This is a genomic window from Streptomyces sp. NPDC097129 (assembly GCF_055668065.1).
In genome coordinates, this window is sequence record NZ_JBVOQE010000001.1 from 339,181 (window position 1) to 394,888 (window position 55,708).

The following is a 55,708-nucleotide window of genomic DNA, read 5'->3' on the forward strand; positions in this document are numbered from 1 at the left end:
GGCCGTTGCCGCCCTCCAGGGCCTGCCGGTCCGCGGACGTGCCGCCGGCCAGCTCGGCCTTCATGCGCTGCAGTTCCAGCTCTACATCCGTACCACCGGAGAGCCGGTCCAGCTCGGCCTGCAGCTCGTCCTTGTGCATGCCGGAGGGGTCGTCCAGGGCGCCGGAGGCCAGCAGTTCGTCGAGCGCGCCGGCGCGGGCCTGCAGCTGCGCGGTCTTGTCCTCGGCACGCTGGATGGCCAGGCCGACGTCGCCCATCTCCTCGGAGATGCCGGAGAACGCCTCGCCGATCCGGGTCTGGGCCTGGGCGGCGGTGTAGGTGGCCTTGATGGTCTCCTTCTTGGTGCGGAAGGCGTCGACCTTGGCCTGCAGGCGCTGGGCCGCCAGGGTGAGCTTCTCCTCCTCGCCCTGGAGGGTCGCGTGCTGCGTCTCGAGGTCGGTCACCTGCTGCTGGAGGGCGGCCTTGCGGGACAGCGCCTCACGGGCGAGGTCCTCGCGGCCCAGGGCGAGCGCCTTGCGGCCCTGTTCCTCCAGCTTGGTGGACTGCTGCTGCAACTGGTTGAGCTGGAGTTCCAGGCGCTTGCGGGAGGTGGCCACGTCGGCGACGCCGCGGCGGACCTTCTGCAGCAGCTCCAGCTGCTTCTGATACGAGTAATCGAGGGTCTCGCGCGGGTCCTCGGCCCGGTCAAGGGCCTTGTTCGCCTTCGCGCGGAAGATCATCCCCATACGCTTCATGACACCGCTCATGGGCTTCGCGCGCCCCCTTCTGACGGACTCCGGCTCGAGCTCTGCGACAAGACCCACAGTACGGGCCCTGCCTCCATTGACGCACTGTTCGGGGACGGATGCGCTCATCCCCAAGGACGACTGCGGCGGACTCCGCTCCGGCGGAGGGAGGAGAGCGGACCCCGACCGCGGCGCCCACGGCGCCCCTTCTGTCCTTGTACAGACGAATGGTGTTGCGGGATCGTTCCCCACCGGGCTGGGGTCCATGCCGCTCGTGCCCTTACCCTTGGATTTTGTGTTCCGTAGCCGTGCCAAGGAAGAGAAGGCCCCCGGCGCCGACCAGGCGGCGGTAGACCTCTCCAAGCAGCCCCGCGACCCGCAGGCCCCGAAGGGCAGGCCCACTCCCAAGCGGAGTGAGGCCCGTTCCCAGCGCCGCAGCGTCGCCACCACGCCCACGAATCGCAAGGAGGCCGCCAAGCGGCAGCGCGACGAGCGCCGCGTCGCGATGGAACGCCAGCGCCAGGCGCTGGCCAGCGGGGACGAGCGCTATCTGCCGCCCCGGGACAAGGGCCCGGTGCGCCGCTTCGCCCGTGACTTCATCGACTCCCGGTTCAACATCGCGGAGTTCTTCCTCCCGATGGCCGTGGTCATCCTCGTGCTGAGCATGGTCCGGGTGGGTGCGCTGCAGAGCATCGCGCTGCTGCTGTGGCTGGTCGTGATCGTGCTGATCGTGCTCGACTCGGTCCTCTCGGCCTTCCGGCTGAAGAAGCGGCTGGCCGAGCGCTTCCCCGACACCAACAAGCGCGGCGCGGTGGCCTACGCGCTGATGCGCTCGCTGCAGATGCGCCGGCTCCGGCTGCCCAAGCCGCAGGTCAAGCGCGGAGAGCGGCCCTGAGCACGACACCGTTCACCGGGGGCGCGGCCGAGGCCTGGCTGAGCAAGCTGGGCGGGCTGCGGGACGTCGTACGCCAGGAGCTGGTCGCGCGGCAGCTGGACGAGCAGATAGCCGGGCGCTTTCCGGTCGGGCAGCGGCTGCGGGTGCTCGACGTGGGGATGGGCCAGGGCACGCAGGCGCTGCGGCTGGCCCGCGCCGGGCACAAGGTGACCGGTCTGGAGCAGGACCGCACGATGATCGCCACGGCCCGTCAGGCGCTCGCCGGTGAGCCGGAGGGCATCCGGGAGCGGATGCGGATCATCGAAGGCGACGGCCGGGACACCGGCGTGCACTTCCTGCCGGGCAGTTTCGACGTGGTGCTGTGCCACGGCGTACTGATGTACGTCGAGGAGCCCGATCCGCTGCTGGCGGGGCTGGCCCGGATGCTCGCCCCGGGCGGGCTGCTGTCGCTGCTGGTGCGCAACGGCGACGCGCTGGCGATGCGGCCCGGGCTGTCCGGGGACTGGGCCGGGGCGCTGGCCGCGTTCGACACCACCGCCTATCGCAACCGCCTCGGCATGGACGTACGCGCCGACCGGCTGGCGACCCTGACGGCCACGCTCGCCGGGATCGGCGCGCCGCTGCAGTGCTGGTACGGCGTGCGGGTGTTCACCGACACGGCGGCGGACGGCGCGGACGCGCCGGCCGATCTCGACGCGCTGCTGACCGTCGAGGAGAAGGCCGGCCGCACGGACCCCTACCGGGGCGTCGCGGCCCTGCTGCATCTGTGCGGGGTGCGCGGCTGACGGCTGCGCGCCGGGTGGGCGGGGAGCCGGTGGCACGGCGGGCGGGGCGGGGGCAGGTGTACCCGTTCGGGTGAGCAGCGCGGGCCGGTGGGACCGCGTGGGCGTGAGACTCGGGCCATGGACGTTTCCCGTGCCGCCGCTCGTCTCCGGTTCGCCGTCGCCTCGTGTGTGTGCGGCGCCGTGTTGTTGTCCGGGTGCTCCGGCGCCGGGTCGTCGGGCGAGAAGGAGAGCGCGACGACGCAGGCCGCGCAGCCCGCCGCCCCGGTCCGGGCGGGGACCGACCTCCAGTCCGACTACCTGCGGGTGATCAAGGAGGTGCTGCCGTCGGTCGTGCAGATCCAGGCGAGCAACGACCTCGGCTCGGGCGTGGTGTACGACGACAAGGGACACATCGTCACCAACGCGCACGTCGTCGGCGACGAGAAGACCTTCAAGGTCACGACGGCCAACAGCGGCGAGCCGCTCACCGCGACCCTGGTCTCCTCCTACCCCCAGCAGGACCTCGCCGTCGTCAAGCTGGACAAGGTGCCGGCCGGGCTGCGGGCGGCGACGTTCGGCGACTCGGCCAAGGTGGAGGTGGGGCAGATCGTGCTCGCCATGGGCTCGCCGCTCGGTCTGTCGTCCAGCGTGACGCAGGGCATCGTCTCGGCGACCGGACGGACCGTCACCGAGGGCAGCAGCGGCGGGGGTACGGGCGCGACCATCGCCAACATGGTGCAGACCTCGGCGGCCATCAACCCCGGCAACAGCGGCGGCGCGCTGGTCAACCTGGACGGGCAGGTCATCGGCATCCCGACGCTGGCGGCCACCGACCCGCAGCTGGGCGGGAGTTCGGCGCCCGGTATCGGCTTCGCGATCCCCGCGTCGATGGTGAAGACGATCGCGGGCCAGATCGTCAGCAAAGGCAAGGTGACCGACTCGGGCCGCGCGGCCCTCGGCATCACGGCCCGCACGTTCGTCGACGACAGTTTCCAGCCCGCCGGGGTCGTGGTGGTCGACGTCAAGAGCGGCGGCGCCGCCGACAAGGCGGGCCTGCGGGCCGGGGACGTGATCACCAAGGTGGGCGGCACCACCATCACCACCATCACCTCGCTCGCCGAGGCGCTGGCCGCGGACCGGCCGGGTCAGAAGACGACGGTGACGTACACCCGGGACGGTCGCGGGAAGACGGTGGACGTCACGCTCGGCGAGCAGTGACACGGCACCCGGGGGCGGTGCGGAGCCGCCCCCCGGGCACCGGCCTTCCTACTCCTCCTCGTCCGCGTGCAGGCTCATCGGGCCGTAGATCTCCTTGGCGTCCTCGAACAGCCGCACCTGGTCGGCGCCGCCCTCGGCCAGGGCCTTCCAGTTCTCCCCGATCCAGGACTCGGCGTCCCCCTGCGTGGTGAACTCCTCGGGCTGTACCGCGGGCTGGACCTCCGTCCCGTCGGCCTTCTCGAACCGCCACGTCCATGCCGCCATGTACGCCTCCCGGGTGTGAGTACCTGCTCCGGCGGACGCCGGATCTTGGTCCGGTGTCCGCCCGCAGCGTATTCGCTCCGCCGGGTGAGCCGCCAAGAGGCCGCAGGTGATCGGCCGAAATGCGGGTTGCAGGAAGGCTGGTCGCTCCCCCGAGTTCTCGCCTTTCGCCCGAACCGCGGCCCCCCGAGGGGTCTCCCTCACGCGAGCCGGGCGCAGACCGGGGAAAATCATGACGTGGACGTGACTCTGCTCGGCACCGGTGCCCCCGCGGGACTGCCCCGCCCCGACTGTCCCTGCGCGGTCTGCGCGACCTCGCTCGGCGGTGACGCGCGGGCGGCGACCGCCGTCCTGGTCGACGGGACCCTCCTGCTGGACCTCACCCCGGGGGCGGCGTTCGCGGCGGCCCGGGCCGGGCATTCGCTGGGCGGGGTACGGCAGGTGCTGCTGTCGCATCCGCACGACGGGCCGCCGGTGGAGGTGCCGGCCGGGCTGCCGCAGCCCGGCCGGGTGCCGGACGGGCGGGAGCTGGCGCTGCTGACGGGGCATCGGGTGCGGGCGCTGGCGATGGACACGCCGGGCACGGGATACGCGGTGACCGGTCCCGACGGGCTGCGGCTGCTGTATCTGCCGCCGGGCTGCGCGCCGGCCGGGCTGGAGGCGGCGTCCGGTGCGGCGGGGCCGTACGACCTGGTGCTGGCGGACGTCGTGGGGCGGCCGGACGCGCTGGCGCGGCTGCGGGCGGTGGGCGCGGTGGCGCCGACCACGGACGTCGTCGCGGTCCACCTCGACCACGGGGTGCCGCCGGGCGGCGAGCTGTCGCGGCGGCTCGCGGCGGCGGGCGCGCGGGCGGTGCCGGACGGGACGACGCTGGTGGCCGGGGCGTACGAGGAGGTGCCCGACGTGCCGCGGCGGACGCTGGTGCTGGGCGGGGCCCGGTCGGGCAAGTCGGTGGAGGCGGAGCGGCGGCTCGAGGCCTTCCCGGACGTGCTGTACGTGGCGACGGGCGGCACCCGGGACGGGGACGCGGAGTGGGCGGCGCGCGTGGACCTGCACCGGGAGCGGCGGCCGGCGTCGTGGCGGACGGTGGAGACGGCCGACCTGGTGCCGCTGCTGGCGGAGGAGGGGCCGCCGGCGCTGATCGACTGTCTGTCGCTGTGGCTGGCCCACGCGATGGACTCGGTCGGGGCGTGGGACGACGGGACGTGGGCCGCCGGCGGTGAGCGGGCCCTGCGCGAGCGGGTGACGGCGCTGGCCCGGGCGGTGCGGGGAGCGCGGCGGACGGTGGTGCTGGTGTCCAACGAGGTCGGCTCCGGCGTGGTGCCGGCCACGGCGTCGGGGCGGCGCTACCGGGACGAGCTGGGGCGGCTGAACGCGGCGGTGGCCGGTGAGTGCGAGCAGGTGGTGCTGGTCGTGGCCGGGCAGGCGCTGGTGCTGCGGGGGTGAGCCCGGGTCAGTTCTTGCGGGCGACGATGCGGTGCGTCGGTGACCAGGAGCGGGGTCTCCTCGTCAGCAGGGTGCAGCCCCGGTCCGTCAGCTCCGTGTGCACGTCGGCGGGTCTGAAGGGGCTGTTGCGGGTGTGGAGCCGGACGACGAGGAGGCCGCCGGGGCGCAGGGCGGTGAGCGCGGCGGTCAGTTCACGGCGCGGGTCCACGCTGTGTTCCAGGTGGTGGAGCAGGGTGACCACGTCGTAGCGGTCGGTCAGCCCGGTGTCGGTGAGCGGTCCGGCGTACGCCTCCTCGACGCGTTCCGCCGCGCGCGCCCACAGCACGCGCGGGCCGGGGTCGGCGCCGTCGAAGGAGGTGTACGGGAAGAACTCCCGTGCCGCGTCCGGGAAGGCGCCGTCGCCCGTGCCCACGTCGAGCCAGCTCTCGGGCTCCGCGACCAGGCGCGAGACGCGGCGGGCGAGCGCCCGCAGGCGGCGCCGGCCGGTCAGCAGCGCCGAGCCGCACCACGGGCACTGCGCGCGCGGCGCCGGTGGCAGGAGCGGGGTGGGCGGAAGGGTCGGCATGGGCGGAACGGCCGGCAGGGGCGGAACGGTCGACATCGGCGCCTCCCATACGACAATCCATGGCAAAACGGAACGTACGGGACCGCGTTCCGGGGTGCAACGACGCCGCGTCCGCGGGGTCACGGCGTGGCGCGGCCGGGCTCGACCGGTGCCGGTACTGTTCGGCGAATGAGCTCGCTTAATCTCGACGACTTCACCGATCTCATCGAGCGCCCCGACGGCGGGGTGCGCCGCGACGCGGAGGCCCGCCGCGAGCGGCAGATCATCCCGCCCGGCGCGCTGGGGCGCCTGGACGAGCTGGGCGAGTGGCTGGCCGCGGCGCAGGGCGTCGTGCCGGTGCGCCCCGTCGAACAGCCCCGTCTCGTGCTGTTCGCCGGCGACCACGGGATCGCCGAGCTGAACGTCTCGGCCCGCCCCGCCGGCACGGCCGCCGAGCTGGTGCGGGACGTGCTGGAGGGCGCCCGGCCGGTGTCGGTGCTGGCCCGGCGGCTCGGCGTCCCCGTGCGCGTGGTCGACATGGCGCTGGACTGCGCGCCGGAGGAGCTGCCCGCGGCCGTCGTACGGCACCGGGTGCGGCGCGGCAGCGGCCGCATCGACGTCGAGGACGCGCTCACCCTTCAGGAGGCGGAGGCCGCCTTCCGGGCCGGTGTGGCGGTGGCCGACGAGGAGGCCGACTCGGGGACGGACCTGATCGTGCTCGGTGACGTCAGCGTCGGCGGCACCACCGCGGCCGGGGTGCTGATCGCGGCCCTGTGCGGGACCGACGCGTCGGTGGTGACCGGGCGGGGCGGGCTGGCCATCGACGACCTGGCGTGGATGCGCAAGTGCGCGGCGATCCGGGACGCGCTGCGCCGGGCCCGGCCGGTCCTGGGCGACCAGTTGCAGCTACTGGCCACGGTGGGCGGCGCGGACCTGACCGCGATGACGGGCTTCCTGCTGCAGTGCGCGGTGCGCAAGGTGCCGGTGATCCTGGACGGCGTGGTGGGCGCGGCGTGCGCGCTGGTCGGGCAGCGGATCGCGTTCCGGGCGCCGGACTGGTGGCTGGCGGGGCACACCGGCGGGGAGCCGGGGCAGGCCAAGGCGCTGGACCGGATGGCGCTGGAGCCGCTGCTGGACCAGGGCCTGCGGGTCGGCGAGGGCGCCGGCGGTCTGCTCGCGCTGCCGCTGGTGCGGGCCGCGGCGGCCCTCGCGGCGGAGCTGCCGGAGAAGGCCCCCGAGGACCCCGAGGACCCCGAGGAGGACGCCACGGACGCCACAGTGGCCGCGGAGGACAAGCTCGGCGAGGGCGACCTGGTGGGCCACATCGACGAGGAGTAGCGACCACCCCGGGCGGAGCAAATAGGGCGGTTTACCCCAACGGCGGCCATATGATCCCCGGTCATGGGAGAGAGCCGCATCGCACGCCGGGCCGCCGCCTTCGCCGTCTGGTATCTGCGCGCCGTCGCCTTCGTCAACTTCCTCAGCGCGGTATGGGTCTCCCTCGGGCAGGACGTGCGGCGGCACAACCAGGAGAACCTCTTCACGCCCTATCTGCTGACGGCCGGGTTCGCGTCGGGTGTCTTCACCGCGTTCCTGGCCGTCACCATGCGGCGCCGCAAACGGGCCGCGTGGATCCTGAACCTGGTGCTCGGCGGGGCGTTCCTCGCGCTGTTCACCCTCGCCATGGCGCTGCTGCCGGAGATCCGCCGCTCCGCGCAGAACTGGGTGTCGCTGGCGCTGACGGCGGCCTTCGTCGCCTCGCTGCTCGCGGGCCGGCGTGTGTTCTACGCCAAGGGCGACCGGTCCAACCCGCGGCTCGCCGCCGTGGTCGCCGCCGGGGGCGGCCTCGCCGCGTCGCTGCTGGCGGCGCTGCTGGTGACGGTCACCAACCAGGCGGCGGACGCGGGCCGTTCGACGTTCGCCTCGCGCTGGCGGTACGGCACGCTGCGGCTGGTCTCGGTCGCCGCGGACGACTCCCGCTTCCCGGGGCTGTCCACGCCCACCTGGGTGGACGTGGCCGTCAACGTGCTGAGCACGGCCCTGGTGCTCGCCGTCCTGTACGCCGCGTTCCGTTCCCGGCGGGCGGTCGACCCGCTCGCGGCCGAGGACGAGAAGGGGCTGCGGGAGCTGCTGGAGCGGCACGGGGAGCGGGACTCGCTCGGGTACTTCGCGCTGCGCCGGGAGAAGAGCGTGGTGTGGTCGCCGACCGGGAAGGCGGCCGTCGCCTACCGGGTTCTCGGCGGGGTGTCGCTGGCGTCCGGGGATCCGCTGGGCGATCCGGAGGCGTGGCCCGGGGCGATCGAGCCGTGGCTGGCGCAGGCCCGCGCGCACGGCTGGATCCCGGCGGTGATGGGGGCGAGCGAGGAGGCCGGGACCGTCTACGCCCGGCACGGCCTGAACGCGCTGGAGCTCGGCGACGAGGCGGTGGTGGAGGTCGCCGAGTTCACCCTGGAGGGCCGGGCCATGCGCACCGTGCGGCAGGCCTGCAACCGGGTGCGGCGGGCCGGTTACACGGTGCGGATCCGGCGGCACGAGGACATCCCGGCGGACGAGATGAACGACCTGGTGCGGCGCGCCGACGACTGGCGGGACGGGGCCACCGAGCGGGGTTTCAGCATGGCGCTGGGGCGGCTCGGGGACCCCGACGACGGCCGGTGCGTGATGCTGGAGTGCCATGACGCCGAGGGCCGGCTGCGGGCGCTGCTGTCCTTCGTGCCGTGGGGCCCGAAGGGGCTTTCCCTGGACCTGATGCGGCGGGACCGGGACTCCGACAACGGCCTCATGGAGTTCATGGTCATCGAGCTGCTGCGGCGCTCCCACGAGATCGGCGTCACGCAGGTCTCTCTCAACTTCGCGATGTTCCGCTCGGTCTTCGAACGTGGCGCACGCCTCGGCGCCGGGCCGGTGCTGAGGCTGTGGCGCTCGCTGCTCAGCTTCTTCTCCCGCTGGTGGCAGATCGAGTCGCTGTACCGCGCCAACGCGAAGTACCGGCCCATCTGGGAGCCCCGGTTCCTGCTCTTCGAGAAGAGCGCGGACCTGCCCCGCATCGGCATCGCGTCGGCGCGGGCCGAGGGGTTCCTGGAAGCGCCGGGGCTGCCGAAGTGGCTGCACCGTACGCATCTGGAGAACCGCAGATGAAGAACCTCGCCCGCTGGGCCCGCGCCGAATGGGGACTGCTGTACGTCACCGTGCGCGAGCCGCTGCTGAAGAGGCGGTGGCGGGCGGTTCCGATGACGCTGTCGGCGGTGTGCCTCACGGCGGTGCTGCAGTTCGTGCAGAACCGGTCCTGGGGGTTCGGCTTCGTGCAGGACGTCGGCGCGGTACGGGCCGAGGACCCGCTGTGGCTGGCGCTGCTGCGTACCCCGCTCTCGGTGTGCGTGCCCGCGCTGGACCTGCCCGTGTGGGGTGCGCTGGCCCAGATCCTGCTGGTGTTCGGCATCGCGGAGCTGTGCCTGGGCTGGTGGCGCACGCTCGGCCTCGCCTACGCCGCGACGGTGGCCGGCACCCTCTACGCCCGCCTCGGCATCCGGCTGGGCCCGGACGTCCCGTTCGGCCTGCCCGCCTCCGACGCGCAGGTCGTCGACACCGGCCCGTCGGCGGCCGTGGTGTGTCTCGCGGTGTACCTGTGCTGGCGCTACGGGGCCCATGTCACGGCCGGCGCGGTGACCGTGGCGATGATCGCCGAGGTGCTGGTGAAGGAGAACCTGGCCGGCAAGGAGCATCTGGCCGCGCTCGCGGGCGTGGTGGTGCTGTGCGCGGTGGCGCAGTGGCGGCGGCGTCACCGCCGTTCGACGGCCCGGGTCGGCTCGGGGTCCGGTTTGCCGCCGAGCCAGTCCTGGACGGCACGGCGGGGCCGGGACCAGCGGCGGTCGTGGCGGTAGGCGCGCAGCCCGGCCTTGGCGCGGGCACGCGGGCGGCGGCCGTAGAAGCGTCTGGCCCACAGGGAGCCGGGGCGGGCCAGCCGTACGGCGCCGATCAGGGCGATGAACGGGATGATCACGCCGAGGACGGCCATGCGGCCCTTGCCCTTGGTGAGGGCGATCAGCGCGAAGAGGAAGTTCACCCCGACCGTCAGGATGGCCTCACCGCGGTTCTGCAGCTCCGCCTGGCTGAGGTCGTTGACGCCGAAGGGTGAGAAACCGACGAGGACCAGCCCGACCAGCGCGGCGGTGAACACGACGAGTTCGACGCTCTGGCGGCCCGCCTCGCTCCAGTAGACGTCGTCGAGGTGCAGGATCAGCGCGAACTCGTCCAGGACGAGCCCGGCGCCGATACCGAAGAGGACCGCGGCGATGCCCGAGCCGAGGCCGTGCTGCCCGCTGGCGACCGCGCCGAAGCCTCCGACGACGGTGAGGACGACGCCGGGGACGACGTGATGGACGTGCACCCCGCCGGCCTTGACGTTGCCGAAGGGTCCCCGGCCGGCCCGGATCAGCCGGGTGACGAGCCGGGTGATCAGAAAGGTCAGCACGAAGGCGGCCAGGGCCAGGAGCAGGGGAAGCTTGCCCGGCTCCACGATGTTGCGCACCCACCAATGCCCCATATCCGCACTTTAGTCGCGCTCGTCCCCGGCCGCCGTCCGTGCCCGCCGGGCCCCCCGGTACCCTGCGCCGGTGTCCACGACCCCCTCCCCCTTCGACGGTCTGCGGTTCGCCTTCGGCACGCTCACCGTCCTGCCGGTCACCGTCACCCGCTGGGACCGCGGGGCCGCGCGCGGCGGCATGCTGGCCGCGCCGGCCGCCGGCCTGGTCGTCGGCGCCCTGGCCGCCGGCTGCGCGCTCGCCCTGCTGGCCCTGGGCGCGGGCGCGCTGCTCGCCTGCGTCGCCGCGGCCGCCGTTCCCGCCGTACTGACCCGGGGACTGCACCTGGACGGGCTCGCCGACACCGCCGACGGGCTGGGCAGCGGCAAGCCCGCCGAGGACGCGCTGCGGATCATGAAGCAGTCGGACATCGGGCCGTTCGGCGTGCTCACGCTGGTCTTCGTGCTGCTCGCCCAGGTCGCGGCGCTCGCGCAGCTCTACGGCGGCTCCTGGGGCCGGGGCACGCTCGCCGCCCTCGTCTCGGCGGCCGTCGCCCGGCTGGCGCTGACACTGGCGGCCCGGCACGGCGTCCCCGCCGCCCGCCCGGAGGGCCTCGGCGCCGCCGTGGCGGGGGTCGTCCCGGCGGGCGGCGCGGCGGGCGCCGCCGCGCTGGTCACCGCCGCCGCGGCCGCGGGCGGCGCCCTCCTCGGCGCCTACGACGCGCTGCGCGCGGCCCTCGCGGTGCTGCTCGCGCTCGCCGCCGCCGAACTCCTGCTGCGGCACTGCGTCCGCCGCTTCGGCGGGGTCACCGGTGACGTGTTCGGCGCGCTGGCGGAGACGGCCGGCACGGTCGCCCTGCTGGTGCTGTGCCTGGGCCGGTAATCTCTTCCGCCGTACACGGACCATGATCGATCGGGGGACCGTCATGCCCAAGCTGCGCCGTGCCGTGGCCTGGTTCATCGATTTCGCGCTGGTCGTCGCCGCGGCGTCGGCGCTCGCGGTGCTCACCTTCCACCGGATATCCGGGCTCGTCACCGACGTGCCCGAACTGGCCACCCGCGGCGGCCTCGACCTGCTGACCTCGCGCGGCGACGTGCTCGGCGCCTCCGAGCACCTCGGCTCGTCGCTGTGGCACAAGGTGGTGCTGTACGTGGAGCAGGGCTTCGCGGTGCTGGTGCTCGTCACCTTCGCCTACCAGTGGGCCTGCCTCGCCCTCCTCGGCCGTACCGTCGGCAAGGGGCTGCTCGGTCTGAGGGTGGCGCAGGCCGCGCCGCGCCGGGCCGCGCTGCGCGCCGCCGTCACCACGGCCGCCGATGTCGCCGTGTACGCGGTGGCCTGCGTGCTGCTAATCGAGGGCCACTTCGCGCTGTCGTTCCTGGTGTGGGCGCTGGCGGTGCTGCTGTTCCTGTTCAACGCGCTGCCGGTGTTCTCCCCCAGCCGCCGCTCGCTGGCCGACCGGATCGCGGGGACGGCGGTGACCGGTCTGGGCCTCAGCAGGGCCGCCGCCATGCCCCCAGCTCGTACTTCTTGAGCATCGAACTCAGTTGGAGGCGGCGCGAGGTCGCGCAGAACCGGCTGGTCGGCAGCTCGTACTCGACGTGGAAGACGGCCTTGCCGGCCCGCACGAACGGCGTGAGCCGGTCGCACTCGCCGTACTGGGCGCACTGCTCGTTCACCGCGAAGTCGAAGTCGCCCACCAGCTGCGGGATCTGGCCGAGGTCGTTCTTCAGGCCGACGGCCAGGCCCCGCTCGTGCGCCAGCCGCGCGATCAGCCGGTTGTAGCGGAGCTGGTCGGCGGCGGTGAGCGGGAAGCCGCTCGCGTTGGTGTAGCCGTCCATGTTGTCCGGTTCGACGGCGTCGAAGCCCTTGTCCCGGCACAGGTCGAGCCGGGCCGCCATCAGCGGCTCCAGCGCGCCGGTGCGGCGGATGTCGAGCCAGCGCTCGCCGTCCCACCCGTTGCCCTTGCCGAGCAGCGACGCCGGGAACCTCGCCGCGTCCGGCCGCCAGTCCTCCCAGGCGCCGGTCGACAGGTAGCAGACGACCTTGCGGCCCGCGCGGTGCAGCGCGGCCACGGTCGCCCGGGAGTGGTCGAAGCCGTCGATGTCGTACACGGGGACGTCGACGGAGGTGTCCAGGCGGCCGCTGAGCTGCCACTGCCAGGGGGTGCCGGGCCGCGGCTGCCAGCGGGCGTGCCCGGACGGCCCGGACGGTGACCCGATCGACGGCCCGGACGGTGACCCGGACGACGGCCCGGACGGTGACGCGGTCGACGGCCCCGTCGCCGCCCCGGTCGGCCGGGGCTTTTCCGAGCGGTCCTCGGAGGCCGACGTGCAGCCCGTCAGCAGCAGCGCCAGCAGGGCCGACAGCGCCACGACGAGCAGGAACGGGCGTTTCACCGGGCGGGCTCCAGGGTGTGCGGCAACGTACCCCAAGGATGATCCCCGCCGCCCGGCACCGCGCAGTGCAGGCCGGCGCCGCGCGCCCGGGCCAGGGCCGCGCAGTCGGCGCCGGGCGGCACCCCGTGCACCAGGTGACACGTCAGCGCCCCGTCGAGGAGCGGCTGCGCGGGCAGCGCGCGGTACGTCTCCCAGGCGCCCTCGAAGGTCACCAGGACGTCGGCGATCCGCGCGTAGGAGGGGTGCGGGAGGGTGCCGTGGTTGAGGACCAGTGTGCCGCAGCCCGCGCGCCACGCGGCCGCGGCCAGGCCGCGGTAGTGCGCGAGGGCGTGCGGCCCGGCGGACACCTGGTCGAGGAAGGCGCCGTCCGCGCCGTACCAGTCGCGGTGGCGGGCGAGGTCCTGCGCCACCTCGGCGGGCGGCCGCAGCGCGTACGCGGTGTCGGCGTAGCCGAGCACCCGCACCCCGGCCGCCCGCAGCCGCGCGGCGACGCCGGCGAACGCCGGGTCGGGCGCCGTGCCGGGGCCGCTCGCCGGGTTGAGCACCACGCCGTACAGGCGGGGCGCGGCGGCGAGGACCGCCTCCCATTCGGCGGGGCGGACGGACGGGTGCTCGTAGTACGGGACCAGCAGGCCGGTCGTCGGTGTGCTCGATGTCGTTGTCGTCCTTGTCGTGCTCATCGGTGTGCGGTCGCCCTCCCCAGCAGGACGCAGACGAGGAGCGCCTGCGCGGCCCCGGCCGTGCCGTACACGGCCACGCCCACCAGGTGCGGTCCCGCCGCGTGCGTGGCCAGGGCGAGGCTCTGCGCGAGGGCGGCCAGACAGCACACGGTGACCGCGCTGTGCACCGCGCCGAACGACTGGAGCAGCAGGCCGGTCCACAGCACCACGCCCAGCAGGAGCAGGCCCGCCAGGCGCAGGCCGCTCAGGCCCGGGGAGTGCGGCCACAGCGCGGCGGTCGCCACGGCGAGGGCGAGCAGGACCGCCAGGTAGCCGGTCAGGCACTCGGCCACCGTGCGCGCGGTGCGCCGCCAGAACGCGCGCGGGCTGCTGGTGGAGCGCAGCCCCGCCAGGCTGCCGCTGCGGAAGCGGTACAGCAGCCATTCGGCGGGCCCCATGCTGAGGGTGAGCGCGACGGCGGCCGGCGCGGCGATCGCGCTGTGCTGCTCGCCCGCGAGCACGTCGCCGAGCGCGGCGTACAGCACCAGGACGCCGCTGCCCAGGCCGAACAGCGCGTACGGCAGGGAGCCCGTCAGCCACAGCGGCGCCCCGCGTTCGCGCGCGGGGGCGGCGCCGAGACCGCCGAAGGGCAGCAGCGCGGCCAGACCGGCCGCCCAGCTGCCCTCCCCGAGGTCCTTGACGGCCGGGGCGACCTCGCGCAGGGCGAGGACGGCGACCGCGGCGAGGGAACCCAGGAGCAGGACCAGCCGGACGGCCCCGGGGACCGGCGCGGCCAGGGACACGGCGGCGCCCGCCGCCATCGGCCCGAGCGCCGCCAGCAGGGCCCGTTCGCGGCCGAGGACCAGCAGGGTGGTGGCCGCGCCCAGATAGCAGGACTGGCCGGCGGCGAACGCCGGGGCGGCCGGGTGGGCGGTGCCCGCGACCGCGAGGGCGACCAGCGTGCCGAGCAGCGCGCCGACCGGGGCGCCCACCAGCAGCGAGCGGCGCGCGGCCGAGGTGTCGCCGAGGCCGAGCCACGAGTACGCCCGGTGGGCCAGGCCCTGATTCCAGGTCCAGCCGGTCAGGGCGCCCGCGAGGAGGGTGAGCGTGCCCGCGGGGAGCCCGAGTCCGTCCTTCGGGCCGGCCAGCAGGGGGCCGCCGAGGACGTAGGCGAAGCCGGGCAGGGCGAAGACCACACCGCGCAGCAGACAGCCGAGCAGGCCGACCTGCCAGGGGTCGTGCGGCGGGCCCTCCGGTTCGGGGTGGCGGCGCTCGACGCGGTCGTACAGCTCCTCGGCGAGCGCGAAGGAGTTCTTCACGCCGTACCGCTCGCGTATCCGGTCGTCCGACAGGCCGTCGGACTCCAGCAGGGCGGCTATCTCGTCCGGGTGGACGGCGGCCGCTATGAAGTCCTCCAGCCGCACGGCGAGTTCGTCGACCGGGTCGGGCCCGGCCCAGGCGGGGCCGGTGCGCTGGCGCGGGACGGCGGGCAGGGTCTGCGGGCGGGCGCCGGGCGGCAGCCAGATCGATCCGCTCACCGGCCGGTCCCTCCCCCGGACTCCGTGAGGGGGGACCCCCATACCGCTGTGGACACGTACCAGGGGTCGCGCAGCTCCGCGGTCCAGTCGGCGACCGTCTCGACCGTCGGCTCGTACACCTCGGGCAGCCCGGCGAGTTCCTGGTAGATGGTGCGGAAGTTGTCCACCGAGCGTCTCAGGGTGAACCGGTCGATGACCCGCTGCCGGGCCAGCGCGCCCAGCTCCAGGCGCCGCCGGTCGTCGCCCAGCAGGGTGAGCGCGGCGGCGGCCATCTTCTCCGGCTCGCGCGGCGGGACGACCAGCCCGGTGTCCCCGACGGCCTCGCGCACCCCGCCGACGTCCGTGGAGACGGTCGTACGACCGCAGGACATGGCCTCGATGATCGAGAAGGGGAAGCCCTCGGAGATGGACGACAGCATGACGACGTGGCCGGCCGCGTAGGCGCGCCACACCTCGCTGATACGGCCCTCGAAGGTGAGGCCGTCGGTGACGCCGAGTTCGGCGGCGAGCTTCTCCAGGCGCGTGCGGTAGGCCTCGCCGCCGGGCGGGACGGGCCCGAAGAGCCGCAGGCGGGTCTCGGGGCGTTCGGCGCGCACCATGGCGTAGGCGCGCAGCAGGGTCTCCAGGTCCTTGATCGGGTCGATCCGGCCGCACCAGCTGAGCGTGGGGACGTCCGGCTCCGGGCCGGCGTGCGGGAAGGCGTGCGGGTCGACGCCGTTGTACACGGTCCGGATCCTGCGGGCGTCGGCGCCGCCGCGCTCCTCCCAGCGGCGGTTGTACTGGTTGCACGGTGTGATCAGGTCGGCCATGCGGTAACCGTGTGAATTGAGTTCACGGTAGAAGCCGAGCATGAACGCCTTCACCGGCCAGCGCTGGCCGTCCGTGCGGTAACCGAGGTAGCGCTCGCGCAGATAGATGCCGTGCTCGGTGAGCAGGAACGGCACGCCGTCCAGGGCCCGCGCGGCCACCGCCGGCAAGGTGGCCAGACCGCTGCTGACCGCGTGGGCGACGGAGTCCTCCGGGACGCGCACCCCGAGCGGGCGCAGCGCGTGTTCCAGCAGGTCGGTCGCGGTGAGCGCGTCGTGCACGGTGGGCCGGGCGCGGGCCGTCGGCAGATGCGGCATCGTCCAGATCCACATCAGCGAGCGCAGCGCGCCCTCCGTGCGCAGCGCCGCGGAGAGCCGGCCGGCCCGGGCGACCCGGGCCAGTTCGGTGAGGGCCTCGCCGAAGTCGCACCGCGCCTGCGGGTCGAGGAAGGACAGCAGCAGCCGCTCGTAGGCGTCGGCGAAGCGGCGCCGGTCCCGGCCGCGGGGCGGGCTCTTGCGGCCGGGGCGGGGGCCCCAGGTGGGCACGCAGGTGTGCCGGCGGACGTTGGGCGGCAGCTCCCAGGTGACGGGTTCACGGCCGGTGCCGGTGAGGGACATCACGTGGAAGTCCACCTCCGGCATGCCCTTGACGAGCTGGTCGCACCAGGTGCTGACCCCTCCGTGGACGTGCGGGTAGGTGCCTTCGGTGAGCATGGTGACGCGCATGGCTGCGCCGCTTCCCCCCTGTTGTGCGGACTTCTGTGCGGGCGCTCGGGTGCCGGCCCGGAGGCGGGTTCGGTCGTGGCTGGTCGCGCCCACGCGGCGGAGCCGCGGATCGATACAGCCCCGCGCCCCCTTTCGGGCCGCTCCCCCTACGGCAGTTTCAGAGTGACCGCGGACTGCAGCAGCTCCGGTGTGGTCCACGCCGAGCGCTCCCCCGCGTACGGCGTGCCGAAGGTGGCCGTCCCCAGCAGGAGTTGCTTCTTCGTGCCCTCCGGGACCGTCACCGGGATCTGGACCCCGGACGGGGCGGTGACCGTCACCGTGGCGCCGATGCGGTAGGCCGTGACGCGGTTGTTCGCCAGGGCCGTCTGCCAGGCCGCCCGGCGCTGGAGTTCGGTGCCGATCGCGCTCTGGCGCGGGTTCTGCAGGGGCGTGTTGTCGGCGAACAGGGCCTTGTAGCCGGCGAGCACCTTGTCCAGGACCGGGTAGAGGATGCGGTCCTCGGCCAGGTTCGACTGGTGCGCGTAGTGCGGGCGCGGGTCGCCCGAGATGGCGTGCCCGAGGTCGGTGCGGGCCTCCTGCGGGACGATCACGTCGTCGTAGCCGGTGGCGGTGTCCAGCGGGCGGTCCAGGCAGGTGGAGGTGGGGTTGTTCTCGCAGACGCCGCTGCCGCCGTCGGCCCGGGAGGTGTAGATCCAGTTGTACTCGTCGGCCATCTCGGCCTTGCTGCCCACGTTGTAGTACACGTTCATCGGGTAGCGCGGCACGGTCAGGGCGGCGCCGACCGGGCGCTGGCCGGGCTCGCGGGAGTTGTCCGAGGCGGTCCACTTCACGCCGTTGTCGGCGAGCGCCCCGGCCAGGTTGGGGTTGTCGGTGGGCTGCTGCGGGAGCGTCCTGAGCCCCGAGTGTTCGCCGGTGACCAGTTCGGTGCGGTCGAGGGGCAGGCCCTTGGTCACCGCCCAGTTGTAGTTGTTGCGGATCTCGCCGGAGATGTCGGAGCGGCTCATCCACTGCGTGGAGCCGTCGGCGTTCTTCGCGCAGCTCCAGGGCACGGTGGCGGTGTCCTGGACGCAGCCCAGGTACTGGTGGGTGTAGGTGTGGTTGATCCAGCGGTACTGCGCCTTGTCGGCGACCAGGCGGTCCGCGAGGGCGTCGGCCCCCCCGTGCTCGCTCTTCCACTCCTCGCCGGAGCCCGCGTTGAACACCATGTCCAGGGTGAAGCCGTGGTCGCGCTGCCACTGCGCGGCGTAGGCGGCGTCGTCCGCGGTCATCCGGATCGGAGCGGTGCCCGCGCCGTCGCCGCCGACGCAGGTGAAGTCGCCGGGCGTGCAGTCGCGGACGGTGTCCCAGCGGCTGTCCGGCGCGAAGACGTCGTCGACGTGCACGGCGAAGGAGTTGCGGACCTGCCCCAGGTGCACGCCCTGGGTGAGCCACTCCACGATGCCCCGGGCGAGCAGCCGGAACTGCTGCTGACTGCGGTTGTAGGCGAAGGTCACGACCAGCTCGCGGCGGCCGTCGTGGGCGTACTCCCCGACCAGGCTGCCGCGTCCGGTGGAGCCGGGCACCGCGGTGTCGACGTAGGAGGTGAAGCCGGCGCGGGGGCGGGCCACGTAGCCGTAACTCTCCGCCACACTCGGCGAGTTGTCCTCGAAGGTGAACGCCCCGGCGAGGTAGCCGAACCAGCCTGTCCGGCCGGCCGGGGTGACCTGAGCGGGCTGCCCGTCGAGGGTGCCGGCCCAGCCACCGTCGCTGGTGTAGTCCAGGCCCACCTCCGGGTGCGCCCAGGTGTAGGCGTCGACCTGCGGGATGCCGTACGTCCTCTCGTACGCCTCCAGCGCGAGCTGCTCCGGCGAGGTCGCCGAGCCGAACGGGGCCTCGTCGGGCAGCACCACCCCCTGGTAGCGGGCCCGGGGCGTGGCGCCGGCCGTGTCGGCGAGGAAGGCCGCGTCGATCACGGGACGGTTCGCGGCGTTCAGGTCGACGGTGGTGAACGGGACGCCGGTGGTCGTGAGCTGGTCGGTGATGGCCTGGACGGAGCTGCTCCCGTCGTCCACGACCAGCACCTTCAGGTCGATGCGCGGCGTCGTGGCCGCCGCGGCGCCGGGCGCCGCGAGCCCGAGTGCCATCGTGGCCGCCGCCGTCACCAGGGCAGCCGTGGTCGTGCGCGCACTGTGCGCCATGTGGTCCTCTCCCCCCCAAGGAACCCCCGCCCGTGGTGGCCGGTACGCGGAGGGCCCGTGGAAATGATGCGAAGCGATGAGGTCGGTACTCACCGGAACCCGATGAGTGTGACTCAGGTCATCAGGTGCGAGGATCGGGAAATGGCCACGACGCCACCGACAGGTGAACGCTCGCATGAGTGAGCGAACGGGGCCGCGAGCGTAGGCTCCCTCCAGGGTGTCCCGCCGGTTCGCCGCGCCGGTCAGGACCCCCCGGTGGGGACCGCGCCGCGGACCGGACCTAGTGTCGGCCGTCGGGTCCGGTCGAACCCACCTCACTCGGCTGCAGAAACTTCACATCGGAAGCGAGATATCACCACCGTGACTGCTCTCACTCTCAGCACCGCCGCGGCGTCCGGTCTGCGGGCCGACGCGATCGTGATCGGTGTCGCCAAGGGCACTGGATCCACGTCCCAGGGCCTGGTCGTCGCACCGGGCGCCGAGGCCGTGGACAAGGCCTACGACGGGCGGCTCGCCGCCGTCCTGGAGACCCTCGGGGCCGTCGGCGCCGAGGGCGAGGTGACGAAGCTTCCGGCGCCGGCCGGGTTCAAGGCACCCCTCGTGATCGCGGTGGGCCTGGGCGCCGAGCCGGAGAAGGACGAGACGTACGACGCCGAGGCGCTGCGCCGGGCCGCCGGCGTGGCCGCCCGCACCCTGAACGGGACGAAGAAGGCCGCGTTCGCGCTGCCGCTGACCGACGCCGCGGACGCCGGCGCCGTCGCGGAGGGCGTGCTGCTGGGCGCGTACTCCTTCGACGTCTACAAGCAGAACGGCCGTCAGGCGAAGAACGACGCCAAGGCCACGCACGGCAAGGCGCCGCTCGCCGAGGCCGTGCTGCTCGGCGGCAAGCCGCGCGACGCCGCGTTCAAGGGCGCGCTGGCCCGCGCCACCGCGGTCGGCGAGGAGCTGAACCGGGCCCGCGACCTGATCAACACCCCGCCGAACGACCTCACCCCGCAGTCCTTCGCCGCCATCGCGCAGGCCGCGGCCAAGGAGCACGGCATCAAGGTGCAGGTGCTCGACGACAAGGCGCTCACCAAGGGCGGCTACGGCGGCATCCTCGGCGTCGGCGGCGGCTCCGCGGCCGCTCCGCGCCTGGTGAAGCTGTCGTACACCAGCTCCAAGGCCAAGAAGCACCTCGCCTTCGTCGGCAAGGGCATCACCTACGACTCGGGCGGCATCTCGCTGAAGCCGGCCGGTCACAACGAGACCATGAAGTGCGACATGAGCGGTGCCGCGGCCGTCTTCGCCGCCGTCGTCGCCGCCGCGCGCCTGGGCCTGGAGGTCAACGTCACCGGCTGGCTGGCGCTGGCCGAGAACATGCCGTCCGGTTCCGCCGTGCGCCCCGGTGACGTGCTGCGCATGTACAGCGGCAAGACGGTCGAGGTGCTCAACACCGACGCCGAGGGCCGGCTGGTGCTCGGCGACGCCCTGTGGGCCGCGTCGGAGGAGAAGCCGGACGCGATCATCGACGTGGCCACGCTGACCGGCGCGATGATGCTGGCGCTGGGCAGCAGGACGTTCGGCGTCATGGCCAACGACGACGCGTTCCGCGCCGCGGTGCACGAGGCCGCCGAGGAGGTCGGCGAGCCGGCCTGGCCGATGCCGCTGCCGGAGCACCTGCGCAAGGGCATGGACTCCCAGGTCGCCGACATCGCGAACATGGGCGAGCGGATGGGCGGCGGCCTCGTCGCCGGTCTCTTCCTGCGCGAGTTCGTCGGCGAGGGCATCCCGTGGGCGCACCTCGACATCGCCGGCCCGGCGTTCAACGAGGGCGGCCCGTTCGGCTACACGCCGAAGGGCGGCACGGGTACGGCGGTGCGGACGCTGGTCCGGGTCGCGGAGCTGGCCGCGGCCGGTGACCTCGGGTGAGGTTCGGTTCCTAGGCCGCCGCTCGGCGCCGTACGACGCACTCCGCCGCGTTGGGCCGATCGCGCCCACGCGGCGGAGCCGCGTGCCGATACGGCCCCGCGCCCCTTTCCGCCGGCACCCGCCCCGTCGCTCACAAGGGAACGTGGGACGTCTCACACACCGGCCCGGCGTCTCGATCCCGTCCGACAAGTGCAAAGATGGAGCCCGGCAGGACAGGGCCCCTACCCGAGGGCCGAAGAACGAGCGGCCGGACACCAGCCGCCTGCCGGTCGTCGAAGACCGGCGTACGGCGCACATGCATGGAGGACGTGACGTGGCGAACGACGCCAGCACCGTTTTCGACCTAGTGATCCTCGGCGGTGGTAGCGGTGGTTACGCCGCGGCCCTGCGCGGGGCGCAGCTGGGCCTGGACGTCGCCCTGATCGAGAAGGACAAGGTCGGCGGCACCTGCCTGCACCGGGGTTGCATCCCCACCAAGGCCCTGCTGCACGCGGGCGAGATCGCCGACCAGGCGCGCGAGAGCGAGCAGTTCGGTGTCAAGGCCACCTTCGAGGGCATCGACATCGCGGGTGTGCACAAGTACAAGGACGACGTGATCTCGGGCCTGTACAAGGGCCTGCAGGGTCTGGTCGCCTCCCGCAAGGTGACGTACATCGAGGGTGAGGGCCGCCTGTCGTCGGCCACCTCCGTCGACGTGAACGGTCAGCGCGTCCAGGGCCGCCACATCCTGCTCGCGACCGGCTCCGTGCCGAAGTCGCTGCCCGGCCTGGAGATCGACGGCAACCGGATCATCTCCTCCGACCACGCCCTCGTCCTGGACCGCGTGCCGAAGTCCGCGATCGTCCTGGGCGGCGGCGTCATCGGCGTCGAGTTCGCCTCCGCGTGGAAGTCCTTCGGCTCGGACGTCACGATCATCGAGGGCATGAAGCACCTCGTCCCGGTCGAGGACGAGAACTCCTCCAAGCTGCTGGAGCGCGCCTTCCGCAAGCGCGGCATCAAGTTCAACCTGGGCACCTTCTTCCAGAAGGCCGAGTACACCCAGGACGGCGTCAAGGTCACCCTCGCCGACGGCAAGGAGTTCGAGGCCGAGGTCCTGCTGGTCGCGGTCGGCCGCGGGCCGGTCTCCCAGGGCCTGGGCTACGAGGAGGCCGGGGTCGCCATGGACCGCGGCTACGTCCTCGTCGACGAGTACATGCGTACCAACGTCCCCACCATCTCCGCCGTCGGTGACCTCGTCCCGACGCTCCAGCTCGCGCACGTCGGCTTCGCCGAGGGCATCCTGGTGGCGGAGCGACTGGCCGGTCTCAAGACCGTCCCGATCGACTACGACGGTGTCCCGCGGGTGACGTACTGCCACCCGGAGGTCGCCTCCGTCGGCATCTCCGAGGCCAAGGCCAAGGAGATCTACGGCGCGGACAAGGTCGTCGCTCTGAAGTACAACCTGGCGGGCAACGGCAAGAGCAAGATCCTGAAGACCGCCGGCGAGATCAAGCTCGTCCAGGTCAAGGACGGTGCCGTGGTCGGCGTCCACATGGTCGGCGACCGCATGGGCGAGCAGGTCGGCGAAGCCCAGCTGATCTACAACTGGGAAGCGCTGCCGGCCGAGGTCGCCCAGCTCGTCCACGCCCACCCGACGCAGAACGAGGCGCTCGGCGAGGCCCACCTGGCACTGGCCGGCAAGCCGCTGCACGCGCACGACTGATCAGCCCTCGGGCGCGACGACACAGACTTTCCGCAACCCGTAAGGAGCAACCGAAACCATGGCGGTTTCCGTAACCCTTCCTGCGCTCGGCGAGAGCGTCACCGAGGGCACTGTCACCCGCTGGCTGAAGGCCGAGGGCGAGCGCGTCGAGGCCGACGAGCCGCTGCTCGAGGTCTCCACCGACAAGGTCGACACCGAGATCCCCTCCCCCGCCTCCGGCGTGCTGGCCTCCATCAAGGTCGCCGAGGACGAGACGGTCGAGGTCGGTGCCGAGCTGGCCGTCATCGACGACGGCTCCGGCGCCCCGGCCGCCGCCCCGGCCCCCGCCGCCGAGGCCGCTCCGGCCCCGGCCGCCGAGGCCGCCCCGGCCCCCGCGGCCGAGCCCGCCGCTGCCGCGCCGTCCACCGAGCAGGCCGCCCCGGCCCCGGCTCCGTCCGCCGAGGCCACCTCCGGCGCGTCCTCCGCACAGGGCACCGACGTGGTCCTCCCGGCGCTCGGCGAGTCCGTCACCGAGGGCACCGTCACCCGCTGGCTGAAGTCGGTCGGCGACTCCGTCGAGGCCGACGAGCCGCTGCTCGAGGTCTCCACCGACAAGGTCGACACCGAGATCCCGGCGCCCGCCTCCGGCGTGCTGCTCGAGATCGTGGTGAACGAGGACGAGACCGCCGAGGTCGGCGCCAAGCTCGCCGTCATCGGCGAGGCGGGTGCCGCTCCGGCCGCCGCCCCGGCCCCGGCTCCGGCGCCCGCCGCCGAGGCCCCGGCCGCCCCCGCGGCGCCGGCCCAGCCGGCCGCCCCGGCTCCGGCCCCCGCCGCTCCGGCCGCGCCCGCCGCTGCCGCTCCGGCTCCGGCCCAGCCCGCGGCTCCGGCGCCCGCCCCGGCTCCGGCCGCCCCGGCTGCCGCGCCCACCGCGCCGACCGCCACTCAGGCGACCGACGAGGGCGCCTACGTGACCCCGCTGGTGCGCAAGCTCGCCGCCGAGAACGGCGTCGACCTGGCCACCGTCAAGGGCACCGGCGTCGGCGGCCGTATCCGCAAGCAGGACGTCGTGGCCGCCGCCGAGGCCGCCAAGGCCCCCGCCGCCGCCCCGGCCCCGGCCGCGGCTGCTCCGGCCGCCGCCAAGAAGGCCCCGGCGCTGGAGGCCTCCCCGCTGCGCGGCCAGACCGTGAAGATGCCGCGGATCCGCAAGGTCATCGGCGACAACATGGTCAAGGCCCTGCACGAGCAGGCCCAGCTGTCCTCGGTGGTCGAGGTCGACGTCACCAAGCTGATGCGGCTGCGCGCCCAGGCGAAGGACTCCTTCGCCGCGCGTGAGGGCGTCAAGCTCTCCCCGATGCCGTTCTTCGTCAAGGCCGCCGCGCAGGCGCTGAAGGCCCACCCGGTCATCAACGCCAAGATCAACGAGGCCGACGGCACGATCACCTACTTCGACACCGAGAGCATCGGTATCGCGGTGGACTCGGAGAAGGGCCTGATGACCCCGGTCATCAAGCACGCCGGCGACCTCAACATCGCGGGCATCTCCAAGGCGACGGCGGAGCTGGCCGGCAAGGTCCGCGCCAACAAGATCACCCCGGACGAGCTGTCCGGCGCGACCTTCACCATCTCCAACACCGGTTCGCGTGGCGCGCTCTTCGACACGATCATCGTGCCGCCGGGCCAGGTCGCGATCCTCGGCATCGGTGCCACGGTCAAGCGTCCGGCCGTCATCGAGACCGCCGAGGGCACGGTCATCGGCGTCCGCGACATGGTCTACCTGACCCTGTCCTACGACCACCGCCTGGTGGACGGCGCCGACGCCGCGCGTTACCTGACCGCGGTCAAGGCGATCCTGGAGGCGGGCGAGTTCGAGGTCGAGCTCGGCCTGTAACCCTCGCTCAGCTCAGCATGTCGATGCCCCCGCCCGGAGTCTCCGGGCGGGGGCATCGACGTATGGGTCCCGGCGGGGCACAGCGGGTATGCGGCACCTGCAACCCGCACCCGCCCGACAAGGGACGAACCCCAGTCAGCAGGCGCCCCCGCCCCACCCACGGCGTGTAACCCTGGTCTCACCTGCGCAAAGACACCCCCACACGCCCTTCCCGTGGAGCGAACCCGCCGTATTGTCTAAATGTCAGCCCTCCCTAAGGAGCCCTCATGACCGCGCCCGTCGTCCACTCGCTGCGCGAACAGATCCGCGAGCACATCGTGGAGGGAATCGTCAGCGGGCGCTGGCAGCCGGGTGAGCGGATCGTGGAGCGCCGTATCGCCACCGAGCTGGAGGTCAGCCAGACCCCGGTCCGCGAGGCCCTGCGTGAGCTGGAGTCGCTGCGGCTGATCGAGTCCGCCCCGAACAAGGGCGTGCGGGTGCGCAACCTCACGGCGGCCGACCTGGAGGAGAGCTACCCCGTCAGGGCCGGCCTGGAGGCCATCGCGGCCGAGCTGGCGGCGGAGAAGCTGGCGGTGGACTGCTCGGTCCTCGAGCCGCACGTCACGGCCCTGTACGCCGCCGACCGCAACGCCGACGGCACGGCCCAGGTCCGGCACACCGTGGGCTTCCACCGCGAACTGGTCCGCGCGGCCGACAACTCCGTGCTGCTGCACACCTGGGAGGGCCTCGGGATCGAGGTCTTCACGGCCCTGTCGATCCGCTGGCTGGGCACGGTCCAGCAGTCGTACGCGGAGGAGCACGAGGAGCTGGTGCAGGCCTTCCAGCGCCGCGATCCGCGGATCGCCGAGCTGGTGAAGGCCCACGTCCTGGGCTGCGCCCCGCGCCCGTAGGACTCCCGCCCACGTCCTGGCTGCGCCCCGCCGCCCCGAAGGTTCCGCCCCCGCCTCGGCCACGGCCCAGGCGTCGGGCTGACGCCCCCGTCTTGGCCCGGCCCCGCGCGTCGGGCTGACGCCCCCGCCTTGGCCCCGCCCCGCGCGTCGGGCTGACGCCCCCGCCTTGGCCCCGCCCCGCGCGTCGGGGTTACGCCCCCCTTGGCTGTGCCTCGCGCGCCCAGGGGTTTTCGCCCCCGCCGCCCCTACCCTTCCCGTCCCCGGGGGCTCCGCCCCCGGACCCCCGTCGCGCAGTTCCCCGCGCCCTGAGGGGCGACGGGGATCTGGCCGCAGGCGGAAGGCCGCCCGGGGCGCGGGCGTGGGGGAGGGCGAGAACGCGCCCTGAACAGGCACGGAGCCCGGCGTGGAGGGGGCACGGAGCCCGGCGTGAAGGGGCACGGAGCGCGGTGTGAAGGGGTGCGGGACGCGGTCCTGAACAGGCACGGAGCGCGGCGTGGAGGGCGCGGGACGCGGTCCTGAACAGGCACGGAGCGCGGCGTGGAGGGCGCGGGACGCGGCGTGAAGGGGCACGGAGCGCGGCGTGAAGGGGCGCGGAACGCGCCCTGGAGGGGCGCGGGGAACTGCGCGACCGGCCACCCCCGGCCCGCACCCGCCGACGCCCCCCGGCACACCCGAGCCCCACCGCGCTCACCTGCACAAACACCCCACCCCAGCAGTCACCCGGTGCCATGGTCGAAGGCACCGCGTGCCTACTTTCTCGTGATCAAGAGGTTTTCGCCCTCAACCCTTTGATCGATCATCGATCACGGAGTTAGAGTCACCGACGGACTTCCACCGAAGTCCTTGAGCCCTGTCCTGCCAAAGACCTAGGGCACCCCCGAACCCTTCACTGTGAGGGAACCCCCCTTCGACTGAGGAAGGCGGCGACATGACCGACCCCAACGCCATCCAGCCGAGCGAGCTCGACCAGCTCCCGGACCGCGACCCCGAGGAGACCGCCGAATGGCAGGCCTCCCTGGACGCCGTCGCCAAGGCGGCCGGGCCGCACCGGGCGGCCTACCTGATGCGCCGCACGCTGGAGCGCGCCGAGGGCGCCGGCATCGCGCTGCCGAAGCTCCTCGAGACGGACTACGTCAACACCATCCCCACCTCCGCGGAGCCGGGCCTGCCCGGTGACCCGGAGCTGGAGGCCCGCATCACCGCGTGGAACCGCTGGAACGCGGCCGCCATGGTGACCCGCGGCAGCAAGCACGGCGTCGGCGGCCACATCGCCACCTTCGCCTCCGCGGCCTGGCTCTACGAGACCGGCTTCAACCACTTCTTCAAGGGCAAGGACTCCGGCGAGGCTGCCGGTTCCGGCGACCAGCTCTACATCCAGGGCCACGCCTCCCCCGGCATCTACGCCCGCGCCTTCCTGGACGGCCGCCTGAACGAGGCGCAGCTGGACCACTTCCGCCAGGAGGCCGGCGGCAACGGCCTGCCGTCCTACCCGCACCCGCGCCGCCTGCCCTGGCTGTGGGAGTTCCCGACCGTCTCCATGGGCCTCGGTCCGCTGTCGGCGATCTACCAGGCGCGGTTCAACCGGTACCTCACCAACCGCGGCATCAAGGACGTCTCCGCCTCGCACGTGTGGGCGTTCCTCGGCGACGGCGAGATGGACGAGCCCGAGTCGACGGCGGCCCTCGCGCTCGCCGCCCGTGAGGAGCTGGACAACCTCACCTTCGTCATCAACTGCAACCTGCAGCGCCTGGACGGCCCGGTCCGCGCCAACTTCAAGATCGTGCAGGAGCTGGAGGCCCAGTTCCGCGGCGCCGGCTGGAACGTCGTCAAGACGCTGTGGGGCTCCACCTGGGACGAGCTGTTCCAGCTCGACACCACCGGCGCGCTGGTACGCCGGCTGCGCGAGGTACCGGACGCGCAGATCCAGACGTACCAGACCCGCGACGCCGCCTACATCCGCGAGGACTTCTTCGGCAAGGACCCGGCGCTCGTCGAGATGGCGAAGCTGCTGAGCGACGACAAGATCCTCGACTGCTTCCACCTCTCCCGCGGTGGTCACGAGCCGCGCAAGGTGTACGCCGCGTACAAGGCCGCCGTCGAGCACAAGGGCGCGCCGACCGTGATCCTGGCCCAGACGGTCAAGGGCCACACCCTCGGCGAGGGCTTCGCGTCGAAGAACGCCAACCACCAGATGAAGAAGCTGACGGTGGACGAGTTCAAGGCGATGCGCGACCTGCTCGAGCTGCCGATCAAGGACAGCGACTTCGTCGACGGCGTGGTCCCCTACGGCCACCCGGGCGCCGACGCCCCCGAGGTCCGCTACCTCCAGGAGCGCCGCGCGGCGCTCGGCGGCCCGGCCCCGGCCCGCCGCACGCACCCGCTGCCGGCGCTGCCCGCCCCGGCCGAGAAGGCGTTCGCCGCCTTCGACAAGGGCTCCGGCTCGCAGAGCGTGGCGACCACGATGGCGTTCGTCCGCCTGGTCAAGGACCTGGTCCGGGACAAGGAGACCGGCAAGCGCTGGGTGCCGATCGTCCCCGACGAGGCGCGCACCTTCGGCATGGAGTCGCTCTTCCCGTCGCTCGGCATCTACTCGCCCAAGGGCCAGACGTACGAGCCGGTCGACCGCGACCAGCTGATGTACTACAAGGAGGCCAAGAACGGCCAGATCCTCAACGAGGGGATCACCGAGGCCGGTTCCATGGCCGACTTCATCGCCGCTTCGTCGTCGTACGCGACGCACGGCGAGGCGATGATCCCGTTCTACATCTTCTACTCGATGTTCGGCTGGCAGCGCACGGCCGACCAGATGTGGCAGCTCGGCGACCAGCTCGGCCGCGGCTTCCTGGTCGGCGCCACGGCGGGCCGCACCACGCTGACCGGTGAGGGTCTGCAGCACGCCGACGGCCACTCGCCGGTGATCGCCGCCACCAACCCGGCCGCGCTCAGCTACGACCCCGCGTTCGCCTACGAGATCGCGGTGATCGTGCGGGAGGGTCTGCGCCGGATGTACGGCGAGGCCAAGCCGGGCGAGGACCAGAACGTCTTCTACTACCTCACCGTCTACAACGAGCCGATGCCGCAGCCGGCGAAGCCGCAGGGCCTCGGCATCGACGAGGGCATCGTCAAGGGCCTGTACCGCTTCAACACGGCGGAGTCCGCGGGCGTCACCGTCCCGGCCAACGCCCCGCGCATCCAGCTGCTGGGCTCCGGCACGGCGATCCACTGGGCGCTCAAGGCGCAGCAGCTGCTCGCCGACGAGTGGGGCGTGGCCGCCGACGTGTGGTCGGCGACCTCCTGGACGGAGCTGCGCCGGGACGCGCTGGAGGCCGACGCGGCGCTGCTGCGCGGCGAGGAGCGGGTGCCGTTCGTCCGCCGGGCGCTGCAGGGCGCCGAGGGCCCGGTGCTGGCCGTCTCCGACTACATGCGCCAGGTCCCGGACCAGATCGCGCAGTGGGTGGAGCAGGACTGGTCCTCGCTGGGCGCCGACGGCTTCGGTCTGTCGGACACCCGTGAGGCCGCCCGCCGCCACTTCGGCGTCGACGCCGAGTCGATCGTCGTCGCGGCGCTGGCGCAGCTGGCCGGCCGCGGCGCGGTGAAGGCCGCGTCGGTGAAGGAAGCCCGCGAGAAGTACGGCCTGTAATCAATCGGGTCCTGACGAAGGGGTACGGCACCTGCCGTGCCCCTTCGTTGTCGGTGGGTCCGGGCATGATGGCCGTATGCGTGCCGCCCGGTTGATCAAGATGGTGCTGCTCCTGCAGTCCCGGCCCTCGATGACCGCCGCCGAGCTGGCGAGCGAGCTGGAGGTGTCGGAGCGGACCGTCACCCGGGACGCGCAGGCCCTGAGCGAGGCGGGCGTCCCGGTGTACGCGGACCGGGGCCGGGCCGGCGGCTACCGGCTGATCGGCGGGTACCGCACGCGGCTGACGGGGCTGGCGCGCAGCGAGGCGGAGGCCCTGTTCCTGTCCGGGGTGCCGGGGGCGCTCAGGGAGATGGGTCTGGAGGACGCCGCCTCGGCCGCCCGGCTGAAGGTGTCGGCCGCGCTGCTGCCGTCGCTGCAGGACGCGTCGCGTGCGGCGTCGCAGCGGTTCCATCTGGACGCGCCGGCCTGGTTCCGGGAGCCGGAGACACCGAAGCTGCTGCCGGCCGTCGCGGAGGCGGTGTGGGACGAGCGCCGTGTCACGGCCCGCTACCGGCGGGGCGAGCGCGACGTGGAGCGGGTGCTGGAGCCGTACGGGCTGGTGCTGAAGGCGGGCGTCTGGTATCTGTGCGCGCGGGTCGCTGAGGACGGCGCGTACCGCACGTACCGCATCGACCGGTTCGCCGCCGTGGCGAGCGGTGACGAGCGCTTCGCGCGGGACGAGGACTTCGACCTGCCCGGCTTCTGGGCGGAGCACTCCGAGCGGTTCGCCCGCTCGCTGCTGCGCACCGAGGTCGTCGTACGGCTGTCCCCCGAGGGCGTGCGCGCCCTGCGGTGGGCCGTGGACACGCTGTCCGCGCGGGAGGCGCTGGCGGCGGCCGGGGAGCCGGACGGCGAGGGCTGGGTGACGGTGACGCTGCCGGTGGAGTCCGAGGAGGTCGCGCACACCCAGCTGAGGGCGCTCGGGGCCGAGGCGCAGGTGCTGGCCCCGGCGGGCCTGCGGGCACGGTTCGCGGCGGACGCGGCACGGCTGGCGCGGCTGTACGGCGAGCGGGGCTGAGGCGGCGACCGGGGGGACGCGGCGACCCGGGGGGCGCGGCGGCCGGGGGTGACGCGGCGGCCGGGGGTGAGGCGGCGGCCACCCGGCCGTGGGAAACCGCCGCACTCCGCGTGCGTCCCCGTCCCCGACGCAGGATGCTGGACCCGTGATGGACGAGACGGAGTTCTGGGAGCTGGTGGACGCCACCCGCGACGCCGCCGAGGGCGACCCGGAGGAACAGGCTGACCTTCTCCTCGAACGGCTGCTCCAGAAGGACCCCGAGGAGGTGCTCGACTTCGCCCGTCACTTCGAGGTCCGCTACAACCGCGCCTACCGCTGGGACCTGTGGGGCGCGGCCTGGGTGCTGCTGGACGGGGCCAGTGACGACGCCTTCGACTTCTTCCGCTGCTGGCTGATCGGCCAGGGCCGGGAGGTGTTCGAGGGCGCCCTGCACGACCCGGACGCGCTCGCCGACCTGCTGGACGACTTCGACGAGGAGATCGACGGCGACGCCGAGGAACTGGGCTATGCCGCCGACGAGGCCTACGAACAGCTCACCGGTACGGTCGCCCCCGACCTGGGCATCCCGCCCGCCCCCTCGGAACCGGCGGGCACACCGCTCGACTTCGAGGACGAGAGCGCCCTGGCGGACCGCTACCCGAAGCTCTGGTACCGCTTCCGGGAGTGAGCTGGGCCTGCTCGCAGCCAGGCGCGCGTGCCCGTACCGCCTCGCACAGCACGTGCCGGACGGACCCCCGGCCCTAACCGCCCGCTTCCGTCACGGGATCACCGCGGCCCTGGAGGCGGGCCGCCTGCTCCCTGATGGCGGGCAGGCGGGCGATGAGGGCGGCGCCCGGGCAGGTGGTCTCGTAGGCGTCGCGGTGGGCGGCGACCGCCGGAAGCCGGGTGGTGGCCCCGCGCGGGAAGCGGCTGCCGCTGTTGCTGGAGGTGAGGCGGGAGGTGCCGCGCGGGTCGACGTCGGCCGGGCCGAGCTTCCAGGCGATCAGCGCGGCGATCGCGTCCTCCATGGCGCGCGGCACCGGCGTGCCACCGGTGAAGGTGCCGATGGCGGCGACGCCGGCGGTGCGGTGGTTGAAGCCCTGGGTGTGGGCGCCGGTGACCGGGCGGTCGACGCCGCCGGCGCGGCCCTCGTAGATGGTGCCGCAGCGGTCGACGAGGAAGTTGTAGCCGATGTCGTCCCAGTCCCGGCCTCCCGTCTGGCCGGTGTAGACGTCCCGGATGATCCGGGGCGTGTCGGCGCAGTCGTAGGCGTTCGGGGTGTCGGTGTGGTGGACGAAGACGGCGACGACCTCGTCGTCGTAGCGCGGCGGTGGCTGGCTCGGCCGGGCGCCGGCGCGGAACCAGGCCGCGCGGGGCACGATGCGCGGCGCGGGCGCGGTGTGCGGCGCGGGACGGGCGGCGAGCGGCCGGGAGGCGGGTGCGGCGGCGGTGGCGGCGCGCTCCACGCCGGTCGCGCACAGCACCAGGGCGACGGCTGCGGCCACACCCGGCAGACAGGCGGCCACGGCGAAAGCGGGGCCCGGTATCCGGGGGCGGGCGCGGGCGGTCTCGCGCGCTCTTCGCATGACTCCCACTGTGGGTGCGCCGCGCCGGTCCCGCATGTGTGGTGTGCCACCCGGTGGAACCATCGTCCCGGTCCGGGGCGTTTCCCGGGGTACCGGGGCCGTGACCGGTTGGTGGACGGCTGATCATCCGGCCCCTGGCGCGCGTACCCAGGGATGCCCCTGGCCGCGTGACCAGGGGGCGAGAGAAAGGCGGCTTCGTGGACCTGCTCGACATCGTGCTGCTGCTGGTGATCCTCGCGTACGCGGGCTCCGGCTACCGGCGCGGTCTGGTGGCCGGGTGCGTCTCGCTCGCCGGGTTCGTGGGCGGCGCGGCGATCGGCGTGTGGGTCCTGCCGTGGGTGATGCGCCTGGTGGCGCCGGGGACGACCGCGGCGACGGTCGTGGCGGTGTTCACGGTGCTGGTGCCGGCGGCGGTGGGGCACGAGCTGGCGGGGCGGCTCGCGCTGCGGCTGCGGCGGGAGCTGGACCGGGGTCCGCTGCGGGTGGCCGACGGCGTCGGCGGCGCGGCGGCCAACGCGCTCGCCGTGCTGCTCGTGGCGTGGGTTGCCGCGAGCGTGCTCGGCGCGTCCTCCACTCCCCTGGTGACCAGCGCCATACGCGACTCGCGGCTGCTCGGCGCGGTGCAGGACGCGATGCCGGACACCACGCCGGCGTGGTTCTCACGGGCCACGTCCGCGCTCACCGAGGCGGGTTTCCCGCAGGTGTTCAACCCGTTCGAGAACGAGTCGACGGCCGAGGTGCCCCGGCCCACCGGGGACGACGTCACGGCGGCCGCCACCGACGCGGCCAAGCTGAGCACGGTGAAGATCGAGGGCGCCGCGGGGACCCAGGGCCGTGAGGGCAGCGGCTTCGTGTACGCGCCGCGGCACGTGATGACCAACGCCCACGTGGTGGCGGGCATCGACCGCCCGGGCGTACGGGTGGGCGGCGCCGGCCGGACGTACGACGCGCGGGTGGTGCTGTTCGACCCGGACCGGGACGTGGCGGTGCTGTACGTGCCGGACCTGAAGGCGCCCGTGCTGCGCTTCGACGACGGCGCCCGGCGCGGGGACCGGGCGGTGGTGGCCGGCTATCCGCAGGACGGCGACCTGAACCTGCAGGCGGCGACGGTCGCCGGCCGCGTGCACGCCACCGGGCAGAACATCTACAACGACGCCACGGTGACCCGCGAGATCTACTCGATCCGCTCGACGGTGCGCCCGGGCAACTCCGGCGGCCCGCTGCTGACCACCGACGGCCGGGTGTTCGGCGTGGTCTTCGCCCGTTCCACCTCCGACGACGAGACGGGTTACGTCCTGACGGCGGCCGAGGTGGCCGAGGACGCCGGGCAGGCGGCGAACGCCACGGAGGCGGTGGACACGGGCCACCTCGTCACGTCGTAGCGGGTGGCGGGCGTCAGACCAGCCGCTTGCCCATCATCACGTCGTCGACGTACGCGCCGTCCAGGAAGAACTCCTCCGGCTGCACGCCCTCGACGACGAAGCCCTCCGACTCGTACAGGGCGCGCGCCCCGGTGTTGTGCCCGAGGACGCGCAGGGTGATGCGCCGGAACCCCTTGCCGCGGGCCTCCGCCTCGGCCGCCCGCAGCAGCGCCCGCCCGACGCCCCGGCCGCGGGCCTCCTCGGCGACGGCGAGGCCGCGGAGGTAGCGCACGTGCGCGTTCGAGGGGAGCGGGGTGGGCGTGCCGAGGCGGACGTACCCGACGACGCGGCCGTCGATCTCGGCGACGAGGTGGGCGGCGGGTCCGGCGTCCTCCGGGAAGAAGGGCGCGTCCGGCGCGGGCGGCCCCGACACGGAGTGCAGGGGGGACCACACGGCGCGGTCGAGGCGGCGCAGCGCATCCTCGTCCTCGGCTCGGGCGGTACGTATGAACGACGGGTTCGGATCGGGCATGCCGGTCACCCTATGGGGACAGCGCACGCGTCTCACCGCGTTTTCACGCGGCGCCGGAGAGGATGTCGGTCATGCACCCTGCACGCATCGCGGTGGCCGGCGCGTCCGGCCTCATCGGCAGCGCCCTGGCCCGTTCCCTGACCGCCGAGGGGCACCGGGTGGTGCGTCTGGTGCGGCGCGACCCGGCCGGCCCGGACGAGATCCGCTGGGACCCGGAGCGGTCGTTCGTGGACAGCGCGGGACTGGAGGGCTGCGACGCCGTGGTCAACCTCGCCGGGGCCGGGATCGGCGACCGCCGCTGGAGCGAGGCGTACAAGGCGCGGATCCGCTCCAGCCGGGTACAGGGCACCCGGACGCTCGCGCGGGCGCTGGCGTCCCTGGACGCGCCGCCCCGGGTGTTCGTGAACGGCAGCGCGATCGGCATCTACGGCGACACGGGCGAGCGCCCCGTGGACGAGGACGCGTCCCCCGGCACCGGCTTCCTGCCCGAGCTGTGCGTGGAGTGGGAGGCGGCGACGGAGGCGGCCCGCGCGGCCGGGGTGCGGACCGTGCTGCCGCGGACCGGCCTGGTGGTGTCGCGGTCGGGCGGCGCGTGGGGCCGTCTCCTCCCGCTGTTCCGTGCGGGGCTCGGCGGCAGGCTGGGCGACGGCCGGCAGTACTGGTCGTTCATCGCGCTGCACGACGAGGTGGCCGCGATCCGCCACCTGATGGACCGCGCGGACCTGTCGGGCCCCTTCAACCTCACCGCCCCCGAGCCCCTGACGAACGCCCGGATCACCGAGGCCATGGCCCGCGTGCTGAACCGCCCGGCCCTGCTGCCCGTCCCGGCCGCGGCGCTGCGCCTGGCCCTGGGCGAGATGGCGGGCGACGTCCTGGGCAGCCAGCGCATCCTGCCCACGCGCCTGCTGCAGTCGGGCTTCACGTTCGCCTTCCCCGGCATCGAGGACGCGATCCGAGCGGCGTGAGACAGAACCGGGGACAGATGTGACCGTATGCGACCGGCGTGCGCCCGTGCCCTGTCCATGCGCGACTGTCCCTGACCGATCACCGCCCTAACCTCGATCCGAACTCGGGTATCCGGGACGCCCGTTGGGGGCATGACGTCTCCACCGGCCGCGCAACCTCGAGGAGGGGCACGTGCTTGAGCCCGCGTACCAGGCAGACGTCGTCGTCGTGGGAGCCGGGATCGCCGGACTCTCGGCAGCGCATCGGCTGACCAGCGCAGGAGTCACCACCGCGGTACTGGAGGCCGCCCCCTGCGTGGGCGGCCGCATGGCGACGGAGAAGGTCGACGGCTTCCGGCTCGACCGCGTCGGCCAGCTGCTGTCCACCGCGTATCCAGAACTACAGCTGACCCCGGGACTGGACGCGCTGACCGTGCGCCCCTTCGCCCCCGGCGTCCTGCTGCACAGCGACGGCCGCCATCACCACGCCGGCGCCACGGCGGCCGGTGGGCGCACACGGAGCACCGGGGGCGCACGGGGCGCACTCCACGTGGTGCGCGCACTGGCCAACGCGCCCCGTACCGCAGCCGCCCCCCGGGCACGCGCGAGCGCCCCGCTCGGCACGCCCGTCGACCAGGCCCGCCTCGTGCCGGCCCTGACCCGGCTGGCCGGCCTGCCGATCGACGAGGTCCTCTCCCGCCCGGAGACCGAGGCCGGCCGGTCCCTCACCGCGCGCGGCCTGCCCGCCCGCACCGTCGAGGGCTTCCTGCGCCCCCTGCTCGCCGCCCTGCTGTGCGACCCGGAACTGACCACGTCCAGCCGCTGCGCCGACCTGGCCCTGCGCGCCTTCGCCGCGGGCGGGCTGTGCCTGCCCGAGGGCGGTGCCGACGTCCTCCCCGACCTGCTGGCCCGCACCCTGCCACCGGGCACCGTGCACACCGGCGTCCGCGTCACCTCGGTCGCCACGACCTCCGTGACGACCGCGGAGCACGGCGTCTTCCGCTGCCGCGCGGTCCTGATCGCCACCGACGCCCGCACCGCCGCGGAACTCATGCCGGGGCTGCGGGTGCCGGACTTCCACCCCGTGACGGTCGTCCACCACACGACGGACGACCCGCCGCGCACGGACACCGCCCTGCTCCTGGACGCCGACCGCGGCGGCCCGGTCGCCCACACGGCGGTGATCAGCCGCGTCGACCCGGCCCGCGCCCCCGCGGGCCGCGCCCTGATCTCCTCCACCGTCCTCGGCACCCCGCCCCCGGACGTGGACACCGCCGCCCGCCTCCACCTGGCCCGCCTCTACGGCACCTCGACGGCCCGCTGGGAAACCCTCGCCGTCCACCACACCCCCGAAGCCGTCCCGGCCATGCGCCCCCCGCACGACCTGCGCAAACCGGTACGCCTCCTGGCAGGCCTCTACATCTGCGGCGACCACCGCGACACGAGCACGGTCCAAGGAGCCCTCCACTCCTCCCACCGAGCAACGACAGCCCTGCTGACCGACCTAGGCATGACAGGCTCCCTCCACCGAGCAGACCCCACCTCCACGATGCCGAGAGCGGCGTAGCAGCTAGCGACGACGGCCGGCACCCGCCGACGGCGGGAAGGGGCCGGGGTGGGGGGTGCCCGCCCGCAGCGTCCGGCACCGGGCAACGGCGCCCCTCGTCGGAGACGGGCGGCCGGACCGAGGACGGACACCCCCCACCCCGGCCCCGACTCAGAAACCGGCCGCAAGCGCTACCGCAATCGACCACGCACCCGCACGGGCCGCCGCAGGCACAAAAGGGGCGCGGGGAACGGCGCGACCAGCCACAACGAACCCGCACAGGCCGCCGCAGGCAAACGCGACCAGCCACAACGAACCCGCACAGGCCGCCGCAGGCAAACGCGACCAGCCACAACGAGACCCGCACACGACAACGCACCCGCAGACGACCCGCTAAGCCAGCGCAGCGACCCGCTCCCGATACCCCCGAACAGCCGCAGCATCGCGATACGGCTCCAACCGCCGCTCGAACTCCCGCACATACTCCACCGCCCGCACCGACCGCATCTCCGCCGCCGCCCCCGCCGCCTCCGCCCCCAGCCGGCACGCCTGCTCCAGCTCGCCGAGCCCCAGCCGCGCCGTCGCCAGCACCACCGTGCAGAACAGCCGGCTGCGCGCGTACCCGCTCCCCCGCAGCTGCAGCGACCGTTCCGCATGCTGCGCCGCCGCCCGGAACTGCTGCAGATCGCGGTGGCAGTGCCCGAACTCGTCCGCGAGCTGCGCCTCGTCGAAGAACCGCGCCCAGTGCGGCACCTCGTCGCCGCCCCGCGCCGCCTCCATCGCCCGCTCGGCGCGCACCAGGGACGCGGTGCAGGACCGCACCTCCCCCAGCACCCCGTGCCCCCGTGCCTCCGCCGCGTGCAGCAGCGCCTGCACCACGGGCGGCACCCCGGCCCCCACCCCCTGCTGCGCCACCCGCGCCAGCTGCACGGCCTCGCGCCCGTGCCCGAGATAGACGGCCTGCCGGCTCATCGTCACCAGCACGTACGCCCCGTACGCCCGGTCCCCCGCCGCCTGCGCGAGCCGCAGCGCCTGCACGAAGTACCGCTGCGCGAGTCCGTGCGCGGCGATGTCGTACGACGTCCATCCCGCCAGCCGCGTCAGATCGGCCGCCGCGGCGAACAGCCGGCGCCCGGTCTGCTCCCCGTACACCCCGCGCAGCATCGGCTCGCACTCGTGCTCCAGGTACCGGACCAGCGCCTGCCGCGCGTGCCCGCCGCCGTAGGTGTCGTCGAGCGTGCGGAACAGCTCGGCGACGGACCGCAGCGCCGCGATGTCCCCACCGGAGACCCGCACGGCGGGCGGCCGCTCGGACCGTGCCCGCTGCTGCGGCACCACCGCCGGCCGCCCCTGCGGCGGCACCCGCACCGGCGGCTCACCGCGCGCGACCTTGTCGTCGGACCGCCCGATCAGCCAGTCCCTGCTCGGCACGACCAGCCCCGCCGGTGTGAAGGCGATCTTCCGCAGCTCGGCATGGTTCCCGGAGTCCTTGCGCCACAGCCCGCTGACGATGTCGATCGCCTCGTCGGGGGTCGCGGCGAACTCCAGCCCGGCGTACACGGGGGCGCACGCGTCGAGACCGAGGTCCTGGGCGGTGAGCCGGCGCCCGAGCCGCCGGGTGAACACCTCGGCGATCAGCGCCGGTGTCGTCCCGCGCGGCTGCTGCCCCCGCAGCCACCGCGTCACGGACGTCTTGTCGTATCTGAGGTCCAGCCCGTGTTCGAGCCCGAGCTGGTCCACGCGACGGGCGAGACCCGCGTTGGAGAACCCCGCTTCTGCGATGAGCGCGGCGAGCTGTCGGTTGGGCGTGCGCTGCGCGGGTCGTTCCGTCATCTGCGGTGCGGTCTCCTGCCTTCCAGGCCTGTTGTGGTGCCCGGAGCGCCTGTGAGCAGCCCTTATGGCCTCTTGGACGGCGCGAATGTAGCGGAGCGTAAGCAGGCGATCGCACACTTCCCCACCCATTCATCCGATCGTGTGAGGATTGCCCGCAGGGCTGACGCGTCCGAGGCAGTCGTACAGTGGCGTGGGCGCGTTTCATGCCTTACGACTTCGAGGAGGCGCTTGCCGTGAGTGAGCTGCGGTTCGTCCGCATGGGGTTCGGCGCGGACATGGTCGACTACCGGATCGCCTGGGACGAACAACGCCGCGTGCACGCCGCCCGGTTCGCGGACGAGGTGCCTGACACGTGTCTGCTCCTGGAGCACCCGCCCGTGTACACCGCCGGCCGCCGCACCGCGCCCGAGGAGCGCCCGCTCGACGGCACCCCCGTGATCGACGTGGACCGCGGCGGCAAGATCACCTGGCACGGCCCGGGCCAGCTGGTCGGCTACCCGATCCAGAAGCTGCCCCGCCCGGTGGACGTGGTCGCCCATCTGCGCCGTCTGGAGGAGGCGATGATCCGGGTGTGCGCCGAGTTCGGCATCGAGACCTCGCGCGTCGAGGGCCGGGCCGGTGTCTGGGTGCTGGGCGACCCGGTCGAGGAGCGCCCCGCCCTCGGAGGACTCACGCTCGACTTCGACCCGCGCAGCACCGACCCCGAGTTCGACCCACGCCTGAACGGCCCCGAGTACGCCCCGTCCAACGCGGGCCAGCGCCGCGAGGACCGCAAGATCTGCGCCATGGGCGTCCGCGTCGCCAAGGGCGTCACCATGCACGGCTTCGCCCTGAACGTGAACCCGGACACCTCCAACTTCGACAAGATCATTCCCTGCGGTATCCGCGACGCGGGCGTGACGTCGCTCTCGTACGAACTCGGCCGCGAGGTCACCATCGAGGACGTGCTGCCCGTCGCCGAGCGGCACCTGAAGGACGTCCTGGAGAACGCGGACCTCAAGCCGCGCCCGGTCGAGCCGTCCGCGGCCTGACGCGGCACCGGACATGCAAATCCACGGGCGTACCCTTGAGGGCGCCGAAGAATCAATCGCTAGGGAGCCGGTCGTGTCCGCAGTCGCACCCGACGGACGCAAGATGCTGCGCCTGGAGGTCCGCAACAGCCAGACCCCCATCGAGCGCAAGCCCGAGTGGATCAAGACCCGGGCGAAAATGGGTCCCGAATACTCGAAGATGCAGAACCTCGTGAAGAGCGAGGGCCTGCACACGGTCTGCCAGGAAGCCGGCTGCCCGAACATCTACGAGTGCTGGGAGGACCGCGAGGCGACCTTCCTCATCGGCGGCGACCAGTGCACCCGGCGCTGCGACTTCTGCCAGATCGACACCGGCAAGCCCGAGGCGCTCGACCGGGACGAGCCGCGCCGCGTCGGCGAGTCGGTCGTCACGATGGACCTGAACTACGCCACGATCACCGGCGTCGCGCGCGACGACCTGGAGGACGGCGGCGCCTGGCTGTACGCGGAGACCGTGCGCCAGATCCACCAGCAGACCGCGGACCGCGAGGCCGGCCCCACCAAGGTCGAGCTGCTGGCCCCCGACTTCAACGCCGTCCCGGAGCAGCTGGCGGAGGTCTTCGCCTCCCGCCCCGAGGTCTTCGCGCACAACGTCGAGACGGTCCCGCGGATCTTCAAGCGCATCCGCCCGGGCTTTCGCTACGAGCGCTCGCTGAAGGTCATCACCGAGGCCCGCGACTTCGGCCTGGTCACCAAGTCCAACCTGATCCTCGGCATGGGCGAGACCCGCGAGGAGGTCAGCGAGGCGCTCAGGCAGCTGCACGACGCGGGCTGCGAGCTGGTCACCATCACGCAGTACCTGCGTCCCTCCGTCCGCCACCATCCGGTGGAGCGCTGGGTGAAGCCGCACGAGTTCGTGGAGCTGCAGCAGGAGGCCGAGCAGATCGGCTTCTCCGGCGTGATGTCCGGCCCGCTGGTCCGCTCCTCCTACCGCGCCGGCCGTCTGTACCGGATGGCCATCGAACAGCGGCAGTCGGCCGCTCCGCAGCCGGGTGGGGAGTTCGTCGCCGCGCAGGCGGTGTGAGAGCCAACCGTGTGAAGTCACGCACAAGGTCCTACTGACCAGTAATGACCGGTTCGACGCGGTCCTGACCGTCCTCGCAGATGAGGGCACACGTCAGGGCCGCGTCGTCGTTCACACCTCGCGTTCCAGGGTTTCATGCGCGTTTGACCGGTCGGTCACGTCCTGGTAACACCGAACAGTGACCCTGTTATCACGCCCCGTACACCCATCCCGAGGGGGGACCTCGACGATGCAGGCCGCGCCCGTCAACGACGTCATGCCGCACGGCACCCGCGCCACCGCCATCCCGTCCTTCACCGACGCGCTGCGCGCCGTCGAGTCGCTGCTGATGAGCAGCGGCCAGCGCACCGCCCGCCGCAACGCCTGGAACTCGGTCCTGGAGGACCGCCGCCGGGCCAAGGACCGGGTGGAGGCCGAGCACTTCCTGAAGCAGTCCACGAGCGCGCGGCCCTGACCGGCCTCGCCCCTTCCGCCCCGGGCCCCCACCCCGGGCCGGATCACGGGCCGCGCGCCGGAACGCGCCTCGGCCCCCGCCCGGCCCTCCGCCCGGCGCCCCCGCCCGGCCCTCCGCCGCGGCCGCCGGGCACTGCCGTCGTCGGCGCTCCCGGGGCCACGTAGACTTCGTGGCATGGCGAGGAAGGAAAACGCAGCGGACGCTGCGAACGCAGGGCGACTCAAGCAGATCGCCCTCACGTACAAGATGACCCGTCGGGCCGACAAGAAGATCGGTCTCGTACTCGCGGCTGTCGGCATCATCACCTTCGGTGTCTTCCTCGCGATCGGTTTCCTGATCGGTCACCCCATCTATCTCGGCATCCTGGGCCTGCTGCTCGCCTTCCTCGCGTCGGCGATCGTCTTCGGCCGCCGCGCCGAGCGGGCCGCCTTCGGGCAGATGGAGGGCCAGCCCGGCGCCGCGGCGGCGGTGCTGGACAACGTCGGCCGGGGCTGGACGACCACCCCCGCGGTGGCGATGAACCGCAGCCAGGACGTGGTGCACCGCGCGGTCGGCAAGGCCGGCATCGTGCTGGTGGCCGAGGGCAACCCGAACCGGGTCAAGACGCTGCTGGCCGCCGAGAAGAAGAAGATGAACCGCATCGTCGCGGACGTGCCCGTGCACGACGTGATCGTGGGCACCGGCGAGGGCCAGGTCGAGCTGAAGAAGCTGCGCACCACCATGCTGAAGTTCCCGCGCGTGCTCACCGGCCCGCAGGTCACGGCGACCAACGACCGACTGCGCGCCCTGGGCGACCTGATGAGCAACATGCCGCTGCCCAAGGGCCCGATGCCCAAGGGCATGAAGCTCCCGAAGGGCGGCCCGAAGGGCCGCTGAGTCCCTGTGTACGACGAAGGGGGCGCCCGGAATCACCGGGCGCCCCCTTCGTCGTACACATCTGTCGCTTTGGCGTACGAACCTCTCGCTGTGCCGTACGCATCGGTCGCTGTCGGTCGCCGTGGGCTAGACCCGGACCTCGACGGTCTTCGCCAGCCGGTCGTGCAGGCCGCGGCCGTCGCGGTCCCAGATCAGGGCCGGGATCGCCAGGCACAGCAGCACCGAGCGCACCAGGGCGCGCAGCGGGTTGACCGTGCCGGTCTCCAGGGCGACGACCCGGACGCCGAACAGGCGCTTGCCGGGGGTGAAGCCGATCGTGCCGACGGTCAGGACGCTCAGCGCGAAGAAGATGAGCAGCGCCCAGTTGCTGGTGGCCGGCGAGTAGCCGTCGGTGATGAGGCCGTATGCGATCAGCACGCTCAGGCCCCAGTCGACGGCGAGGGCGCCGAGCCGCCGGCCGGGCCGGGCGATCGAGTTCGGTCCGCTCTCCGGCAGACCGAGCTGCTCGCCCCGGTAACCGAAGTCGGCGCCCGCGTCCTCCATGGCCGCGCGGGGACCGGACAGCCACGATCCGATTGCTTGCCTGTTGTCCACCCGTACACGGTACTGCGCCCGTATATGACCGGGGCACGGCGGGGTGTGTCGGGGATAGCCTGGAACCGGGCCCGGTTAACTTCAGCGAAACAAATGGGTCACGCCCGAGAAATCACCCGTCCCTAGGGTCGAGTGGAGCGTGTGCCACCGCACTGGCCGCACGACCGATCAACCACCCCCGGCGAGGCGGTCGGGAGTAGGAGGAGCTGGATGTTCCAGAACGCCGACGAGGTCAAGAAGTTCATCGCGGACGAGGACGTCAAGTTCATCGACGTCCGCTTCTGCGACCTGCCGGGTGTCATGCAGCACTTCTCGCTGCCCGCCGAGGCGTTCGACCCCGACGAGGAGCTGGCGTTCGACGGGTCGTCGATCCGCGGCTTCCAGGCCATCCACGAGTCCGACATGGCGCTGCGCGCGGACCTGTCGACCGCGCGCCTGGACCCCTTCCGCCGCGACAAGACGCTGAACATCAACTTCTTCATCCACGACCCGATCACGGGCGAGCAGTACTCCCGTGACCCGCGCAACGTGGCGAAGAAGGCCGAGGCGTACCTGGCGTCGACCGGTATCGCCGACACGGCGTACTTCGGTCCCGAGGCCGAGTTCTACGTCTTCGACAGCGTGCGCTTCAAGACCTCGGAGAACGAGTCCTTCTACCACATCGACTCCGAGGCCGGCGCCTGGAACACCGGTGCGCTGGAGGACAACCGCGGGTACAAGGTCCGCTACAAGGGCGGTTACTTCCCGGTCCCGCCGGTCGACCACTTCGCCGACCTGCGTGCCGAGATGTCCCTGGAGCTGGGCAGGTCCGGCCTGAAGCTCGAGCGCCTGCACCACGAGGTGGGCACCGCTGGCCAGGCGGAGATCAACTACCGGTACAACACGCTGCTCGCCGCGGCGGACGACCTCCAGCTCTTCAAGTACATCGTGAAGAACGTCGCCTGGCGCAACGGCAAGACGGCGACCTTCATGCCGAAGCCGATCTTCGGTGACAACGGCTCGGGCATGCACGTGCACCAGTCGCTGTGGAGCAACGGCGACCCGCTGTTCTACGACGAGGCCGGTTACGCGGGCCTGTCGGACACCGCCCGCTACTACATCGGCGGCATCCTCAAGCACGCCCCCTCGCTGCTGGCCTTCACCAACCCGACGGTGAACTCCTACCACCGCCTGGTGCCGGGCTTCGAGGCGCCGGTGAACCTGGTGTACTCGCAGCGCAACCGCTCCGCCGCGATGCGTATCCCGATCACCGGCTCGAACCCGAAGGCCAAGCGCGTCGAGTTCCGCGCCCCGGACGCCTCCGGCAACCCGTACCTGGCCTTCTCGGCGCTGCTCCTCGCGGGTCTGGACGGCATCAAGAACAAGATCGAGCCGGCCGAGCCGATCGACAAGGACCTCTACGAGCTGGCTCCCGAGGAGCACGCGAACGTCGCGCAGGTCCCGACCTCCCTCGGCGCGGTCCTCGACCGCCTGGAGGCCGACCACGAGTTCCTCCTCCAGGGCGACGTCTTCACGCCGGACCTGATCGAGACGTGGATCGACCTCAAGCGCACGAACGAGATCGCCCCGCTCCAGCTCCGCCCGCACCCGCACGAGTTCGAGCTGTACTTCGACGTGTGACCGGCACCCGCCGAGCACTCGGCGGCTGAGAGCGTCCGGCGCCCCTGCCTCCCCCTCCCGGGAGGCGGGGGCGCCGTCTTCTGTACGATGCGGGCAAGGACATGACACACGGGGGGTGTTTCCCATGCCCGAACTCGATGATTTCGACCAGGAGTTCGATCACCGCTGGGCCGGATCGGCCGCGTACAAGGAGCCCTCGGCGCGCGCCCGCATGCTGGCCGCGCGCTGGAAGGACAACCCACCGGAGCCGGTCCCCTTCCGGGCCGACCCGGCCCCTCTCAGCCCGCGCCGCTCGTCCTGGTCGTCCACGGCGATGGTCTTCGGCTGCGTCCTCGGCGTGATCGTCCTGCTGGGGTGGGCCCAGCTGCGGGCGATGCGCTAGGGACTTTTGCCTGTGCTGGAGCCGTTCGGAACCCCTTCATGGGCGGGTGTGGGTGCACACTGGCAGTGGGGCGAGTGCCTTAGTGCGGGGTGATGTGAGATGCAGAGCCGCTTTGCCGGTGATCGGCGGCTGACCGTGCGGATGTCGGTCACGCTGTTCCTGCTCGGGCTGCTGTACGTCGGGTTCGTGGCGGCGCTGATCGTGCTGCTGAGGTCCTGGGTGCTGGTCGTCGTCCTGGTCGGGGCGATGTTCGTGGCGCAGTTCTGGTTCTCCGACAAGATCGCCATGTTCGCGATGCGCGGGCGGGTCGTGGAGCGGGAGGAGTACCCCGGGCTGCACGCGGTCGTCGACCGGCTGTGCGCGATCGCCGACATGCCCAAGCCGGTGGTCGCCGTGTCCGAGATGGACATGCCGAACGCGTTCGCGACCGGCCGCAACCCCGATCACGCGGTGGTCTGTGTGACCACGGGGCTGCTGCGGCGGCTGGAGCCGTCCGAGCTGGAGGGTGTGCTGGCCCACGAGCTGTCCCACGTGGCGCACAAGGACGTCGCCGTGATCACCATCGCGTCGTTCCTCGGGGTGCTGGCCGGTCTGATCGTGCGGTTCGCCTTCTACTCGCAGCTCTTCAGCAGCGGCCGCCGGGACCAGAACACCGCCGCCGTCTTCGCCATCGTGATCGGCGTCGCCGCGGCCGTGTACGCGATCAGCTTCCTGCTCATCCGGGCCCTGTCCCGCTACCGGGAGCTGGCCGCCGACCGCGCGGCCGCACTGCTGACCGGGCGGCCCTCGGCGCTGGCGTCCGCGCTGACGAAGGTCTCCGGCGACATCGCCCGGATCCCGACGAAGGACCTGCGCACCGCCCAGGCGTTCAACGCCTTCTACTTCACCCCGGCGACCGGCTCCGAGCCCGGCATCGAGCAGTATTTCTCCACCCACCCGACGCTGCAGCAGCGGCTGGACCAGCTGGGCCGGATCTCCGCCGAGCTGGGCGAGGCGCAGGCGCCCGGGAAGGCGGGCTGAGCATGGGCCTGCTGGACATCCTGCTCGGCCGTACGAAACCGGTCGCGCCCGATCTGGACCAGCTGTTCGCCCTGCCGTCGGCGGCGGTGACGCTGCAGGCGGCGGCCGGTTTCACCCCGACGGGGCAGGGCGCGGTGTGTTTCGCGACCGTCGAGGGCGCGGCGTTCGAGCAGACGCACCGGGAGGTGCAGGCGCTGCTGGACGCCGACGCCGGCCGCTCAGGCCCGCCCGTGCGGCTGACGCAGGACGACTACGGCTACTCCTGGCTGGTCTCCCACCGCTCCCCCGACGAGCTGCCCCAGCTCGTCAACGATCTGCACGCGGTGAACAGTTCCATGGAGGTCAACGGCTTCGGCCCGCAGCTGCTGTGCTCCCTGGCCGGCTTCCGCGACGACCGCGACCGCCGGCTGGCGCTGGTGTACCTCTACAAGCGGGGCACGTTCTATCCGTTCGCGCCGCTGCCCGGCCCGGCCGAGCGGCGCGACAACGCGCTGGAGCTGCAGATCAGGGCGGCCCTGGCGAACGACCTGCGGATCGAGCAGGATCTCGCGCGCTGGTTCCCGGTGTGGGGCGCCCCCGGGCTGTGACACTCGGGGACGCCCGTCATCGGGAGCGGATCGTTCACTTTCCGCGTTCCTGGCGGCGGGCTTCAAAGGGGCGTTCGCGGCGGTAGCGGCGCTCCCACTCGGCCTGCTGGTCCCGGCGGGCCCGGTACGCCCGGTAGGGCCTGTCGTTTGGATCAACCCGGCGTCGCGGAGCCTGGCACGCGGGCGCGGAGCCCGGGGACGCCGGGGGCGTCCCGTTCGGCGCCGGGGAGGTGCCCCGCCCGTACCGCGCGTACAGGCAGAGCAGGACCACGGCGGCGAGCCACCGGACGGGGTCGGTGAAGCCCAGGACCACCAGGACCGCGGTCGCGGCCATGACGATGGTGCCCATGGAAGAAGGGCAGGGAGTCCGGCGAAAGGGACCCATCCGCTTTTTGCGCTGCGGCACTTGGGCGGTGTGAGTGAATGGGGCGCATGACCGAGTCCCTGTCTCCTTTCACACTCGACGTCGACGGCGAACGCCTCAGCGGGGTGTACGGCGGGGCCGGCGACGGCCCGGCCGCGGTGCTGCTGCACGGCGCCGGAGCCGGCAGCAAGGAGCGGCTGCTGCCGCTGGCCGGTGAGTTCGCGGCGCGTGGCTGCCGGGTGCTGGCCTTCGACTTCTCCGGGCACGGCGAGAGCACCGGCCTGCTGCGGCGCTTGAGCCTGCGGCGCCGCTTCGAGCAGGCCGTGGCGGTGATCGACGCGTGCGCCCCGGACGGGCCGCTGGTGCTGGTCGGGTTCAGCATGAGCGGGCAGACCGTCGCCGACCTGGTCGCCCACTACTCGCAGCGGGTCGCCGCGATCGGCCTGGGCGCGCCCGCCGTGTACGCGCCCGAGGCGTGGGAGCTGCCCTTCGGCAACGGCGACGCGCGCTTCAGCACGATCCTCCGCACGCCGGACAGCTGGCGTGCCTCCCGCGCGCTGGACGCCCTGCGCGCCTACGACGGCCGTGCGGTGCTCGCCGTACCCGGCACGGACGCGGTGATCCCGCCGGCCGTGACGGAGGCGGTGCAGGACGCGCTCACCGCCCGCGCCCAGTACACGCGCTTCGAACTGCCCGCCGCGGACCACCAGGTGGGGACGTGGCTGCGGGACCACGCCGAGGACCGGCGGGCGTTCGTGGCGGCGGTGCTCACCGGCCCGGACGACCGGGGCTGGACGGCCACGCGCGCGTGGGTGGCCAAGCAGCTGCCCGAGGGGCGCACGGTCACCGGCACGCGCGTGCTGCGGGGCGGGTGGAGTTCGCAGATGCGCCGCCTGACCCTGGACGACGGCGGCGCGCTGGTGCTGCGCAGCTTCGTCAAGCCCTTCTACCGCCGGCACGCCGAGAGCCTGCTGTCCCGCGAGGCGTCCGTGCTCGCGCTGCTCGCCGGTGCGGACGGCATCCCGGTGGCCGAGCCGGTCGCCGTGGACGCGGGCGCCGAGCACTGCGACCACCCGTCCCTGCTGATGACCCTGCTGCCGGGCCGGGTGCGCGTCGACGCGTGCGACGGGGAGGAGCTGGACCGCCGCCTGGACCTGCTGGCGGCCCAGCTGGTGCGCATCCACCGGGTGGTGCCGTCCGAGCGCCCGCGCCGCTACGAGGCGTGGACCTCCGCCGATCGGGCGCGCACCGCGCCGGGCGCGCTGTGGGAGCGGGCGGTGGACGTGCTGCGCCGCGAGCCGCCGGCGTACGAGGGCTGCTTCCTGCACCGGGACTTCCACCCGGGCAACGTGCTGTTCGACGGCTCGGGGGCCCAGCTGCGGATCAGCGGGGTGGTCGACTGGGTGGAGACGTCATGGGGCCCGGCCGATGTCGACGTCGCGCACTGCTGCACGGCCCTCGCCCTGCTGCACGGACCGGAACACGCACTCGCCTTCCGGCAGCGCTACGACGCCCACGGCGGGCGCCGGCTCGCCGACGGCCCGGACCACCTGTACTGGCGGCTGCTGGACGCCCTGGCCTACGCCCCGGACGCGGCGAAGCTCGCGGGGCCGTGGCGGGAGCTGGGCCGCACCGACCTGACCCCCGAGGTGCTGGGCGAGCGGCTGGAGGCGTACGTCGGGGGGCTGCTGGAGCGCTACGGCTGACGGACGACGGCGTCCTCGGGCCGCCTCCGGGGGCCGTTGTCAGTGGGGTCCTGGAAGATGGCGTCAGGCACCGGCGTGGGGACGGACGGAGGCGGTATGGGCGGGCGAGTACGGCACATCGGGGTGACGGAGCGGCGGGCACGGCTGGCGGTACGGCACCTGCTGGCGCCCCGGGCGCGGGCGGCGGCGCCGGAGGAGGTCGCCGACGCGCTGGTGGCACTGCACGGCACGGACCCGGCGACGGTGTATCTGGCCGTGGGCGCGCGGCTGGCGGATCCGGCCCGGACGGTCGCCGGGACGGAGCGGGCGCTGTACGAGGACGGCTCGCTGGTGCGGATGCACGGCATGCGGCACACGGTGTTCGTGTTCCCCACCGAGCTGACGGCCGTGGTGCACGCCTCGACCGGTCTGGCGGTGGCCGCCCGGGAGCGGGCCTCGCTGCTGAAGGACATGGCCGCGGCGGGCGCCCCGGACGCGGCCTGGCTGAAGGACGTCGAGGAGTCGGCGCTGGCCGCGCTGGCCCGGCGCGGGCAGGCCACGGCGGCCGAACTGGCCAAGGACGAACCGCGGCTGAGAGAGCAGTTCGCCTACGCCGCCGGCAAGAGCTACGAGGGCGTGCACACGGTCTCCTCCCGCCTGCTGCGCGTCCTCGGCGTGGAGGGCAAAGTGGTCCGGGGCCGCCCGCTCGGCTCCTGGACGTCGAGCCAGTTCCGCTGGGCGCCGGCCCCCGCGCATCCCGAGCTCGACGCCGCCGGCGCCCAGGCGGAGCTGCTGCGCCGCTGGCTCGCGGCGTGCGGCCCGGCAACGGAGGCCGACCTGAAGTGGTGGACGGGCTGGCGGGTGACGGAGGTACGGCGCGCGCTCGCCGCGATCGGGGCGCGCGAGGTGGCCCTGGACGAGGGCACGGGGTACGTCGTGGAGGGCGACGAGGAGCCGGGCGGCGAGGGCCCGGTGGAGCCGTGGGCGGCCCTGTTGCCGGGGCTGGACCCGACGGCGATGGGCTGGCAGCAGCGGGACTGGTGCCTGGCCCCCGCTCTGCGCCCCGCGCTGTTCGACCGCAGCGGCAACGTCGGGCCGACGGTGTGGTGGGACGGCCGGGTGGTGGGCGGCTGGGCGCAGCGGCCGGACGGGGAGATCGTGTGGCGGCTGCTGGAGAAGGACGGCGTGGGCCGTGACGCCGAGGCGGCGATCGAGGCGGAGGCGGAGCGGCTGCGGGGCTGGGTGGGGACGACCCGGGTGACGCCGCGCTTCCGTACGCCGCTGGAGCGGGAGCTGGCGGGCTGAACCCAGCCGACGCCGGGCACCGCCCTGAAGGACGGCACCCGGCGTCGGTCACCGGCTCACGGGCTCACCGGCTCACCGGCTCACCGGCTCACCGGCAGTAGCGCATGAGCGCGCGCACCATGTGGCAGGTGACGTCGGACGGCGGGTGGACGCCGATCGCCTCCGCCGTGTTCCGTATCGTCTCGTTGCGGGCCTGGCCCGGCGTGTAGACGCCGGAGTCGAGCAGGGCGATGGCCAGGCGCATGGCCTTCAGACGCCGGTTGTGCGTGATGTACCACTCGCGCGGACGGCCCGGCGGCAGCGGACGCTTCGCCTCCGGCGCGTACGGCGAGTCGAACAGCACCGGGTGCTTCGCGGTGGACTGGGTCGGCGACGGCTTGCGGGACGGCTTCGGGTGGAGTGCGGCAGCGGGCACAGGCATCCTCCTGTCGCGGTCAGGGAGTCTCCGGAGGCCCCGGCGTCTTCCCTCGAACACTACGTCAATTCTACTGCCCTGCACTGACAATCAGAGGCCCGCGCGGACCCGCAAAGACCCAGGTGAGGAAGGGAATTGAGGCCGCGTCACACCTGCTCCGCAAGGGGCGTATGAGACACCGGAAATTCGAACAGGTCTCGCCGGGGACCGGAGCCGTATCCACCCGACCGCCGACCCGCCCGGTAGCGTGAGCGGCATGGAAATCTGGATCAACCCGGCGTGCTCCAAGTGCCGCAGCGCCATCAGCCTGCTCGACGCCGAGGGCGCCGACTACACCGTCCGCCGCTACCTCGAGGACGTGCCGAGCGAGGACGAGATCAGGGACGTACTGGAGCGGCTGCGGCTGGAGCCGTGGGACATCACCCGCACCGGGGAGGCGGAGGCCAAGGAGCTGGGCCTGGCGGACTGGCCGAAGGACGACTCCGCGCGGGGCCGCTGGATCACGGCCCTGGCCGGGCATCCGAAGCTGATCCAGCGTCCCATCATCACGGCCGACGACGGCTCGGCGGTGGTGGGCCGTTCGGAGGAGGCCGTACGCGACGCGCTGTCCCGGTGAGGCGCGCGGCGGCCGGTGTCCGGGGCCCCGAAGTGCCTTGTGACGCAGGCCACTTCGGCGGTCGCCGTGACCGCTGAGCAACTCCGTTCGGTATCTCGTACATAGCGGCGTACGCTCCCCTACCTCTTCAGGAGGCGCGCATGTCGCGCAGGAGAACGCTCAGTACGAAGAAGAAGCTCGCGCTGCTGGTCACGGCCGCGGCGGTGGCCGGCGGCGGCGCCTTCGCCATGGCGAGCACCTCGAACGCCTCCCCGCCACCGCGGACCCTGTCCGCCGACTCGGGCGTGTGCCAGGGGCTCGCCACCGCCCTCGGCAACAACCAGAAGTTCATCGACGGCCAGCGGGCCGCCCCCGACGCCCAGTCGCAGGCGCGGATCGCCAACCGCCAGGCGGTCATCGAGGAGATCAAGCGCCAGCAGGCGGCGTCCGGCTGCGCGGTCGGGGAGTCGGCTCAGGACTCCCAAGCCGGGCAGAACGGACAGCAGTCGGGGCAGCAGGGCCAGGGCGGCGGACAGGGCCAGACCGGGCAGCAGGGGCAGGGCGGGCAGCAGATGGGGCAGCAGTCCGCGCCGCCCTCGCAGGCCGCCGGGGCGGGAAACGGTGGCGGTGCCGCCGCCTCTGCCCAGCAGGTCTGCAAGGGCTCGACGGTCACCCTCTCCGGTGAGGGCGGCGCCCCGGCCGCGTCCAGCAACCAGTTCCCGGCCGGGACGACGCTGAGGGTCACCAACCTGGACAACAACAAGTCCACGACCGTCCAGGTCACGTCGGTCTCCGGCAGCTGCGCGCTGCTGAACAACGCGGCCTTCGAACAGGTCCGCGAGCCCGGCAAGTTCCTGATCCGCCGGGCGCTGATCGAGAAGGTGGGGTGAGGCCCGTGGACAAGGTCAGTCGCTTCAGTCGCTTCGCTCGCCTCAGGCAGCTCGGTCGGCTCGGTCGGCTCAGTCGCTGAGGAATCCGCTGAGGCGGCGGCCCAGGTGCGGAGGCGCGGCGTGCGGCAGCGCGTGGTGGGAGACGTCCGGTACGACCTCCACGTCCGCCCGCGGCAGCAACGCCTCCGCCCTGGCCGCCACCTCCTGCGGGTCGTGGGTCCTGCTGTTCGCGGCCACGAGCAGCAGGACCGGCACGTCCAGGCCCCGCAGCGCCTGCGGGGCCGGGCGGGGGCCGGTGACCGGCTTGACGGCGGGGAAGCCGGTGGCCGCCTCCTGCAACCGCAGCCAGTCGGAGTCCAGCCGCGCCCCCGACGTCTCCCAGGCCAGGAAGGCCCGGGTGCGGTGGGGAGCGGGCCGCAGCAGCATCGGCAGCGCGTGCAGCAGGTACGCCGCCTTGAACCCGGCGAAGCACTGTGTCGGGTCCAGGAGGAACAGGCGGCGCACCCGGCCGGGCGAGCGCAGCGCGAAGTGGACGGCGATCCAGGCGCCGTAGGAGTGCCCGCCGAGGTCGGTCGCGGGGCCGGCGCCGAGGCCGTCCAGCAGCGCCTGGAGCCAGTCGCACAGGTCGGCGGCCGTGCGGGGGCGGCGGCCGGCGGGCACCTCGCTGCGGCCCGGGGCGCCGGGCAGGTCGACGGCGTACACGCGCCGGGTGCGGGCCAGTTCGGCGGCCTGGGCGTACCAGGAGGCCGAGGTCGCGCCCCCACCGCCGGGCAGGAGCAGCAGCGGGGGCGCGTCGCGGGGGCCGCAGACGTTGACGTACGCCGTGCCGTACGGGGTGGGTACGAGGACCGTCTCCCGCTCCGCCGGCCACTTCGCCATGACCGTGTCGTACGCCGCCCGGAAACCGTCCGGGTCGAAGCGGTCGCTCATCGCCGCACCCCCTATTATCTCGCTGAGCAAGATTCTTGTTGAGCGAGACGATAGCGGAGGCCGGCCGTGGTGTCCCCCGGACCCGAGATGGAGATCGTCCACCTGCTGCGCGCGGTGGCGGTCGAGCTGGGGCTGCACAGCGCCCGCTTCGCCCAGCGCAACGGCATGCACCCGACCGATGTGCGGGCCCTGATCGCGCTGATGGACGCTCGGCGGGCTGGTGAGGAGATGACGGCCGGCCGCCTCGGCGCCGAGCTCGGGCTGAACTCGGCCGGGACGACGGCCCTCGTCGACCGGCTGGAGCGGGCCGGGCACGCCCGGCGCACCCGGGGCCGGATGGACCGGCGGACGGTCGTCGTCGAGGTGGACGAGCGGGCCGTACGACTGGGCCAGGACTTCTTCGGACCACTCATCGGCCGGACAGTCGACCTGCTCGCAAGTTACGACGACCGCGAGCGGGCGGCGATCCGCGGCTTCCTCGCCGGGGTGCGGGAGGCGGCGGCCGACGACTCCTGAACCAGGGGGCGCAGGCCCACGCTGTCGCCGCTCAACCGCATCGCATACGAATCCGGGCGCGCTCGGCACCCGTCACGCCCCTCCTCACAGCCGCCCGCCCGGCGACGTGAGACGTGCCACACCACCCCCAGGTAACACGGGGTTCACATTCGAGCAATGGACGGGAAATCGCCTGTTGGCAGTCTGCCGACATCCACCGCGGCGCCCAGTGCCGCAGCGCCGCAGCACCCGCAGTGCGCCAGACCCATGTTAAGGATGTGGCCCCGATGACCTTCAAGGCTGAGTACATCTGGATCGACGGCACCGAGCCGACGGCCAAGCTCCGTTCCAAGACGAAGATCATCACGGACGCCCCCGCCGGCCTGGACGCGCTGCCGCTGTGGGGCTTCGACGGGTCCTCCACCAACCAGGCCGAGGGCCACTCCTCGGACTGTGTGCTGCGGCCGGTCTTCAGCTGCCCGGACCCGATCCGCGGCGGCGACGACATCCTGGTGCTGTGCGAGGTCCTGGACACGGACATGACGCCGCACCCGAGCAACACCCGGGCGCAGCTCGCCGAGCTCGAGGAGCGGTTCGCCGCGCAGGAGCCGATCTTCGGCATCGAGCAGGAGTACACCTTCTTCAAGGACGGCTACCCGCTGGGCTTCCCCAAGGGCGGCTTCCCGGCCCCGCAGGGCGGCTACTACTGCGGCGTCGGCTCCGACGAGATCTTCGGCCGTGACGTCGTCGAGGCGCACCTGGACAACTGCCTGAAGGCGGGCCTGGGCATCTCCGGCATCAACGCCGAGGTCATGCCGGGCCAGTGGGAGTTCCAGGTCGGCCCGCTCGCCCCGCTGGAGGTCTCCGACCAGATGTGGGTGGCCCGCTGGCTGCTGTACCGCACCGCCGAGGACTTCGGCATCGCCGCCACCCTGGACCCCAAGCCGGTCAAGGGCGACTGGAACGGCGCGGGCGCGCACACCAACTTCTCCACCAAGGCGATGCGCGAGGGCTACGACGCGATCATCACCGCGTGCGAGGCGCTCGGCGAGGGCTCCAAGCCGCTCGACCACGTCAAGCACTACGGCGCCGGCATCGACGCCCGCCTGACCGGCCTGCACGAGACCGCCCCCTGGGACAAGTACTCCTACGGCGTCTCCGACCGCGGCGCCTCGGTCCGCATCCCGTGGCAGGTCGAGAAGGACGGCAAGGGCTACATCGAGGACCGCCGTCCCAACGCCAACGTCGACCCGTACGTCGTGACGCGGCTGCTCGTCGACACCTGCTGCTCGGCGCTGGAGAAGGCCGGCCAGGTCTGATCCACCCCGTCTTCGCACGAGGGGCGTCCACCGTCGTGGTGGGCGCCCTTCGCGTTGCCGGGCCGGGCGGGTGTCCACGAAGTGAGAGGAGGACTCCTGCCAACGGCTCATGTCTGCTTCAATAAGTCCATGACCGGCTTCCAGAAGTACTCCGCGACAGGTCGCCACGACCTCGAGCCCTTCTGGCCTTCCCGTCAGCACCACGACTTCGACCGGGTGTGTTGCCGCGCGACGAACGCGCCGGCCCTCTAAAGCCGTAATCCCCGGCCTTCGGCCGGCGCGACAAGCCGTACGTCCCCGACGGGCCGCGACCACGAATCGCCGCCGTCGATCTGTCCGACGAACGACGAACTTCTCGCGCGAAAGAGCTGACCTCTCATGGCGACCACCCGTTCCCTCAGCACCGCCACCCTGCCCGCCCCCGCCTCCGCCCCGGCCCCGGCCGCCCGTCACCGGCTGCGCGCCGTCGACCGGGACGAGGTGGTCGACGTGGCGGACTTCCTGCCGCCCGGCGCGACCTGGCTGCCGGCCCCGCAGCACGCCCTGCCCACCCTGCCCGGCCGGCCGCCGATGGTGGGCTACCTGGTGCTCGTCCCGGCCGACCAGCAGCCGCCGTTCCTGCCGGTGGCCGTGCCCGAACAGCCGGTGCCGGGCCGGCCGGTGCCGGACGCGTCCGGCGCGGGTCTCGAAGAACCGCTCGTGCGGATCGACACCGTGCAGCGCACCGCCTGGGTCGGCGGGCGCCGACTCGATCTGACCTACCTGGAGTTCGAGCTGCTGGCGCATCTGGTGGCGAACCCGCACCGGGTGCACACCCGCGACCAGCTCGTCACCACGGTGTGGGGCTACGGCCACGTGGGCGACGGCCGCACCGTCGACGTCCACGTCGCCCGCCTGCGCCGCAAGCTGGGCGCCGAGCACCGCAAGGCGATCCAGACGGTGCGCCGCGTCGGCTACAAGTACGCGCCGCCGGCCGGCCGCTGACCCCTCTGCCCGGAGCAGAACACGGTTCCGCCCCGCGCCCGGCTCCGGCACAGTCACCCGTATGAGACTTCTGGTGCTGGGCGGTACGGAGTTCGTGGGGCGGGCCGTGGCCGAGGCGGCCCTCGACCGCGGCTGGGAGGTGACCGTCTTCCACCGGGGACGGCACGCGGCGCCGCCCGGGGTGCGGTCGCTGCACGGCGACCGCACCATCCCCGGCGGCCTCACCGCCCTGGCCGGCCCGGAGATGCGCTGGGACGCCGTCGTCGACACCTGGTCGTCGGCGCCCCGCGCGGTACGGGACACGGCACGGCTGCTGCGGGACCGCGCCGCGCGGTACGTGTACGTCTCCAGCTGCTCGGTGTACGCGTGGGCGCCGCCCGCCGGGTACGGCGAGGACGCGCCGCTCGTCGAGGGCGCCTCCCCCGACGCCGGCCACACCGACTACGCCCGTGACAAACGCGGCGGCGAGCTGGCGGCCGTCGCGGAGTTCGGGACGGACCGTGCGCTGCTGGTACGGGCCGGGCTGATCCTCGGGCCGTACGAGAACGTCGGCCGGCTGCCCTGGTGGCTGAACCGGATCGCCCGGGGCGGCCCCGTGCTCGCGCCCGGCCCCCGGGACCTGCCGCTGCAGTTCATCGACGTCCGCGACCTCGCCGCGTGGACGCTCGGGGCCGTGGAGCGGGAGCTGAGCGGGCCGTACCACGTGATCAGCCCCTCGGGGCACGCCACCATGGGCGCGTTGCTGGAGTCCTGCGTGCGAGCCACCTCGGGCCCGGCCGAACTGCGCTGGACCGACCCCCGGACGATCCTCGACGCGGGCGTCGAACCGTGGGTGCAGCTGCCGGTGTGGGTGCCGCCGGGCAGCGACCTGCACGACGCGCTGCACGGCGCCGACGTCTCCCGGGCCCTCGCCACGGGTCTGCGCTGCCGGCCGGTCGGTGAGACCGTCGCCGATACCTGGCACTGGCTGCGCGCGCTCGGCGGCACGGCACCCCTGCGGCCGGACCGCACGGTCAGGGGGCTCGATCCGCAGGTCGAGGCGAAGGTGCTGGGCATCGGCGGGGGTGTACCCGGCACCACCCCCTGACGGGGTCCCCGGCCCCGTGCGGACCCCGCGCGCGCCCGGCCAGAGGGTTCCCGCAACGGGCGGCGTGAGGACCGGCCGCCGGCCCGGCTCACTCCGCGCGAGCTGGAGGCCGATCTGCAACTCCACTGAATCTCACGGGCTTTGAACGCCTCTGGAGCCGCTTGCGTATCAGAGGGCGCCGCTTCACCCCTCGGGCGCCTCGCTGCCGCCCCGGAAGCCCGTAAGGAAGTCAGAGGAGTTCCATGGGACGCAACACACGAAAACGCCGCTCGTCGATGGCCGGCAAGGCCATAGCCGCATCGGCGGCTCTAGCGCTCGGCGGGGGCGGGCTGGTCTGGGCGAACTTCTACGCGTCGGCCCACGAGTCGCACGATGCCTGGGGCAACCGCACCAAGGCGGCGGCCGCCCAGGTGGCGACGATCTCCTGCCCGGACGTCGGTCAGCAGCTGACGGACGTGCCGGGTCGGGCGCGCACCGAGGTGGACGGCGA

General features: G+C 73.2%; 52 protein-coding genes (2 of these 52 running past the window's edge). 36 read left to right on the forward strand and 16 right to left on the reverse strand.

The genetic code is table 11. The annotated features are described in order from the left end of the window. Positions 1-733: the 5' portion of a PspA/IM30 family protein gene (locus AC0B9F_RS01540; RefSeq protein WP_471998185.1), read on the reverse strand. It extends 53 nt beyond the left edge of the window; the window shows 733 of its 786 coding nt (coding positions 1-733); its start codon is at positions 731-733; its stop codon lies beyond the left edge, outside the window. Positions 734-989: 256 nt separating this feature from the next. Here AC0B9F_RS01540 and AC0B9F_RS01545 point away from each other — a divergent pair, with 256 nt between their 5' ends. The 3 genes from AC0B9F_RS01545 (at position 990) to AC0B9F_RS01555 (ending at position 3,601) form a co-directional block, all read left to right on the forward strand. Beyond that, positions 990-1,619: a DUF3043 domain-containing protein gene (locus AC0B9F_RS01545; RefSeq protein WP_471998186.1), complete on the forward strand. Its 630-nt coding sequence runs from the start codon at positions 990-992 to the stop codon at positions 1,617-1,619. Positions 1,620-1,699: 80 nt separating this feature from the next. Further along, positions 1,700-2,404: a class I SAM-dependent methyltransferase gene (locus AC0B9F_RS01550; protein ID WP_471998977.1), complete on the forward strand. Its 705-nt coding sequence runs from the start codon at positions 1,700-1,702 to the stop codon at positions 2,402-2,404. A gap of 117 nt (positions 2,405-2,521) precedes the next feature. Next, positions 2,522-3,601, forward strand: coding sequence for a S1C family serine protease (locus AC0B9F_RS01555; RefSeq protein ID WP_471998187.1), 1,080 nt, complete (start codon positions 2,522-2,524; stop codon positions 3,599-3,601). A 48-nt stretch (positions 3,602-3,649) separates the two neighbouring features. Here the strand turns inward: AC0B9F_RS01555 and AC0B9F_RS01560 are convergent, their stop codons facing one another. Beyond that, the gene (locus AC0B9F_RS01560) at positions 3,650-3,865 is read right to left on the reverse strand and encodes a hypothetical protein (RefSeq protein WP_471998188.1); all 216 of its coding nucleotides are present in this window, start codon (positions 3,863-3,865) and stop codon (positions 3,650-3,652) included. A gap of 234 nt (positions 3,866-4,099) precedes the next feature. On the opposite strand from AC0B9F_RS01560, the gene AC0B9F_RS01565 reads away from it, so the two are divergent. Further along, positions 4,100-5,308, forward strand: a complete 1,209-nt coding sequence (locus tag AC0B9F_RS01565) for a bifunctional adenosylcobinamide kinase/adenosylcobinamide-phosphate guanylyltransferase (RefSeq protein WP_471998189.1) — start codon at positions 4,100-4,102, stop codon at positions 5,306-5,308. A 7-nt stretch (positions 5,309-5,315) separates the two neighbouring features. Here the strand turns inward: AC0B9F_RS01565 and AC0B9F_RS01570 are convergent, their stop codons facing one another. Next, positions 5,316-5,909: a class I SAM-dependent methyltransferase gene (locus AC0B9F_RS01570; protein ID WP_471998190.1), complete on the reverse strand. Its 594-nt coding sequence runs from the start codon at positions 5,907-5,909 to the stop codon at positions 5,316-5,318. Between the two features lie 132 nt (positions 5,910-6,041). Here AC0B9F_RS01570 and cobT point away from each other — a divergent pair, with 132 nt between their 5' ends. From cobT to AC0B9F_RS01585, 3 genes are all read left to right on the forward strand, one after another. Further along, on the forward strand, positions 6,042-7,190 hold the full coding sequence (gene cobT, locus AC0B9F_RS01575; protein ID WP_471998191.1) for a nicotinate-nucleotide--dimethylbenzimidazole phosphoribosyltransferase: 1,149 nt from the start codon (positions 6,042-6,044) through the stop codon (positions 7,188-7,190). Positions 7,191-7,253: 63 nt separating this feature from the next. Next, positions 7,254-8,990: a phosphatidylglycerol lysyltransferase domain-containing protein gene (locus AC0B9F_RS01580; RefSeq protein ID WP_471998192.1), complete on the forward strand. Its 1,737-nt coding sequence runs from the start codon at positions 7,254-7,256 to the stop codon at positions 8,988-8,990. Beyond that, positions 8,987-9,733: a hypothetical protein gene (locus tag AC0B9F_RS01585; RefSeq protein ID WP_471998193.1), complete on the forward strand. Its 747-nt coding sequence runs from the start codon at positions 8,987-8,989 to the stop codon at positions 9,731-9,733. The genes AC0B9F_RS01580 and AC0B9F_RS01585 overlap by 4 nt, the downstream gene beginning before the upstream one ends. Here the strand turns inward: AC0B9F_RS01585 and AC0B9F_RS01590 are convergent. Beyond that, positions 9,631-10,395 (reverse strand): hypothetical protein, encoded by a 765-nt coding sequence (locus tag AC0B9F_RS01590; RefSeq protein WP_471998194.1) that lies wholly within the window; start codon positions 10,393-10,395, stop codon positions 9,631-9,633. The two genes, AC0B9F_RS01585 and AC0B9F_RS01590, sit on opposite strands and share 103 nt — an antisense overlap. Positions 10,396-10,465: 70 nt before the next feature. Here AC0B9F_RS01590 and AC0B9F_RS01595 point away from each other — a divergent pair, with 70 nt between their 5' ends. Further along, positions 10,466-11,254, forward strand: a complete 789-nt coding sequence (locus tag AC0B9F_RS01595) for an adenosylcobinamide-GDP ribazoletransferase (RefSeq protein WP_471998195.1) — start codon at positions 10,466-10,468, stop codon at positions 11,252-11,254. Positions 11,255-11,297: 43 nt separating this feature from the next. Then, positions 11,298-11,903, forward strand: a complete 606-nt coding sequence (locus AC0B9F_RS01600) for an RDD family protein (RefSeq protein ID WP_471998196.1) — start codon at positions 11,298-11,300, stop codon at positions 11,901-11,903. Here the strand turns inward: AC0B9F_RS01600 and AC0B9F_RS01605 are convergent. The 5 genes from AC0B9F_RS01605 to AC0B9F_RS01625 form a co-directional block, all read right to left on the reverse strand. Continuing rightward, on the reverse strand, positions 11,863-12,591 hold the full coding sequence (locus AC0B9F_RS01605) for an endo alpha-1,4 polygalactosaminidase (protein WP_471998978.1): 729 nt from the start codon (positions 12,589-12,591) through the stop codon (positions 11,863-11,865). The genes AC0B9F_RS01600 and AC0B9F_RS01605 overlap by 41 nt on opposite strands. 173 nt (positions 12,592-12,764) lie before the next feature. Further along, a complete protein-coding gene (locus AC0B9F_RS01610) occupies positions 12,765-13,448 on the reverse strand; it encodes a spherulation-specific family 4 protein (protein ID WP_471998197.1) in 684 nt (227 codons plus the stop codon). Further along, positions 13,445-14,965 (reverse strand): hypothetical protein, encoded by a 1,521-nt coding sequence (locus tag AC0B9F_RS01615; protein WP_471998198.1) that lies wholly within the window; start codon positions 14,963-14,965, stop codon positions 13,445-13,447. The genes AC0B9F_RS01610 and AC0B9F_RS01615 overlap by 4 nt, the downstream gene beginning before the upstream one ends. Then, positions 14,962-16,497 (reverse strand): GT4 family glycosyltransferase PelF, encoded by a 1,536-nt coding sequence (gene pelF / locus AC0B9F_RS01620; RefSeq protein WP_471998199.1) that lies wholly within the window; start codon positions 16,495-16,497, stop codon positions 14,962-14,964. The genes AC0B9F_RS01615 and pelF overlap by 4 nt, the downstream gene beginning before the upstream one ends. Positions 16,498-16,643: 146 nt before the next feature. Then, the gene (locus AC0B9F_RS01625; protein ID WP_471998200.1) at positions 16,644-18,674 is read right to left on the reverse strand and encodes a hypothetical protein; all 2,031 of its coding nucleotides are present in this window, start codon (positions 18,672-18,674) and stop codon (positions 16,644-16,646) included. Positions 18,675-19,034: 360 nt separating this feature from the next. On the opposite strand from AC0B9F_RS01625, the gene AC0B9F_RS01630 reads away from it, so the two are divergent. From AC0B9F_RS01630 to AC0B9F_RS01660, 7 genes are all read left to right on the forward strand, one after another. Beyond that, positions 19,035-20,585: a leucyl aminopeptidase gene (locus AC0B9F_RS01630; protein WP_471998201.1), complete on the forward strand. Its 1,551-nt coding sequence runs from the start codon at positions 19,035-19,037 to the stop codon at positions 20,583-20,585. Between the two features lie 313 nt (positions 20,586-20,898). Beyond that, complete coding sequence (lpdA, locus tag AC0B9F_RS01635; RefSeq protein WP_471998202.1) at positions 20,899-22,287, forward strand: dihydrolipoyl dehydrogenase; 1,389 nt, start codon at positions 20,899-20,901, stop codon at positions 22,285-22,287. 58 nt (positions 22,288-22,345) lie between these two features. Further along, a complete protein-coding gene (gene sucB / locus AC0B9F_RS01640; RefSeq protein WP_471998203.1) occupies positions 22,346-24,154 on the forward strand; it encodes a 2-oxoglutarate dehydrogenase, E2 component, dihydrolipoamide succinyltransferase in 1,809 nt (602 codons plus the stop codon). A gap of 266 nt (positions 24,155-24,420) precedes the next feature. Then, a complete protein-coding gene (locus tag AC0B9F_RS01645) occupies positions 24,421-25,044 on the forward strand; it encodes a GntR family transcriptional regulator (protein ID WP_471998204.1) in 624 nt (207 codons plus the stop codon). 928 nt (positions 25,045-25,972) lie between these two features. Beyond that, on the forward strand, positions 25,973-28,684 hold the full coding sequence (gene aceE, locus AC0B9F_RS01650; protein WP_471998205.1) for a pyruvate dehydrogenase (acetyl-transferring), homodimeric type: 2,712 nt from the start codon (positions 25,973-25,975) through the stop codon (positions 28,682-28,684). Between the two features lie 76 nt (positions 28,685-28,760). Continuing rightward, positions 28,761-29,741, forward strand: coding sequence for a helix-turn-helix transcriptional regulator (locus tag AC0B9F_RS01655; RefSeq protein ID WP_471998206.1), 981 nt, complete (start codon positions 28,761-28,763; stop codon positions 29,739-29,741). A 148-nt stretch (positions 29,742-29,889) separates the two neighbouring features. Next, positions 29,890-30,408: a DUF4240 domain-containing protein gene (locus AC0B9F_RS01660; protein WP_471998979.1), complete on the forward strand. Its 519-nt coding sequence runs from the start codon at positions 29,890-29,892 to the stop codon at positions 30,406-30,408. A 73-nt stretch (positions 30,409-30,481) separates the two neighbouring features. On the opposite strand, the gene AC0B9F_RS01665 is transcribed toward AC0B9F_RS01660, so the two are convergent. Beyond that, positions 30,482-31,306, reverse strand: a complete 825-nt coding sequence (locus tag AC0B9F_RS01665; RefSeq protein WP_471998207.1) for a peptidoglycan recognition protein family protein — start codon at positions 31,304-31,306, stop codon at positions 30,482-30,484. 197 nt (positions 31,307-31,503) lie between these two features. Here AC0B9F_RS01665 and AC0B9F_RS01670 point away from each other — a divergent pair, with 197 nt between their 5' ends. Then, on the forward strand, positions 31,504-32,688 hold the full coding sequence (locus AC0B9F_RS01670) for a MarP family serine protease (RefSeq protein ID WP_471998980.1): 1,185 nt from the start codon (positions 31,504-31,506) through the stop codon (positions 32,686-32,688). A gap of 13 nt (positions 32,689-32,701) precedes the next feature. Here AC0B9F_RS01670 and AC0B9F_RS01675 read toward each other — a convergent pair whose 3' ends face one another. Next, positions 32,702-33,199 carry a GNAT family N-acetyltransferase gene (locus tag AC0B9F_RS01675; protein ID WP_471998208.1) on the reverse strand — a complete coding sequence of 166 codons (498 nt, stop codon included), beginning with the start codon at positions 33,197-33,199 and terminating at the stop codon, positions 32,702-32,704. Between the two features lie 71 nt (positions 33,200-33,270). On the opposite strand from AC0B9F_RS01675, the gene AC0B9F_RS01680 reads away from it, so the two are divergent. Both AC0B9F_RS01680 and AC0B9F_RS01685 read left to right on the forward strand, forming a co-directional pair. Next, positions 33,271-34,164 carry a TIGR01777 family oxidoreductase gene (locus tag AC0B9F_RS01680; protein WP_471998209.1) on the forward strand — a complete coding sequence of 298 codons (894 nt, stop codon included), beginning with the start codon at positions 33,271-33,273 and terminating at the stop codon, positions 34,162-34,164. Positions 34,165-34,336: 172 nt separating this feature from the next. Next, a complete protein-coding gene (locus AC0B9F_RS01685) occupies positions 34,337-35,710 on the forward strand; it encodes an NAD(P)/FAD-dependent oxidoreductase (protein WP_471998210.1) in 1,374 nt (457 codons plus the stop codon). A gap of 372 nt (positions 35,711-36,082) precedes the next feature. Here the strand turns inward: AC0B9F_RS01685 and AC0B9F_RS01690 are convergent, their stop codons facing one another. Next, a complete protein-coding gene (locus AC0B9F_RS01690; protein ID WP_471998211.1) occupies positions 36,083-37,522 on the reverse strand; it encodes a regulator in 1,440 nt (479 codons plus the stop codon). Positions 37,523-37,755: 233 nt separating this feature from the next. On the opposite strand from AC0B9F_RS01690, the gene lipB reads away from it, so the two are divergent. The 4 genes from lipB (at position 37,756) to AC0B9F_RS01710 (ending at position 40,946) form a co-directional block, all read left to right on the forward strand. Then, positions 37,756-38,553, forward strand: a complete 798-nt coding sequence (gene lipB / locus AC0B9F_RS01695) for a lipoyl(octanoyl) transferase LipB (RefSeq protein ID WP_471998212.1) — start codon at positions 37,756-37,758, stop codon at positions 38,551-38,553. A 73-nt stretch (positions 38,554-38,626) separates the two neighbouring features. Further along, on the forward strand, positions 38,627-39,616 hold the full coding sequence (lipA, locus tag AC0B9F_RS01700) for a lipoyl synthase (RefSeq protein WP_471998213.1): 990 nt from the start codon (positions 38,627-38,629) through the stop codon (positions 39,614-39,616). A gap of 229 nt (positions 39,617-39,845) precedes the next feature. Beyond that, positions 39,846-40,070, forward strand: a complete 225-nt coding sequence (locus tag AC0B9F_RS01705; RefSeq protein WP_471998214.1) for an SCO2195 family GlnR-regulated protein — start codon at positions 39,846-39,848, stop codon at positions 40,068-40,070. Between the two features lie 174 nt (positions 40,071-40,244). Continuing rightward, positions 40,245-40,946, forward strand: a complete 702-nt coding sequence (locus AC0B9F_RS01710; protein ID WP_471998215.1) for a DUF4191 domain-containing protein — start codon at positions 40,245-40,247, stop codon at positions 40,944-40,946. Between the two features lie 126 nt (positions 40,947-41,072). Here the strand turns inward: AC0B9F_RS01710 and AC0B9F_RS01715 are convergent, their stop codons facing one another. Further along, positions 41,073-41,540, reverse strand: a complete 468-nt coding sequence (locus tag AC0B9F_RS01715) for an RDD family protein (protein WP_471998216.1) — start codon at positions 41,538-41,540, stop codon at positions 41,073-41,075. Positions 41,541-41,750: 210 nt separating this feature from the next. On the opposite strand from AC0B9F_RS01715, the gene glnA reads away from it, so the two are divergent. The 4 genes from glnA (at position 41,751) to pspAB (ending at position 45,149) form a co-directional block, all read left to right on the forward strand. Beyond that, the gene (gene glnA / locus AC0B9F_RS01720; RefSeq protein ID WP_471998217.1) at positions 41,751-43,160 is read left to right on the forward strand and encodes a type I glutamate--ammonia ligase; all 1,410 of its coding nucleotides are present in this window, start codon (positions 41,751-41,753) and stop codon (positions 43,158-43,160) included. A 124-nt stretch (positions 43,161-43,284) separates the two neighbouring features. Beyond that, positions 43,285-43,542, forward strand: a complete 258-nt coding sequence (locus AC0B9F_RS01725; protein ID WP_471998218.1) for an SCO2583/SCO2584 N-terminal domain-containing protein — start codon at positions 43,285-43,287, stop codon at positions 43,540-43,542. Between the two features lie 99 nt (positions 43,543-43,641). Beyond that, the gene (gene htpX, locus AC0B9F_RS01730) at positions 43,642-44,562 is read left to right on the forward strand and encodes a zinc metalloprotease HtpX (protein WP_471998219.1); all 921 of its coding nucleotides are present in this window, start codon (positions 43,642-43,644) and stop codon (positions 44,560-44,562) included. Positions 44,563-44,564: 2 nt separating this feature from the next. Then, positions 44,565-45,149, forward strand: a complete 585-nt coding sequence (gene pspAB / locus AC0B9F_RS01735; RefSeq protein ID WP_471998220.1) for a PspA-associated protein PspAB — start codon at positions 44,565-44,567, stop codon at positions 45,147-45,149. 34 nt (positions 45,150-45,183) lie between these two features. Here the strand turns inward: pspAB and AC0B9F_RS01740 are convergent, their stop codons facing one another. After that, positions 45,184-45,498: a hypothetical protein gene (locus AC0B9F_RS01740; RefSeq protein ID WP_471998221.1), complete on the reverse strand. Its 315-nt coding sequence runs from the start codon at positions 45,496-45,498 to the stop codon at positions 45,184-45,186. Between the two features lie 83 nt (positions 45,499-45,581). On the opposite strand from AC0B9F_RS01740, the gene AC0B9F_RS01745 reads away from it, so the two are divergent. Next, positions 45,582-47,219 carry an alpha/beta fold hydrolase gene (locus tag AC0B9F_RS01745; RefSeq protein ID WP_471998222.1) on the forward strand — a complete coding sequence of 546 codons (1,638 nt, stop codon included), beginning with the start codon at positions 45,582-45,584 and terminating at the stop codon, positions 47,217-47,219. Between the two features lie 96 nt (positions 47,220-47,315). Beyond that, positions 47,316-48,503, forward strand: coding sequence for a winged helix DNA-binding domain-containing protein (locus tag AC0B9F_RS01750; RefSeq protein WP_471998223.1), 1,188 nt, complete (start codon positions 47,316-47,318; stop codon positions 48,501-48,503). Positions 48,504-48,591: 88 nt separating this feature from the next. On the opposite strand, the gene AC0B9F_RS01755 is transcribed toward AC0B9F_RS01750, so the two are convergent. Next, a complete protein-coding gene (locus tag AC0B9F_RS01755; protein WP_471998224.1) occupies positions 48,592-48,918 on the reverse strand; it encodes a hypothetical protein in 327 nt (108 codons plus the stop codon). Positions 48,919-49,174: 256 nt separating this feature from the next. Here AC0B9F_RS01755 and AC0B9F_RS01760 point away from each other — a divergent pair, with 256 nt between their 5' ends. Both AC0B9F_RS01760 and AC0B9F_RS01765 read left to right on the forward strand, forming a co-directional pair. Continuing rightward, entirely contained in the window at positions 49,175-49,534 is a 360-nt protein-coding gene (locus AC0B9F_RS01760) for an arsenate reductase family protein (RefSeq protein ID WP_471998225.1), read from the forward strand. A gap of 140 nt (positions 49,535-49,674) precedes the next feature. Next, positions 49,675-50,403, forward strand: coding sequence for an RlpA-like double-psi beta-barrel domain-containing protein (locus AC0B9F_RS01765; RefSeq protein ID WP_471998226.1), 729 nt, complete (start codon positions 49,675-49,677; stop codon positions 50,401-50,403). A 69-nt stretch (positions 50,404-50,472) separates the two neighbouring features. On the opposite strand, the gene AC0B9F_RS01770 is transcribed toward AC0B9F_RS01765, so the two are convergent. Further along, positions 50,473-51,333, reverse strand: a complete 861-nt coding sequence (locus tag AC0B9F_RS01770) for an alpha/beta fold hydrolase (protein WP_471998227.1) — start codon at positions 51,331-51,333, stop codon at positions 50,473-50,475. 87 nt (positions 51,334-51,420) lie between these two features. Here AC0B9F_RS01770 and AC0B9F_RS01775 point away from each other — a divergent pair, with 87 nt between their 5' ends. From AC0B9F_RS01775 to AC0B9F_RS01795, 5 genes are all read left to right on the forward strand, one after another. Next, positions 51,421-51,849: a MarR family transcriptional regulator gene (locus AC0B9F_RS01775; protein WP_471998981.1), complete on the forward strand. Its 429-nt coding sequence runs from the start codon at positions 51,421-51,423 to the stop codon at positions 51,847-51,849. 266 nt (positions 51,850-52,115) lie between these two features. Further along, the gene (gene glnII / locus AC0B9F_RS01780; protein WP_471998228.1) at positions 52,116-53,147 is read left to right on the forward strand and encodes a glutamine synthetase; all 1,032 of its coding nucleotides are present in this window, start codon (positions 52,116-52,118) and stop codon (positions 53,145-53,147) included. Positions 53,148-53,525: 378 nt separating this feature from the next. After that, complete coding sequence (locus tag AC0B9F_RS01785; protein WP_471998229.1) at positions 53,526-54,131, forward strand: winged helix-turn-helix domain-containing protein; 606 nt, start codon at positions 53,526-53,528, stop codon at positions 54,129-54,131. Between the two features lie 61 nt (positions 54,132-54,192). Next, on the forward strand, positions 54,193-55,218 hold the full coding sequence (locus AC0B9F_RS01790; protein ID WP_471998230.1) for an SDR family oxidoreductase: 1,026 nt from the start codon (positions 54,193-54,195) through the stop codon (positions 55,216-55,218). Between the two features lie 242 nt (positions 55,219-55,460). Continuing rightward, positions 55,461-55,708, forward strand: partial view of a DUF1996 domain-containing protein gene (locus AC0B9F_RS01795; RefSeq protein WP_471998231.1) — the 5' end (the start) only. The gene runs 1,324 nt beyond the window's last position; the window shows 248 of its 1,572 coding nt (coding positions 1-248); its start codon is at positions 55,461-55,463; its stop codon lies beyond the right edge, outside the window.

Excerpts from the sequence above, each read along its gene's own strand:
- AC0B9F_RS01750 (WP_471998223.1), top strand. The coding sequence starts at position 47,316 with ATGGGCGGGCGAGTACGGCACATCGGGGTGACGGAGCGGCGGGCACGG.
- AC0B9F_RS01680 (WP_471998209.1), top strand. The coding sequence starts at position 33,271 with ATGCACCCTGCACGCATCGCGGTGGCCGGCGCGTCCGGCCTCATCGGC.
- AC0B9F_RS01775 (WP_471998981.1), top strand. The coding sequence starts at position 51,421 with ATGGAGATCGTCCACCTGCTGCGCGCGGTGGCGGTCGAGCTGGGGCTG.
- AC0B9F_RS01655 (WP_471998206.1), top strand. The coding sequence starts at position 28,761 with ATGCGTGCCGCCCGGTTGATCAAGATGGTGCTGCTCCTGCAGTCCCGG.
- AC0B9F_RS01645 (WP_471998204.1), top strand. The coding sequence starts at position 24,421 with ATGACCGCGCCCGTCGTCCACTCGCTGCGCGAACAGATCCGCGAGCAC.
- AC0B9F_RS01770 (WP_471998227.1), bottom strand. The coding sequence starts at position 51,333 with ATGAGCGACCGCTTCGACCCGGACGGTTTCCGGGCGGCGTACGACACG.
- AC0B9F_RS01765 (WP_471998226.1), top strand. The coding sequence starts at position 49,675 with ATGTCGCGCAGGAGAACGCTCAGTACGAAGAAGAAGCTCGCGCTGCTG.
- pspAB (WP_471998220.1), top strand. The coding sequence starts at position 44,565 with ATGGGCCTGCTGGACATCCTGCTCGGCCGTACGAAACCGGTCGCGCCC.
- AC0B9F_RS01725 (WP_471998218.1), top strand. The coding sequence starts at position 43,285 with ATGCCCGAACTCGATGATTTCGACCAGGAGTTCGATCACCGCTGGGCC.
- AC0B9F_RS01660 (WP_471998979.1), top strand. The coding sequence starts at position 29,890 with ATGGACGAGACGGAGTTCTGGGAGCTGGTGGACGCCACCCGCGACGCC.
- AC0B9F_RS01590 (WP_471998194.1), bottom strand. The coding sequence starts at position 10,395 with ATGGGGCATTGGTGGGTGCGCAACATCGTGGAGCCGGGCAAGCTTCCC.
- cobT (WP_471998191.1), top strand. The coding sequence starts at position 6,042 with ATGAGCTCGCTTAATCTCGACGACTTCACCGATCTCATCGAGCGCCCC.
- AC0B9F_RS01785 (WP_471998229.1), top strand. The coding sequence starts at position 53,526 with ATGGCGACCACCCGTTCCCTCAGCACCGCCACCCTGCCCGCCCCCGCC.
- AC0B9F_RS01705 (WP_471998214.1), top strand. The coding sequence starts at position 39,846 with ATGCAGGCCGCGCCCGTCAACGACGTCATGCCGCACGGCACCCGCGCC.
- AC0B9F_RS01745 (WP_471998222.1), top strand. The coding sequence starts at position 45,582 with ATGACCGAGTCCCTGTCTCCTTTCACACTCGACGTCGACGGCGAACGC.
- AC0B9F_RS01625 (WP_471998200.1), bottom strand. The coding sequence starts at position 18,674 with ATGGCGCACAGTGCGCGCACGACCACGGCTGCCCTGGTGACGGCGGCG.
- AC0B9F_RS01675 (WP_471998208.1), bottom strand. The coding sequence starts at position 33,199 with ATGCCCGATCCGAACCCGTCGTTCATACGTACCGCCCGAGCCGAGGAC.
- AC0B9F_RS01790 (WP_471998230.1), top strand. The coding sequence starts at position 54,193 with ATGAGACTTCTGGTGCTGGGCGGTACGGAGTTCGTGGGGCGGGCCGTG.
- sucB (WP_471998203.1), top strand. The coding sequence starts at position 22,346 with ATGGCGGTTTCCGTAACCCTTCCTGCGCTCGGCGAGAGCGTCACCGAG.
- AC0B9F_RS01710 (WP_471998215.1), top strand. The coding sequence starts at position 40,245 with ATGGCGAGGAAGGAAAACGCAGCGGACGCTGCGAACGCAGGGCGACTC.
- glnA (WP_471998217.1), top strand. The coding sequence starts at position 41,751 with ATGTTCCAGAACGCCGACGAGGTCAAGAAGTTCATCGCGGACGAGGAC.
- AC0B9F_RS01740 (WP_471998221.1), bottom strand. The coding sequence starts at position 45,498 with ATGGGCACCATCGTCATGGCCGCGACCGCGGTCCTGGTGGTCCTGGGC.
- pelF (WP_471998199.1), bottom strand. The coding sequence starts at position 16,497 with ATGCGCGTCACCATGCTCACCGAAGGCACCTACCCGCACGTCCACGGA.
- aceE (WP_471998205.1), top strand. The coding sequence starts at position 25,973 with ATGACCGACCCCAACGCCATCCAGCCGAGCGAGCTCGACCAGCTCCCG.
- AC0B9F_RS01600 (WP_471998196.1), top strand. The coding sequence starts at position 11,298 with ATGCCCAAGCTGCGCCGTGCCGTGGCCTGGTTCATCGATTTCGCGCTG.
- glnII (WP_471998228.1), top strand. The coding sequence starts at position 52,116 with ATGACCTTCAAGGCTGAGTACATCTGGATCGACGGCACCGAGCCGACG.
- AC0B9F_RS01585 (WP_471998193.1), top strand. The coding sequence starts at position 8,987 with ATGAAGAACCTCGCCCGCTGGGCCCGCGCCGAATGGGGACTGCTGTAC.
- AC0B9F_RS01610 (WP_471998197.1), bottom strand. The coding sequence starts at position 13,448 with ATGAGCACGACAAGGACGACAACGACATCGAGCACACCGACGACCGGC.
- AC0B9F_RS01555 (WP_471998187.1), top strand. The coding sequence starts at position 2,522 with ATGGACGTTTCCCGTGCCGCCGCTCGTCTCCGGTTCGCCGTCGCCTCG.
- htpX (WP_471998219.1), top strand. The coding sequence starts at position 43,642 with ATGCAGAGCCGCTTTGCCGGTGATCGGCGGCTGACCGTGCGGATGTCG.
- AC0B9F_RS01580 (WP_471998192.1), top strand. The coding sequence starts at position 7,254 with ATGGGAGAGAGCCGCATCGCACGCCGGGCCGCCGCCTTCGCCGTCTGG.
- AC0B9F_RS01760 (WP_471998225.1), top strand. The coding sequence starts at position 49,175 with ATGGAAATCTGGATCAACCCGGCGTGCTCCAAGTGCCGCAGCGCCATC.
- AC0B9F_RS01560 (WP_471998188.1), bottom strand. The coding sequence starts at position 3,865 with ATGGCGGCATGGACGTGGCGGTTCGAGAAGGCCGACGGGACGGAGGTC.
- AC0B9F_RS01545 (WP_471998186.1), top strand. The coding sequence starts at position 990 with ATGCCGCTCGTGCCCTTACCCTTGGATTTTGTGTTCCGTAGCCGTGCC.
- AC0B9F_RS01690 (WP_471998211.1), bottom strand. The coding sequence starts at position 37,522 with ATGACGGAACGACCCGCGCAGCGCACGCCCAACCGACAGCTCGCCGCG.
- AC0B9F_RS01570 (WP_471998190.1), bottom strand. The coding sequence starts at position 5,909 with ATGTCGACCGTTCCGCCCCTGCCGGCCGTTCCGCCCATGCCGACCCTT.
- AC0B9F_RS01665 (WP_471998207.1), bottom strand. The coding sequence starts at position 31,306 with ATGCGAAGAGCGCGCGAGACCGCCCGCGCCCGCCCCCGGATACCGGGC.